This window comes from Sinorhizobium sp. 7-81 (assembly GCF_030124405.1).
Lineage (GTDB): Bacteria > Pseudomonadota > Alphaproteobacteria > Rhizobiales > Rhizobiaceae > Sinorhizobium > Sinorhizobium psoraleae.
In genome coordinates this window covers 554,931-609,857 of record NZ_JASKLT010000001.1, presented here as the reverse complement: position 1 = coordinate 609,857, position 54,927 = coordinate 554,931, and the positions used below count along the sequence as shown (strand labels likewise).

Below are 54,927 nucleotides of genomic sequence, written 5' to 3'. Positions count from 1 at the left end.
GATCGCCGCGGCCATGCCGACGGCCGTGGAAAAATCCGGATTGCGCAGTTGCAGCACCAGATTGACGCCGTCCTTGAATCTTGCCGGTAGTTCCCGCTCGATGATGGCACCGTTCGGCACACGTCCGGCCGTAGTCACGCCCTGACTGAGGGTGGCGGCGTCCCCTTGCGCACTGAAACCGGTCACGACGACCGAACCTTGCGCCACCGCGTAGATCTGGCCGTCGGCGCCGGAAAGCGAGGTCATGACCAGCGTGCCGCCGCGCAGCGACGTCGCATCGCCGAGAGAACCGACAGTCACGTCGACGCGACTGCCCGGGCTTGCAAAGGGCGGCAGCGTTGCCGTGACCAGCACCGCCGCGACGTTGCGCGTACGCGACTCGCCGCCCTGCGTGGAGATACCGAGGTTCTGCAACATGGCGCGGATCGACTGATCGGTGAAGGGTGAGGAGCGCAGGCTGTCGCCGGTTCCCTGCAGGCCGACCACCAGACCATAGCCGATCAGCTGGTTATCCCGCCCCGCCTGCAGCGACGCCACATCCTTGATGCGGGAAGCACCATGGGCAAGCGTCAGCGACGCGGCAAAGGCTACGGCAAGCGTCAGGAACCACTTACAGACACGGAGCTTCATTTCGCCACCACATGGATCGTGCCGTCCGCCATCACCGTGCCGGAGACGATGACGCCGGTATCGACGTTACGCGCGCGGATCAGATCGCCGACCGCGGCGTCCTGCAACGGTGAACCCGCCGCCGTGATCGTCAGGGCACCATTGTTGAAGATAAGCCGAACCGTCGAACCGCGCTCGACCGCGTATTGCTCGCGCAATGCCGAGGCGAGGATCACCCGTCCTGGAAGGAGGGTCCGTTTCGTGACCTTGCCCTCGATTTCCTCGATAGATTGGACATAGCCGTCCATGAGATTGGGATTGGTCACGTCGACGACCTCGACCAGACTCTCATCAAGGGTTTCGCCGGGATAGATCGTCTGCTTGGGGATGACAGCGGTCGGCCGCTCCGCGAAAACGGCAGCCGGCGAAAGGAAGGCTGCGGCCACCACGGCGAACGCGACAGTTCGCATCCGGAACGGGGAACGGGATGGCGATGCTGTCCTTGCGGCGGATCGGCGAAACATCATGTTTGCCCCTGTTTTGCGTTTACCTGAGGTTCTTGCTGACCGTCGCCGCCATCTCGTCTGCGGCCTGAATGATCTTGGAATTCATCTCATAGGCGCGCTGGGCCGAGATCAGGTCGGTGATTTCCTTGACAGGATCGACGTTCGAGGCCTCGAGATAGTTCTGCTTGATCTGGGCAAAGCCGGGATCGGCCGGCGTGCCGATGATCGGTTCGCCGGAAGCCGGTGTCTGCTTGAAGAGGTTCTCGCCCTGCGGCTCGAGCCCCGCCTCGTTGACGAAGTTCGCGATCGTCAGCTGGCCGATTTCCTGCAGTTCCGTGTTGTTGCCGATGCGCACCAGCACCTGCCCCGACGAGGTGAAGGTGATTTCGCTCGCGTCCTGCGGCACCGTGATGCCGGGAACGACGGTGTAGCCGTCAATGGTGACGAGCTGGCCGGTGGCATTGGTGTTGAATGCGCCCGAACGGGTATAGGCGGTCTCTCCGTCCGGCGTCTCGATCTGGAACCAGCCGCGGCCGACCAATGCCAGATCGTAGTCGTTTCCGGTGTTGACCAGGCTGCCCTGGATATGGAGGTTGCGCACGGCGGAGGTCTGCACGCCGAGGCCGATGATCGCGCCTTCCGGGACGATCGCCTGGTTGGCGCGGTTGGGCACGCCTTGGGCGCGCTCCGTCTGATAGAGCAGATCGGAAAACTCGGCGCGCGCCCGCTTGTAGCCCGTCGTGTTGATGTTCGCGATGTTGTTCGCGATGACTTCCAGGTTCAACTGTTGGGCATTCATGCCCGTGGCGGCGATGGAAAGGGCCTTCATGTCTCGTTCCTTCAGATCTGCATGCGCGCGATTTCGAGATAGGCGCTCACCACCTTGTCGCGGATGGCAAGTGCGGTCTGCAGCGACTGTTCCGCACTCATCACCGCGTCGATGACTTCCCGAGTATTGGCCTCGCCGCGGACGGCCTGCAGCGACGCCCCTTCGGCCGACTTCATCGAACGGATGGTGTCGCTGGCCATGTTGCCGAGAACCTCGGCGAAGCTCTGCGACTGCGGCACGGAAGCGCCGGCGCCGGGCGCGACGAGCGAGCTGGAAGCGGTCAGGCTCGTGCCTTCCGTCTCCCTGATGGCCGAAAACGCGCCGACGGACTGGATTGCATCGATCATTATTGCGAAGCCCTCAACAGGTCGATTGTCTGGGAGATAAGATCGCGGGACTGCTTGATGGTCTGCAGGTTCGCCTCATAGGCGCGGTTGGCCTCGCGCATGTCGGCCATTTCGATCAGGACGTTGACGTTCGGCATCTTGACCATGCCCTTTTCGTCGGCCGCCGGATTGCCGGGATCGAACTCGATGTTGAAATTCGAATCGTCGGTGCCAAGGCGCTGGATGTCGACGAGCGATGCCCCGCTCGCCCGGTCGACTTCCGCCGCAAAGCTGATGGTCTTGCGGCGATACGGATCGGCACCGGGCGTGTCGCCGGTCGAACGTGCGTTGGCGATGTTTTCTGAAACGATGCGCAGGCGGGTCGATTCCGCCTGCAGACCGGAGGCCGAAACCTTGAGCGCCGAAGTCAAAGGATCCATGATTGTTATTTCCGTACCGTCATGAGCATCATCCGATGAAAGGCTTTCACGAGCCCGGCATTGAGCTCGTAGTCGCGCTTGATCTCACCGGTCTTCATCATTTCCTCTTCGATCGCCACGCTGTTGCCGGACTGCTGCACCTGCACGTCATCGATCATGCTGACTTCTGTGACTTGGGCCGCATCGGGACTTTCGGTGAAATGCGCGCGGTGCGTCGCCGCCATCTGGATGCCGGTGTTCTGCAGGACGCTTTCGAAGGCTTCTACGTCTTTCGCCCTGTAGTGTGGGGTATTGGCGTTGGCGATGTTGCCGGCCACGACGTTCTGACGAACGGTCAGCCATTGGGCCTGGCGCGACGCAAGTTCGAAAAGCTGAATCGGTTCCATCAAAAGCTCCTGCCTGATGATGACGAACCTAGGCAGGTAATCTTGCGTGGGACTTGTCGGGACGCGGGATCAGACGGGAATGATGCCCCCGGATCCGTGTCGCTCACGCAAATGGCGGATGGCGGCAATTCCGGACGGAAAACGCTAAGCACGTTTTGGTCGGCACCGCATGTATGCCATGTGCCGGCACTTAAAGACGTCGCGGCGATCTCGGAACGCTCGGGAAGACGGCTCCGTCGCCGCCTAGTTCGGCTCGTAGACCTCCCCCTTGGAGGTGATCAGCACCCAGCGGCCGTCCCGCTGCTCGAAAGTCGCGAGCCGGCTGTTGTCTGGGAGGATGGAGCCGATGCGAACGATATACACGCCGCCCCGGTCCTCGATGAGCGCCCGGCCGTTGGCGATGTGCATGAGCTTGAAGCCGGATCTTTCGGGAAGAGGCTGAGCGGGGGCGGCCCTCAGCTCGCCCTCCCCGCCAGCCGGCTCGTGTCCGAGCCCCGGCACCGTCGCGGTCGTCAGCCGGTCGACCGTGGCGAGGGTCTTGTCGTCCATGTCCTTCATTGCCGGCGGCGAAGCCGGCACGTTCGCGCGGCCCGCACGCTCCGGCACGTCCCGCGTCGCGCTCTCCCAGAGCGGCGGCATTGAAAACTCTTCCTGGTGGAAGACTGCGTACCAGGGAAAGAAGGTCGCGCAGGCGGCCATCGCCAGCCCGGTCGCCCCCAGAACCTTGTCGATCAGCGGCATCTTCGCCTCGCGCCGGCGCTGGCGGACGATCTCGTCTGCGTCATAGTCGGTCATTGCTACCCCCTCCCCCGCACAGCGGCGCCAGGTTGATTGCCCATGGCAGCCGCCTTCAACGCATTCGCAAGATCGGTGAAGGCGTCGAAAGCGCCCCGTTCGCCGGGCGTCTGCTTGAGCACGTCATAGATGACCGGCACCTGCTTGATCGCCATGTCGAGATCGGCGTCGCCGCCTGGACGGTAACCGCCGATCAGGCGCAGATCGCGCGTTTCCTCGAAGCGATGGATCAGCGCCTTGAGGCGCGCCACAAGCTTTTCTTGGTCCGGCGTCCAAGCCTTCCGTGCAAGGCGCGAGATCGAGGCGAGCGGATTGATCGGCGGATAGCGCCCCTCCTCCGCCAGGCTGCGCTCAAGTACGATATGCCCGTCCAGAATGCCGCGCGTCGAGTCGGCAACCGGATCGTTATGGTTGTCGCCATCCACCAGGATCGAAATGATAGCGGTGATCGTCCCGGTTCCTTCGACGCCGGGACCGGCGCGTTCGAGCAGGCGGGGCAGCTCGGTGAAAACGGAAGCCGGATAGCCACGCGCGATCGGCGGCTCACCCGCTGCGGTCGCTACCTCGCGGATTGCGTGGGCGAAGCGCGTCACGCTATCGACGATAAGGAGCACGTTGTCACCCTTGTCGCGGTAGTGTTCGGCAATCGTGACGGCCGTCAGCGGCGCCATCTTTCTCAGCATCGGGCTTTCGTCGCTGGTCGCGACTACGGCGACCGATTTCGAAAGATTGTCGCCGAGCGTGTCTTCAATGAATTCGCGAACTTCGCGGCCGCGTTCGCCGACCAGCGCAATCACGACCTTGTCGAACGCGTCGGCGCGCGCCAGCATCGAAAGCAGCGTCGATTTGCCGACGCCGGAGCCCGCAAAGATGCCGAGGCGCTGCCCGAGGCAGAGCGGGGAGAAAATGTCGATGGCGCGCACGCCGGTCCGGAAACCATGCTCGACGCGCTTGCGCGTCATCGACGGCGGCGCGGTGTTGGAGATCGAGCGGCGAACGTCGCCTTGCAACAGCGGTCCGAGACCATCGATCGGCTCCGCCAGCGCATTGAGCGTGCGGCCGCACCAATTTTCCGTCGGCGCTATCCGGCAGGCACCTTTGCGTATGACCGTATCGTGGATGCCGATCGGATCGCCGGGTTCGATCGGGCAGACGACCACGCGCTCGGGCTCAACACGGACGACTTCGCCGAGATGGGTGCCCGTGGCACTCTTATGCGCAACGAAATCACCGAGCCGCAGATGCCGCGAAAGACCGGTAACGGTGTAATGGCCGGGCGAGATCGTCTGCACGTGACCGCCCGGCGCGATCGAAAACTCCGGCTTGGTGTAACGCTCGACCAGCCCGGCAAGCGCCGCCAGCGAGGTCGATGCGGCGAGGGTTTCAACGCCTTCGCGTTTCATGGTTCTCGTCACTTATCAGCTGCCGCCCAGCGTCTTGATCGCCTCTTCCAGCGATCCCTCGCTGTCGCGCATCAGGGCTGTGATGTTGTCGAAGGCGCGGGTGACCATGATGAGCTGCGACATCTCCTGGATGGCGTTGACGTTCGACTCTTCAAGGAAGCCCTGCATCACCCCGATATCAAAGCGGTCGACGACCGGCTCCGGCTGATTTGCCGGCATGACAGCGCTGTTGTCGTAGCGCATGAAGCCGTTGCTGAAGTCCGCTTCGTAGAGGCCAAGCAGCGCGAGCTGATTGCCGTTTTGATGAACGGAGCCGTCGGCTCCGACGGTGATGTCGCCCGCTCCACCGTTCAGTTGGATCGGCGCCCCGCCGGCGTCGAGCACCGGATAGCCCTTGATGGTGACCAGCTCGCCGGTCTCCGTCAGCGTGAACCGGCCATCGCGGGTCAATGCCGGGCCGCCGGGGGTGTCGATCGAAAACCAGGCGTCCCCCTTGATCGCGAAGTCGAGCGAGGCGCCGGTGCGTGCGAGCGATCCGGTATTGGTGTTGATGTATTCCTCACCTTCCGAAACGTAGGAAACCTTGGTCGGTTTGGTGTCGCCGAGCATCTGGTTGAACTTCACTTCCGCGCCACGGAAGCCGACGGTATTGGAATTTGCGATGTTGTCGGCGAGCGTATTCAGGCGCCTTTCGAGCGCCATTTGCGATGAGATCGCCACATAGAGACCGGTCTGCAAGTCAGCGCCCCCCGAGTTTCAGGCTGTTGATGGACAGGAGCAGATCGGAGGAGATGCCGTAGCCGCTCGATGAACCGAAAACCGCAAGCGGATCGTAGCTGTCCGTGGAATTGTTGACTTCCCAAAGGGCGGTGAAGCGGTCGAGAAACGCCGCCAGCTTTTCGGGATCCTGGAAGTCCTTGAGGTCGATCGCCGCCTCGTAGGCTTCGGCCTGGCGATCGACATCGGTCGCTGCGAACTCGTCGGGCAACTGCAGAGCGGTGCGCACGACCTGTGCCAGCGCCTCGTCGGCGATGATGGCGTAACCGCTGGTGATCGTCGGCGCCATGCGCGAGAAATAGAGTGCCAACCGCACGCCGGCATTTTCCTCGCCGGCGTTCTGTTCCAGCGTCTGGCGCGCGTATTTGTCGGCTACGCCCTTTTGCGCGCGATCGAACGAGGTCGCCGCCTCGCCATTGCGCGCGAAGTTCAGGGATTCGACCAGCGCCTTATAGCGGCCATCCGTTAGTTTGTTGGCGAAGGCATCGTCGCTGTCGATGCCCTCGGAAAGCACCTTGCGCATAAAGGCCTTCGCATAGGCCATGTCTTCGAGGCCGTGCGCCTTCATCGCATAGTTGTAGAGCCGGCTGTCGGCGAAGAAATCGTCGATGGTTTTGATGCTGCCGATCTTCGACAGGTAATATTCCGTCTCGCGGGCGACGTCCGGCTGTTCGGAAACGCGCTCCAGCGATTTCGTCAAATCGGCGGTGATCAGCTTGTAGCTCGTATAGGTCGTGGTCACGATCGCTTCGCCCTGCCCGAATGAAAACCGGGCGCGAAGGCCCGACGTCGCAAATCCTGACCTGACTGGCTTGCGCGAACCTGTTCCGCGCGCGGCTTTCAACGGGGCTTCACGAACAGCCTCACGCAAGGATGAAATCCTATTCCATCAACGGAAAATCACGATCGCGACAGGTATCGACAATGAACATCATCATCGGGCTTCTTGTGACTTTCGGCTGTATCCTCGGCGGATATCTTGCGATGGGCGGCCACCTGGAAGTCCTGAACCAGCCTTTCGAGCTGATGATCATCGGCGGTGCCGGCATCGGCGGCTTCATCATGGCCAACTCGATGAAGGTGGTGAAAGACACCGGCAGGGCGCTCGGCGAAGCCTTCAGGCACAAGGTCCCGAAGGAGCGGCACTACCTCGATACGCTCGGTGTGCTCTACAGCCTGATGCGCGATCTCAGAACCAAATCCCGCAACGAGATCGAAAGCCACATCGACAACCCGGAAGAATCGTCGATCTTCCAGTCCGCCCCCACAGTCCTGCAGAACAAGGAACTGACCGCCTTCATCTGCGATTATGTCCGACTGATCATCATCGGCAACGCCCGCTCGCACGAGATCGAGGCGCTGATGGACGAGGAAATCCAGACAATCACGCACGACAAGATGAAGTGCTACCACTCGCTGACAACCATGGGCGACGCGCTGCCGGCGATCGGCATCGTCGCAGCGGTTCTTGGGGTCATCAAGGCGATGGGCGCGATCAATGAAGCTCCGGAAGTGCTCGGAGCCAAGATCGCCGCCGCACTCGTCGGAACGTTGCTGGGTGTGTTCCTCTCCTATTCGATCGTCGGCCCGCTCGTCGCAAACATCAAGGCTGTGCGCGAGAAGCAGAACCGCCTCTACGTCATCGTCAAGCAGACGCTGCTTGCCTACATGAACGGCTCGGTCCCGCAGGTCGCGCTCGAATATGGCCGCAAGACCATCTCGGCCTATGAGCGGCCGTCGATCGACGCGGTCGAACAGGAGATGATGAACCCGGGCGGCGGCAGCGAAAGCAAGGCGGCGTAACATGAACCCGGGCACCGCATCGAACGTCCACGCATTCGACAAGAGGCTGCTTGCGCGCATGATCGGCGCGCTCGGCGACGACAAGACCATCGGCCGGATCGCACTCGAACTCGGCCAGGTCTTCGGCGAATTGCTTCCCGGTATCTACAGGGCTGAGATCGGGCACGACATTGCGATCGGCTATGCCGGTTTCAAGACCGGTCTCAGGAACGAGCTTGTTGCGGGTCTCGGCGACGGTGTCCTGCTTGCCGACGTTTCGCTGCGCAACTGGTGCCAGGATTTCCAGATCGGTTGCGACAGCCCGGTTCTCATCACCCTGGTCGAAGCCCTGCTCGGCGCCGAGCCCACGAGCATCGGGGAACCTCAGCCGCGTTCGATGTCGCAGATCGAGATCGACGTCGCAGTACCGATCTTCGAAAAGATCGCCGACGTGCTGCATACGGCTGTAAACGCGCCGGGCGGCTTCGAGCCCGCCGTCAGCCGCCCATACAACAGCGAAGCTCGCCTCAAACCGGATCCCGCGATCGAGGATATTCACGCGGCCTCGATCGATATGACGATCGGGCTCGGCCCGGTGCTCTCAACCTTTTCGGTGATCGTTCCCCAAAGCGTTCTCCTCAAGACGCAGATCGTCCCGCCCAAAGGCGCCGGTCAGGATAACAAGGCAAAGTCGGAATGGACGGAGCAGCTCGAGGAACAGGTTCGTCGCTCCGCGGTGACGCTCGAGGCGCGCGTCCGACTGGAAAGCCTGACGATCGACACGATCAGCCGCCTGCAGCCGGGAGACGTGATCCCGTTTCATGACGGGCAGGACGTCCGCGTCGACGTAAACGCCAACGGACGCGAGCTCTATGTCTGCGAGTTCGGCCGATCGGGGGCGAAATATACGGTCCGGATCAAGGACACGCATGGCTCCGAACAGGACATCCTCCGCCACATCATGGGTTAACAGCCGCCTCTCGGCAGAATGCCTGAGGCAAGCTTCAACTGGAATAATTCGCACATGGCACCCAAGAAAGCAGCACCTATCCAGGAACAGGCGGGATTCGCCGTCGAAGACACGGAGCTCGACCAGGCGATCGACGACCTGCGCGGTGTTCTCAAGAAGGATGGCGGGCAGGTGACGGATTTTGGCGCCGACTTCGGCTCCACCGGCGCGCTGGACATGGCAACAGAATTCGGCGGCGACTTTGGCGGCGCGACCGATACCGCAAGCGCATTCGGCGGCGACTTCAGCGCGGATAGCTTTGGCGGCGACTTCGCCGGGGCGGGAATGACGGGCGCCTTCGATGCCGGCAACAGTTTCGGTGGCAACGACTTCGATGTCGCGGAGCCGGCGACCGAATCCACGCCAGGCAGCGGCATGACGGCCAATCTCGATCTGATCATGGACATACCGATCGATGTCCAGATCGTGCTCGGCACCAGCCGGATGCAGGTTTCCGGGCTCATGGGCCTGGCCGAAGGCGCAACGATCGCGCTCGATCGCAAGATCGGGGAGCCGGTCGAAATCATGGTCAATGGCCGGGTGATCGGCCGTGGTGAAATTACCGTTCTCGAGGGCGATGTGACCCGTTTCGGCGTCAAGCTCATCGAGATCAAGGGAAGCAAGAAGTCATAGGCCCGATGAAGGGGCGAGGGATAAATCCATGATGGATTTCGAAAGTTTCGGGGCGCAGACGCCGGCACATCCGCTGAGCCAGACAGACAAGGCGGCCGCCGTATTGCTCGCCATGGGCAAGTCCGTGGCCGGGAAGCTCTTGAAGTTCTTCACCCAGAGCGAGTTGCAGGCGATCATCGCCGCGGCGCAGTCGCTGCGCGCCATCCCGCCCCACGAACTCGAAACGCTCGTCAACGAGTTCGAGGACCTTTTCACCGAAGGCGCGGGCCTGATGGACAATGCCCGGGCGATCGAAAGCATTCTGGAAGAGGGATTGACGCCGGACGAGGTCGACGGGCTGCTCGGACGCCGGGCGACCTTCCAATCCTACGAGGCGAATATCTGGGATCGTCTGCAGGACTGCGATCCGGTGCTCGTCGCCCAGTCGCTCGCCAAGGAACATCCGCAGACCATTGCCTATGTCCTTTCGATGATGCCATCGAGCTTCGGCGCCAAGGTGCTGCTTCAGCTTTCGGAGACGCAACGGCCCGATATCCTCAACCGCGCCGTCAACATAAAGAACGTAAGCTCAAAGGCAGCCGCGATCATCGAAGCGCGCGTGATGGAAATGATCGACGAGATGGAAGCCGAGCGCAACTCGCCCGGACCGGCCAAGATCGCCGAGGTCATGAACGAACTCGAAAAGGGACAGGTGGACACGCTGCTCGCCTCGCTCGAGACGATCAACACGGACTCGGCCAAAAAGGTCCGGCCGAAGATCTTCCTCTTCGACGACATTCTCTTCATGCCGCAAAGAAGCCGCGTGCAGTTGTTCAACGATGTCTCCACCGACATCATCACGATGGCGCTTCGCGGCTCGGCGCCGGAACTGCGCGAATCGATCCTCGCGTCGATCGGCGCCCGCCAGCGCCGCATGATCGAATCGGACTTGGCTGTCGGCGATGCGGGCATCAACCCCCGCGACATCGCGATCGCCCGGCGGTCGATCACGCAGGAAGCGATCCGCCTCGCCGCCAGCGGACAGCTGGAGCTCAAGGACAAGGACGCGGAGGCCGCCTGAGGCCTGTCGCGATCGCGGCTCCATAATTCCTGTTGAGCCGGCCCCACCGGGATCGCCAGACCCTTGCGCGTCAGAGCGTCCCGGTTCACGACATGAGGAGAGCATCGCGGGCAGGTTCGCGTGATCGCTCGATGTAGCAACCGCCGGGGGCTTCCCGTTTCATGTCGGATGATCAGGACAAGGACAGCAAAACCGAGGCGCCATCGGAGAAGAAGCTCTCCGATGCCGCCGACAAGGGTAACGTCCCGTTTTCCCGCGAAGTGACGGTGTTCGCCTCGACGCTGGCGATCTACATCTTCGTCGTTTTTTTTCTGTCGGATGGCGCGGCGAGCGTCGCCGAGGCTCTCAAGGACATCTTCGAGCAACCGGAAGGCTGGCGGCTGGAAACATCGACCGACGTCGTCGCGCTGATTTCGCACATCCTCCTGAAATCGGCGTCGCTGCTCGTCCCGATCTTCGTGCTGCTCATCATCTTCGGCGTCGGATCGTCGATTTTCCAGAATCTCCCCCGCCCCGTCCTCGATCGCATTCAGCCGAAGATGAACCGCATATCGCCGGCGGCCGGCTTCAAGCGCATCTTCGGCGTGCAGGGGCTCGTTGAATTCGGCAAGTCCCTGTTCAAGGTCATCGTCGTTTCGATCATCGTCGTCCTCGTTCTGTGGAACGATTATTTCGCCGCGCTCGATCTGATGTTCTCCGACCCCGTGACGATTTTCACGGCCATGACGTCCGACCTCAAGCAGATCATGATCGTCGTCCTCTTGGCGACGGCTGTGCTTGCGATCGTCGACCTCTTCTGGGCCCGGCACCATTGGTACACCGAACTGATGATGACGAAGCAGGAGGTAAAGGAAGAACTGAAGCAGTCACAGGGCGACCCGATCGTCAAGTCGCGGTTGCGCTCGATCCAGCGTGACCGCGCGCGCAAGCGCATGATTTCCTCCGTGCCGCGCGCAACACTGGTGATTGCGAACCCGACACATTATGCCGTCGCCCTGCGTTACGTGCGCGAGGAAAACGATGCGCCGATAGTGGTTGCCATGGGCCAGGATCTGGTCGCGCTCAAGATCCGCGAACTCGCCGAGAAAAACGGCATACCCGTCTTCGAGGATCCGCCGCTTGCACGCTCCATGTTTGCACAAGTCTCGGTGGATAGTGTGATTCCACCGGTGTTTTACAAGGCAGTCGCCGAACTCATTCACCGGGTTTATGCAGTTCAGCCGCAACAAAAACGGGTGACGTGATCTCGATGAAAAAGTGCGAATTCTCCGAAAAACGCGAACAGATAGTGGCGGAGGCAATCCGTCCGGTGGCGACGGAACTGCGTCTGGTCGACGCGGCGGATTTCATCGCACTCTTACGGTTCGAGTCCCATGCGAGCCTCGCTGACCTCGTGGAGTCTGCCGCGGAACTCTATTTTCTGCCGGGCACGGTGAATTTCGGCCTCGGCGGCAACTACAATCTCGATTGGGACAGCGCCCCGGAGATCGTCCTCGACCTGGAACTGAAACCGCGCGGCGTCACTGTCTACGCCCGGCTCACCCTCGGCAACGACACTGCCGGCGTCGAGATCAGCCATATCAGCTTTCAGCATCCTTCCACGGATGCAGACGAAAACACTGCCTTCCTCGCGAAAAGCCTGGAAGAGGCGAAATTCGTCAAATCCTACGCCCTTCCTCTCGCCAGCTAACACTGATGGGAAGCCGGTCTTACGCGCTCGTGGCATTCCGGCCACGGCGTTCCCGTCCATCAGCTGATGTAGCCGAGACGTATGGCCTTGGCGATCGCCTGGATACGGTTGACGGAATCGAGTTTCGTCGTGGCGGCGCCGAGATAGGCATTCACCGTGTGCACGGAGAGGCCCATCTTGTCGGCAATCTCCTCGCTGATGTGGCCGTCGCCGGCCATCTGCAGGCAGGCGATCTCACGATCGCTGAGCGCTTCCGCCTGAAACAGCCGTTTTTCGTCCGCCGCAAGCATATCCGTCATGATGTTGCAGCTGCGACTGTGGAGGTCGACGACCTGCTCGCTGGACGCATCGATGTAGCTGCCGGTAAAGACGACGTAGCCGTTGCCCTGCGCGCCGAGCCGCACTGGAAAGGCGATCCCCGAATAGATGAGTTTTCGCCCCGTCAGCCGGTGCGCGAACGGGCGGAAATCGGCGGATTCGGCGGTCTGGTGCTCACCCAAGCCGTCCCACAAAACCGGCAGCAGAGAACGGTCGAGGTGCGCCAGCAGCTCTTCGCCATAGGTAGCGACAAGATCGTGGGCATTCGCTTCGCACGCCGTGCCCCAATTGTGGAGGACACAGGCGAGTTTGCGCGCCGTCGGCAAGCCCCTGCCATTGACGCGCAGGACGGCGAAGTTCTTCGCGTTGATGTGCCGCTGCATCGCCTGCAGCCGCGTCACCAGCGTCGCCGCGCGCGCCGCTCGCCCGTTCCTGCCCAGCCGGCTATCGTCGTCGGGGCGGCCGCCCGTGACAAAATGAACCATCGATGCCTCTCCTAGACGAGATTGTTGCGAACGGCGTGGGCGATCGCTTCCGACCTCGTTCGCGTCGCGGTCTTCCGCATCACGCTGGTGATGTAGTTGTTGATCGTATTGCGGGATATGCCGAGAATGACGGCGATTTCCTCGCTCGTCTTGCCTTCAGCGATCCAGAACAGGCATTCGATTTCACGCTCGGTCAGCTCGCATTCGCGCTCCTGCCGCACATCGACGCTGGTCTTCAGGCTTGCGGCATAGGCCGCCAGCAGTGCGATGTCGCGCAGGCCCTCCTGCGACAGGATGACATCTGCGGGGAACAAGAGCATGAGCGAGAACCGCGTTCGTCCGACATTGAAAGCGACGACGCAATATTCCCGGCTGACGCCGCGCGGCAGGTCCACATCGTCCGGCATCGCGTGAAAGCACGGCTGCAGAACCGCGAGACACTTCTCCAGTTCTGTCGTCTTGGCATTCAAGCCCACGACGATAGCCGCCAATCTCCGCACGACGTCGAACGGCCAGTCGGAGCAGACAATGCAATCAAGCCCGCTGTCCTGAGAAAGCTCGTGGCGAGCGAGGAGGTAGTGGGTCGCGCCAACATATTCCGTCAGTGCCGCAAGTGCGTTTGCGAAACCACCGCGCTCGGCGGTTTCGGCGAGCCGCCGAATCAATTGTTCCCTCGAAATCCCCCGGCCGCACTTATGCGGCACAGCCGTCTGCAAAGGCCAGACGACCTCTGCTTGCGAAACGTCCATAACTTCAGCCCCCGTGCCGAATTCGACGCCCTTGGACATGCGCTTGCTGTCGTCGCCGACAGTTCGGCCGGAGCCGATATTCACCGCCATCCGCAAGTCAGGACGCGAATCAGTTCCTAAACTGTACATCGCGGCTCTGGAAAAACCACTGGCGTCCGCTGGCCATTTACTTCGACGCTCGCTGACGAAATCATGTGCCTGCCCCTGCTTCGAAATCAAAAGGGCAAAGACAGGAATAACGGGATCAGTAAAGTATCATATTGATATTCAATGACTTTAATACAGGCTCATTTTCCAGACGGGACAATCTGGACGAGCGTGCGCCTTGATGTGCGCGGTCGAAAGCGCAGTTTCTGCGGCGCTCAAACGTGCTTTTTCACTCCAACGCTTCTAACGAAATAAAAGTGGCATTTACTTTAGCGTATCACCTGTTGCCGAAATGCATCAGTACCTGGACAGTCTGTCCACAGGAATGCAACGAATAGAGGAACGCCGATCACTCGTTTTATTTGAGCCTAAGGAAACTATATTTATGGCAATCTGAGCATTCAGCACAATACCACCAGTAGATTACGCCACCAACCCGGACGTCGCCCGCGGCTTTGAATCTATAAATGTTACTTTATTGTTAACCTTTGTGCCGGTCATAACGGCCGAGACTCGGGCGACGGCGGCGGATTCTTGACACCATGCCCTCGTCCGGCCGCCAATACGCTTCGAGGTCCGCTAATATTTCAACGCAGAGCCGCAATTCACACCCGGGATCTTCGGGGCGAAAAAAATCCCGCCACTTGGGCGGGATCCTTTTGCGAAGCGGCGGTTGCCTTGGCGACGGCCGTCAGGCGGCCCGATCGAGGGCCCATTTGCGCAGAATCTTCGCTGCCCGCTCCTCGCTGATCTCCACCATGCGTGCAAGCCGCCGTTCCGGTCCTTCCTTGACGCGTCGGTTGAAGCTGCCGCCCTCCTCGCCGAGGTTGAGCAGGTCGTCGGTGCTGTCGAAGCCGAAGTCCGAGCCGAAGCCTTCCATGAGCGCCCCACCGGCGCCGGCGCCGACCGGAGAGAAGTCCGGCAGTTCGAGACCGGCCGCTTCGCTTTCCAGCTGGCCTGCCTTGCCGCCGAAACCCATCTGGCGGGCGAGCGGCCGCATGCCCATCCAAACAACCAGGAAAGCGACGGCAACGAAGGCAAGCGAATTGATGATGCCGCCGAGATTGCGCGTCAGCATTTCCATGACGCCCGGTCCGGCCACCGGCTGGTCCAGCAATTGCGTCTCGACGAAATCCATGGCGTTCAGCGTGACGACGTCGCCGCGGCTAGCATCGACGCCGGCGGCCGATGAAACGATCTTCTGCATTTCCTGCAGGTAGGCGTCAATCTTCGCCTGATCGGCCGTTTCTCCGACCATCGCCGCAAGGCGGCCGCGGTTGACGACGACGGCGATCGACAGCCGCTCGATCGAATAGCTGTTCTTGACGGTGGCGATCGTCTTGCTGTTGATCTCGTAGTTGGTCTGCTCTTCCTTCTTCGCCGCTTCGTCGCTGGACTGTGGGCCGGCGCCGCCGCGCGGTGCAGCCTGGGGCACGTTCTGCTGAACGGTCGCGGCGTTGTCCGGCTGCTGCTGGCTGGACTTCTGCTCTTCCTTGGTCACGCGGGTCGAGCGCTCGACGCGCGACTCGGGATCGAAGACGGTTTCCTGGATCTGTTGCGCATCGGTGTTGAGCCGGGCAGTCACGCTGGTGCGGAAATTATCGATGCCGAGGAACGGCGCGAGCGCATTGTCGATCTTCTTTTCGAGATCCGTCTGGACATTCTGGACGACGCCAAGCGACTGGTTGAGGGCGCTGTTCGCCGGGTCGTCGCCGGAGGCGAGAAGCTGTCCTGTCGAATCCAGAATCGTGACATCGTCGACATCGAGGCCCGGCACGGAAGAAGCGACGAGGTGACGGATCGAGGCGGCGGCACTGCGGCCAACCGTTGCACTCGCGCGAATCATGACCGACGCCGTCGGCGTCTGGTCGGCCTTGCGGAAGCTTCCGCGTTCCGGCATCACGATGTGCACGCGCGCGGCGGCGATACCGGAGATTTGCTGGATGGTGCGGGCGATTTCGCCTTCAAGTGCGCGGACGCGCGTCACTTCCTGCATGAAGGAGGTGAGGCCCAGCGAGCCGACATTGTCGAAGAGTTCGTAACCGGCATTGGCGCTGCTGGGCAAACCGCGCTCGGCAAGCAACAGGCGGGCCTTGCCGGTCATGCCGACCGGAACCTGGATGCTGCCGCCGTCCGATCCTACGTCGAAATCGATGTTTGCCTCGGCAAGCGCAATGCTGATCTGGGTGACGTCGCTGCGCTCGAGGCCGACATAGAGCGTTTCAAACGATGGTCTGTTGACGTAGATCCCGGCCGCGAGGACGAAACCGACCGCTACGATGCCGGCCACGGCGAGCGCGATCAGTTTGCCTTGCCCCAGATTGCCGAGGTTTTTCGTGAACGTCGAGAATTGATCGAACAGATTCATTCTGTTTCCGCACCCAGTATCGCAAGACGGCCAAGCCGGTCATCCGGCCTGCGCCATGCGCAGCTCCAATGTTCGGGTTTGCTGGGTATCGGCTTGCGCTTCAGCCGATGTCCAATACGCGCGAATCTACCAGCCCCGGATGCGAAGCTAGGCAGCGAAACTTGCGCGAACTTGACGAAGAACAGGAAGAATCGCCGAAGGGTGCGGCCGCTTCTTAAGCCCCTCCCATCCTGACAGAGAGAGGGCTACTGCACGTTTCCTTAGATCGCAGCCGATTTGAACGCAAAACAGGCGGCAATTCAAAGGACGCTGCACGGTGAGGGGCAATCTCCCTCAATGTGGGATCAGGGACAATCCCGCCTCGATTACTCTATCAATGCGACGTCAGAACGCTTCGAAGTCGCCTGAGGCTTTCGTCAAGGGCTGCGAATGGCCATGGCGCAGCATGCCGCTGCCCAGTGCCTTTCTCATGTCCGCAAGCTTGACCAGGTTGACCGCGGTCGTGACGTCGACAAGCCAGGTGTCGGGAATGGATGCCGTGATCGTATCGATAAATTCGGCCAGCCCACGCGTCTTCTGCACGGCCAGGTCGATGCCCTGAAGCACCATCACCTGCTCGGACGCATCGGACGAGGCCACGCCGCGATTGCCGTAGAGCTGCGGCTCGATGCGTTCGATGAGGTAGGCGACGTCATGGAGCTCCGTGACGATGCGCATGAGTACAGCGGGCAAGGATTCTTCGGCGTGAGGCGCATGGCCCTGGTAGTCGATCTGCATGGTCTGTCCTCACGTCGTCTGCGAAATGGAATTCGGAAGTGCGTTGTTCGGCTGGCCGAGCACGATCAGAAGAATTCGATGGAGCTTTCCACCGGCTTCGGCACAGGCGCAGGTCGCTGGTCCATCTGCATTGCCCGTTGCGCTTCCATCCCCGTCAACGCGTATTGGCGGGCACGCCCGGAGGATGGCCAATATTCCAGCTTGCGGCCGTGCTCACCGCCCGTGCTTTCGCCGACGATGCGGATCCCTTCGTCCAGCAGGAACTGGCGCGCGAAGGCGGCATTCTGCTCGCCGACATTCGAGAATCTCGCAATTGTCTTGGCGCCGCCGAAGATCTTTGCTTCCAATCGGTCGCGACGGGCGCCCTGCTTCAACAGGCCGTTGATCAGCAGTTCCATCAGGTGCACACCATAGCGCGTGGCGTCCCCGCCGGAGTTCGACGTCGCGGAACCGGGCAACAGGAAATGATTCATACCGCCGACGCCGATCACCGGATCACGCATGCAGGCGGCCACGCAGGACCCGAGAATGGTCGAAAGAACGATATTCGGATCGTTGATGACCTTGAACTCGCCCTGGATGACATGCACGCGCCTGCCGGCGGCCTCGTTCATCATTTCAGCGCCCCGAACACCGCCTCGATCGCAGCCTTCATCTTTTCGATCGTGAACGGCTTGGCGAGAACATTGTTGGCGCCGAGGGCGGCTGCCTTCTGCACCAGCGCGCGGTCGCCCTGCGCGGTCAGGATGATGAAGGCAGCTTTCTTCGTCGTCGGGTTCGATCGCACGGCCTGGAGCAATCCGAGCCCGTCCATTTTCGGCATATTGAAATCCGAGATAACGAGGTGGTGCGGGTTCTGGGCCATGATCTTCATGCCCTGTTCCCCGTCGCCGGCTGCGGTGATCTGCTTGAAACCGAGCTGCTGCAGGGCGTCGCCCAGGAGCAGACGGCTCGTCACCTGATCGTCGACGATCAGAACTTTTATTTTTTCGGCGATGGACATTATTCGCTTCCTTCTTTTCGGGCTGCTGCGGTCTTCAGGATCTCCTCCCCGATCGACCCGAGGGGGAGCTGCGTTTCGACAGCACCCAATTCATAGGCAACTCTCGGCATGCCGTAGACGACACAAGTCTTTTCGTTTTGTCCGAAGGTGCGTGCACCGGCATGTCGCATCTTGAGGAGACCGGACGCGCCGTCGCGGCCCATTCCGGTCAGAATGACACCGATCGCGTTGCGGCCCGCGAGTTCGGCAACCGAATCGAACAGCACGTCGACCGAGGGCCGATGGCCATTGACCGGGTCGCGATCGACGAGACGGCAGCAAGGCGCGGCGGCATTGGCCACCTGAAGGTGACGTTCACCGCCCGGCGCCAGATAGATCTTGCCGACCTCCAGGCGCGCGCCGTCGGTCGCCTCCTGGACGGTCGGCGCGCAAAGGCGATTAAGCCTTTCCGCAAAGCTCCTGGTGAAGGTGTGCGGCATGTGCTGCGTGATCACCGTCGGAGGACAATTGGCCGGGAACTTCTGCAGCACGGTGATCAGAGCTTCGACGCCGCCGGTCGATGCGCCTATGGCGATGATCTTGCGGCCCGCCCTGTAATCGGAAACGGCATTTGCGTTAGCGGCGGTCGGGGCGGCGGCCTTGTTGCCGGTGATGAGGAGCTTTCGCTGCGAGCGTGCGGCCGCCTTCACCTTGTCGATCAGATCGCCGAACGGATTCGGATCGCCGGGGTGCGGCTTGCCGACACAGTCGAAGGCACCGATTTCGAGCGCGGCGATCGATGCTTCCGCGCCCTTGTGGGTCAGGGTCGAGACCATGATGACCGGCATGGGACGCAGCCGCATGATCTTGTCGAGAAACTCGAGCCCGTTCATGTTCGGCATCTCGATGTCGAGCGTGACGACGTCGGGATCGAGCTGCTTGATCGCCTGGCGTGCCTCGATCGCATCGGCTGCCTGGCCGACGACGGTCACGTCAGGATCCGCATTCAGCACGGCGGTGATGAGGCCGCGCATGGTGGCCGAGTCATCGACAACGAGAACGCGTGCGGGAGCACTCATGCGCGGACTCCATGAAACTTGCCGGTATGGCGATAGGTGGTGATGCCGATATTGTCGAACTCAGACTTGGCATCCCCGGACACACGCTCCGAATGGCCGATATAGAGATGCCCGTTGGTGTTGAGCACGCCGGCGAAGCGCGACCAGATCTTCATCTGCGTCGGCTCGTCGAAATAGATCACCACGTTGCGGCAGAAGATGACATCGAAAGGCCCTTTTATCGGCCATTGCGCCATGAGATTGAGCTCGTTGAAGGTGATCAGCCGCTTGACGCGGTCGTCGATCTGCCACTTGACGCGGCCGCCGACATTGACCTCGCTGAACCACTGCTTGCGCATGGCGGGATTGACCGTTTCGAGCGCCGTCGCGTCATAGACCCCGGCCCGCGCAAGTGCCAGGATCTTCGGATCGATATCCGTCGCCAGAATGCGGAAGTCATAGTCGGCGGCGTTCGGCAGCAACGACAGAACCGTGAGCGCGATCGAATAGGGCTCCTGACCGTCGGAGCATGCCGCCGACCAGATGCGAACGCGTCCGCCGCTCTTCGCGCTGGCGATCAGCTTGGGCAGCACGTCCGTCTTCAGGTGTTCGAAGTGGTGGTTTTCGCGGAAGAAGCGGGTGAAATTCGTCGTCAGGTGCGAGAGCATGTCACGTCGCGCCGCTGCGCCGGCCGGCGAGCCGACGAGCTGACAATAATCACGAAAACCCTTGAGCCCGAGATTGCGGATGTGCTTCGACAGCCGCGAATAGACGAGCGACGCCTTGGATTCGTTGAGATAGATCCCGGCATCGGCATAGATCATCGCAGCGATCTCGTTGAGATCGCGGCGCGTCAGCGGATATTCGCCGCTCGCAAGGCATTCGTCCGGCGACAGTTTCTGTTCGAGAATGGCCTGAGCTCTCATGCCGCCTCCCTTTCCTCATGGGGGAAAACCGCTTCGAGTTCGACCAGGCAGATCATCCGACCTTCGATCGCCAATACGCCTCGGGCAAATGTCTTCTCGAATTCGGACGAAATGTCCGGCGTCGGCTGGACGTCCTCGTCCCTGACGGTCAGGATGTCGGAAACGGCGTCGACGAGGAGCCCAACCACCTGGTTCCTCACCTGGGCGACGATGATCACATGCCGAACCGTCGGCTCGGCGGGCTTCATGCCCAGGCGGGCGGAGAGATCGACTATCGGCAACACCGCGCCGCGCAGATTGATGACGCCGAGCACATAAGATGGCGCATGCGGCATAGGCGTAGCCGGTGTCCAGCCGCGAATTTCGCGGACCGCCATGATGTTCACGCAGAATTCCTGATCGCCGACGCGGAAAGCGATGAGCTCCCGTCCGCCAGTCGTCAGATTTTTTGCGGCATAGGTCATAGGTATTATCCGGCTGCAGCAAGAGACATTTCAGGTTTCAGGGTTTGCCCGCGCGAGGCCGCGACGATGGCGTCGACATCGAGGATGAGCGCCACGCGACCGTCGCCGAGGATGGTGGCTGCAGCGATGCCGGGGACGTGCGTATAGTTCGCCTCAAGGCTCTTGATCACCACCTGCCGCTGCCCCTGGATCGCATCGACCATCAAGGCGCGCTGGCCGCCGCCCTCGGACTCGACGAGCAGCGCCACGCCCTCAACCGGATTGGCCTGCGTCGCGCGGAAGTTCAGGATGCGGCCGACATCGACCAGCGGGCAGAAGGAGTTGCGGATTGAGATCAGGCGCTGGCTGGCGCCGAAGCTGTGGATCGCGGCGGCCTCGGGCTGAAGCGTTTCGACGATGGCGGTCAACGGCACGACCAGCGTCTGGTTGGCAACCGTCACCACCATGCCGTCGAGGACGGCAAGCGTCAGCGGCAGGCTCATCGTGAAGACCGAGCCCTGCCCGGGCTTCGACGAGATGTTGATGCGCCCGCCGAGTGCCTGGATGGAACGCTTGACGACGTCCATGCCGACGCCTCGGCCGGAAATGTCGGAGATCTTGTCGGCGGTCGAGAAGCCCGCATGGAAGATCAGGTTGTCGACTTCCTCGTCCGAGAGGTTGGCGTCGGCGGCGATGAGATCGTTGTCGATCGCCTTCTGGCGCACCTTCTCGCGGTTGATGCCGGCGCCGTCGTCGGCAAGCTCGATGACGATGCGGCCCGAACGGTGCTTGGCCGTCAGGCGCACAGTGCCTTCGGCGCTCTTGCCGGCGGCAAGCCGTTTTTCCGGCGTTTCGAGGCCGTGGTCGACAGCGTTGCGGATCATATGCGTCAGCGGTTCGGCGAGCTTGTCGATGACCGTCTTGTCCACTTCCGTGTTCTCGCCCTCAGTGACGAGACGGACGGACTTGCCGGTCATGTCGGCGATTTCCCGGACGATGCGGGACATGCGCTGGAAGACGGGCTTCACCGGCTGCGCGCGGATCGCCATGACGCTGTCCTGAATCTCGCGGGTGAGCTGCTGCAGCTCCTCGAGGCCCATATTGATCGATGACGTACCGTTCGTATCGTTCTCGATCACGCTCTGCGACAGCATCGCCTGGTTGATGACGAGTTCGCCGACGAGATTGATCAGGCGATCGACGCGATCGAGGTCGACGCGGATGGTGGGGGTCGCGGCGGAGGCCGCCTGCTGGGCAGCCGCGCTGGCCGCAGCCGTCGTGTTCCTCTGAGCTTCCGCAGGAGCCCGGGTGGAGGACTGAGCCATCTGCAAGACATTGCTTGCCGTCCCAGCCGCCGAAACGGCCGCATCGCGGTCGCGGGTGGCGAATTGTTCTTCCTCTTCAGCCGAACCGGCCGGTGCCTCGTCCAGCATCGAGAGATCGAAGGGAACGGGCTGCATCGGCAACTCCTCGCTCGCATCGACCGCGCAGCCGCCGGCCAAGGCGATGTCGAGGTCGCAATCCCATTCCGCGAATTCGAACACAGAGCGGATTGCCTCCTCGCCCTTGTCCGTCTTCAGCGAAATCTTCCAGGAGAAGTAGGCCGCCTCCGGATTCATCCGCTCGAGCGGCGGCATTCCATCCATATCGCAGTGAATGCTCATCTCGCCGAGGCGCGACAGGTCGCGCAGAAGCAGCGTGGCATCGTTGCCCTTGGCATAGAGTTCGGATTTCGGCCTGAAGACGATCTCGTAGCAGGGGGCCTCGATCACGGCCGGTTCGTCCGCCTCGAAGTCCTCGAAGGAGAAGGCAACGGGCTGAAAGCCTTCCTCGTTGACAGGAGGCGCGGCAACCGGTGCGGGCGCCGCCTTGAACGCCGGCTCGGCAGCAGTCGCCTGCGGCAGCTCGCCATTGGCCAGCGCCTCGAGTTCCTTGATCAGTTGGCGGCTGCGGGCCTGATCGACGCTGCCTCCGTCGCGGGCAGCATTCGTGAGGTCGGCGAGCACGTCCGCCGACTTCAGCATTACCTTCAGGACGTCCTGATTGGGCTCCAACCTGTTGGATCGAACGCAGTCGAGCGTCGTCTCGAACACATGCGCGAACGACACGAGATCATCCAGCCCGAACGCACCTGCGCCCCCCTTGATGGAGTGGACCGCGCGAAAGACGGCATTGACCGTTTCCGGATCGCGATCACCGTCGTTGAGCTTCAGGAGACCCGACTCCAGTTCCGCGAGCTGCTCCTCGCATTCCTGGAAGAAAATCTCTTTGATTTCGTTCATATCCATTGGAGGCTGTCCTCGGATTTCAGGCCGTTACGCGCTCGATTGCATCGATCAGCTTGGTCGGGTCGAACGGTTTGACGATCCAGCCGGTAGCCCCCGCCTGCCGTGCACGGTTCTTCTTCTCGGCGTCGCTCTCCGTGGTCAGCACCAGGATCGGCACGGCGCGGTAGCGGTCATTCTTGCGCACGCCCTCGATGAAACCGAAGCCGTCGAGGCGCGGCATGTTGATATCGGTAACGATGACATCCGGATTGGCTTCCTCCAGGACCTCAAGCCCTTCGACGCCGTCCTCGGCCTGGATCGTCTCGAATCCGGCATTGTTGAGGGTGACGAGAAGCATGTTCCGGATCGTGCGGGAGTCGTCGACAGTCAGAACTCTCTTCTTCATTTCTCAAATCTCCTTTGCCATCAGGGGATCGATATCCACGCCGATGAGCTGTGTCGTCTTAACGAATGCGTCCGACACCTTGGCGAAGGTGAAAGACAGCTGCTGTTCTTCCCAATGCCTTGCGCCGGCGATCAGCACCTGAACGCAGAGCGCACCGATCCGCTCGACAGCGGAGGCATCGATGGCGACCGCGCTGCCTTTCAGCGCCAGGAGCTTTTCATGCAGTGCCGTCGCCTCATTCAGATCGAGCACAGGAGCGAGCCTGAGCGTCTTCTGAGCGGTCTTCTTGCTGGCCATTTCGATTTCCTCGCCTGCCTGCCTTCAAATGCCTCGCCCAAGACTAGTGGTGCCGTCCTGCAACGTGCCGCCCCGAGACGGCACCGTCATCGAGCAGTGTGATCGCGTCCTCGTAGCCGACTTGCGCCTCCGCGCGCTGCGAAGCGCGCGACAGCACCGGGGTAGAGGTCGCGGCGGCGCGTGCCGCTTGATGCCGTTCGAGGCGGAACCTGCGGATTGATTGGCCGAGTTCCACGATGACGCCGTGCAGGTCGTCCGACGATCCCGCGGCGCTTTCCGCCAGCGTGGCGCTTTGCTGGATTGCTTGCGAGATCCCGCCGATTTCAGAGGCGGCGGTACGAAGATCGCTCACCTGATCTTCGGCCTCGCGGGCGATGCCCGAAACGGCCGCGTTGATAGAAATCACCTGCTCTACGATGCTGCTGATCGCATCCTGCGTCCGGCCGACCATCTCGACGCCGGCCTCGACCTGGGCCTTGGTTCCCGTAACAAGCTGTTTGATCTCGCGCGCCGCCTCGCCGGAGCGCTGCGCGAGTGCGCGCACCTCCTGGGCGACCACCGCGAAGCCGCGGCCGCTGTCGCCGGCGCGCGCTGCCTCGATACCGGCATTGAGAGCCAGAAGATTGGTCTGGAAGGCAATCTCGTCGATCACACCGATGATCTGACCGATCTTTTCGGCAGAGGCCTCGATATCCGCCATCGCCGAAATCGCCTGGCCGGCAATCTCGCCGCTCCGCTCCACCGCAATGCGCGTTTCGTTCGCCTTCGCTTCGGTTTCGCCGATGCGTGCCGATCCGGCTCGCACGCGTTCGGTCATGCCGCCGAGTGTTGCTGCCTGGCGGGAGAGCGCCTCGGCTTCGCCTCCAGCCTTGCCGGAGAATTCAGCCGCGCGGGCGTGCAGCTCTAAGATCATGGTTTCTGCCGCTACGGCACGCTCGTCAGCGGATTGCAAGGCGGCCTGAATCTGCTCCAGGGACGCGTTGAGGCTTGCGACGATCGGTTGATATGCATCCGAACCGCTTTCCGGCAGACGGGCAGCAAGATCACCGTCACCTAGCGCCTGCAGAAAGTCCGAGAAAAGGTCGCCTACTTCCGTTTCATCGTCTCTGCGCTGCTCGGCGAGTTGCCGTTGGTGCTGTTGCCTGAGCGCATTAAAGCGCAGCGACACCGCAATTTCCGTATCGACGAAGGTGGTGCGCACGAGCGCAGCGACGAGATCGCAGAGTTCCTTCTTCCGGTTCTTGCCGAAGGGAAGCAGGGAGTTAGGCCATGCATCCCCTATGAGACCGGTCAGCAGATGCTCCAGCACCACCGCATGACTCGCCATCTGCCAGCGCGGGTCGAGTCCCATGCGCCCTTCGCTATCGGCAAGCACCTTCACGCGCTCTGCATAGAGCCCGTCGAAACGGGCGTCAGTCAGGACGTTCCAATGTGACGATTGGAGATCGTGCAGCCGATCGAGCTGGCGGTCACTGTCGAAATGGCGGGCGGCATCCGGAAAAGTCTGAAATCGATGAAAAAGGTCCCGAAGCGCAAGGTTGATGCGCGGCGAAAGGGTCTCGCGATGGTGGCGCAGGAGCGCGCAGCCATCTTCGTCGAGCCCGGCAAAACGCAGGCGCTCAAGCAAGCTTGCCGCTTGGCCCCTTCTTGCCTGTTCTGGCGACGCGTCCTGCTTCACACTGATCCCCGCTACTGCATAATTCCTTGGATCCGGATCGATCTAAGGTGAAATCATGCAGAAATTCAAAGTGTTACAGCGACATCAGCGTCTGAACAGACGCGTGGCGCCGTAGTGCGCAATCGAAACTCGCCTGGGGAGGGCCGGCCAGGGGCCAGCGGTGGTCACGCCCGATCCATGCGATCAGCGCGCCGCAGCGTCTGCCATCGTCCATCCCGCAAGTAATTTCGGTGAAGAATGGATACCGGACCGGAACCGGTACGGCGGTGCGGCGTCATGCCTTGAGGAGAACCTGAGACTTCCTATTCCGACGTGTGCGACCATGTTTATGGTTAATTCGTTGCTTGAAAGTTAACGGCTCGTGGCCCGTAATTGGAATTGCTAAAATTCACCGACGACCTCAGGGGCGTCGGCTTTTTGCACTGCAGCGAACCGTCACTGTTCCATCCGGACAACAACAGGTTTTCAATCACAAGAGTTTAGAATTGTGCTTCTACTTTCGGTCGCGTATCGAAGCGAGAGTGGAAAGGCGCAGATCGCCGACAATAACTTTCACGCAGGCTGGGCGACATCATGATGGTGCGCCGACAGGAAATGAACAATGATTGTTCTTGGAATAGGCGCCGCCATCACTGCATTCCTGACGATGACGGCAATTTCGATCGTCATCAATCTTGAACATAATCGATCAGTGAACCGGAACGCGGTTTTCTGATCCATTTGCTCAACACGACGACACTACTTCGCCTATACATTCTGTACGGGTAAACTTTAGGCGCCGACTGCACGCTGCACGTGCATAGCGGTGAGCGCGCGCCATTCTTCGGCATATCCCGCATAGTCACCCGGGGCGGTGTCTACGAAACGCTCCGCCCCGGTCCGGACACGAACGCCCTCCACCAGGCAGGCCGCACCAAGGCTGGTCCCTGTGGCGCTGTGGCTGTCGGCAAGGACTTGCCTGCCCGTGGCCGCGCCAAGCATGCGCAAATAGGCGGCGTTGGCAGCAAAGGGTCCTTCGACAACGATCTCTCCTTTTGCGCCGATCAAATCGAGACACGTCGCCGTCATCAGGGCGAGATGGAAGGAAACGACGGCCAGCCGCTCGGCTGGAGCAAGTGCCTCTTCTTCCGCCGTCCAGCGGGCACTGATCGATGGGAACGGCCCTGAGCCCACAGGCACCGACGGAAGAAGCATGTGGCGCGCAGCCAGAACTTCACGCTCCGCTTCGTGCGAAGGCGCGGGCGGGTCCTCGCCCACAAGCGTCGAGAAGGCGCGGCCGCCCATGAAGCGGGCCGAGGGCACCGGATCGCCAAGGGCGTTGACGTTGATCAGCGTGTCGCGTTTCTCATCGAGATCCATCCTGTCGCCCCCGACCGAGAGGATCACGACCCAGGTTCCGGTGGAGACGACCGAAAACGGCGCACTGCGTGTCAGCAGATGAGGCAGCAACGAGGCATTCGAATCGTGGATACCGCAATAGACCGGGAGGTTCGGCGGCATACCGGTTTGATCCGCCAGTTGCGGCCGTAATCCGCCGAGCACGTCGCTCGCCCTGCGCACCGGCGCGAAGAATTTCCGCCAGCCGAGCGCCTCGACCATTGAGGAGAACGCGGCGGCCTTCGGGTTCCAGAGGTCGGTGTGGCAGCCCAGCGACGTCAATTCGTTCGCTCTTATGCCGGTCAGCCGATAGGACCAATATTGCGCATAGGTCAGGATGGTCGCGACCTTCGCAAATTGTTCCGGGAACATGCGCTCTTGCCAGAAGAGCTGCGCGCCGACATTTAGGCCCATCGGCAGGCGCGCCGAACCGGTCTCGGAGAACGGCGCGCGAACCCGGTCGTAGTTCTCGGCCAGCGCGTCCGGCCCGGTGAATTCGTAATCCAGAACCGGCAGGGCGAGTTCGCCGGCGTCATCGAGCAGGACGGCGGTTGCCCCGTGTGTGGTAACCGAAATGGCGTCTACCGCGTGCTCACGATTGAGCGCGCCGAGACTATCGAGAATGAAGCGCCAAAGGCGATCGATATCAAAATGCGGGTAAACACCGTCATTGACCACGCCGTTGCCCGTCTTGCGCACGGCGATTTCCTCGAATCGCTCGAGATCGACCAACGCGACCTTGGCGTTCGTCTTGCCTATGTCGATGACAGCGACCGTGTTCATCGTCAGCTCAGATGGAAAACGGTCTTCAGCGGCACGGCAACGGGCTCGTTCTCCGCATGCGTTTCCATGATATCGGCCATGTAGGCCCACCACTTCCGCATGACCGGATGCGAGGGAAGCTCCGCCATCCCGTGCGTGTCGGTCCGCCAGAGCACGCCGAAGAGAAGGTTGGTCTCTTCATCGAGATGGATCGAATAGTCGGAGATTCCCGCCTCCTTGAGCAGGACGACCAGTTCGGGCCAGATCGCATCGTGGCGCGCCTTGTACTCGGCAGCCATGCCCGGATTGAGCCGCATGCGGAAGGCGTATTTCTCCATCGATAACCTCAACTCGCAAGACGGCGGCGGGCACGCTGCCAAAGGATCGGCAGGGCGATGACCGAGATCAGCAGCAGGCCGATGAAGATCGACATGACGATGCCGGGCACGTTCAGGAGGCCGAAGCCGAACGTCACCATGCCCATGATCAGTGCCGCCAGCACGACGCCGGGAATGGTGCCCGAGCCGCCCAGAATGTTGACGCCGCCGAGAACGACCATCGTTACCACTTCCAGCTCCCAGCCGAGTGCGATCGACGGGCGTGTCGAGCCGAGGCGGGAGGTGAGGCATATCGAGGCGAGACCCGCCATCAGCCCGGTGAGCAGGAAAAGAATGAACTTCACCCGCGCCACGCGCACGCCCGAAAAGAGCGCCGCCGTCTGGTTGTTGCCAATGGCGTAGACGGTGCGGCCGAAATTCGTCTTGTGCAGGAGCACACTGTAAATGACGGCAAGCAGCACGAAAAGCGTGAACTCGAAGGAGAAAACCCACCACACATAACCCTGCCCGAACCAGGCGAAGCTTTCCGGATAGCCGGTAAAGGCCTGGTCGCCGAGGACGATGAAGGAGAGCCCGCGAAACAGGCTCATCGTACCGATCGTCACCACGATCGACGGCAGCCCGAGCCCGGTGATGAGCAGCCCGTTGACCGTGCCGCAGATGACGCCGACGCCAAGACCGATCGCGACGAGCGCCTGCGTATCGACGCCCAATTGCACGGCATAGCCCATTGCCGTCGAGGCGAGCGCGATGATCGATGCGACCGAAAGATCGATCTCGCCGGAGATGATGACCAGAGCCATGGCGAAGGCGATCATCGCCTTCTCGGTGAAATTGAAGGTGGCGTCGGAGAGGTTCCACGGATCGAGGAAATAGGGCGAGGCCAGAGAATTGCCGAGAAAGATCGCGACCGCGACGGCAAGCAGCAGGCTTTCCCAGCTTTTCAGGATGCGAGCACCGCGGCCCTGCAGCCGGTCCGGAATGTTGCGGGGAGAAAGGTGAGCGTCCGTCATCAGACCGCCTCCGCTTTTCTAAGAATGACCCGGCCCTTGCGCTTTTCGGCACGGGCGTTGACGGCGACGGCGATTATGATGACCGTTCCGGAAATCGCCATTTGCGCAAAGGGCGAAATATTGATGACCGGCAGCGCGTTCTTGATCACGCCCAGGAACAGTGCGCCAAGCACGGCGCCTCCCACCGAACCGATGCCGCCGGCAATCGAAATGCCGCCGATGACGCAGGCCGCAATGATATCGAGCTCGAAGCCCGCGGCGATGTCGACATAGGCGACTGCATAGCGCGACACCCAGAGATAACCGGAAAGGCCAGCGAGCGTGCCCGAAAGGCAATAGGCGAAGAAGCGCGTGCGGCCGACATCGATGCCCGTATAGACGGCGGCGTGCGGATTGCCGCCGACGGCATAAAAGGCGCGCCCGAGCGGCGTGCGGCTCATCACCAGGTACATCAGTGTGATCATCAGGAGCGAGAGCCAGGACAGCACCGGCATGCCGGCGAGCTCAAGGCGCGGCAGCGCCTTGAAGGTATCACTCATCTCGTGAGCGTTGATCCATTTGCCGTCCGTCAGGAGGAAGATCAGGCCGCGATAAATCGTCAGCGTTCCGAGCGTAACGACGATCGGCGGGATGTTGAGTTTCCAGACGAGCGTTCCATTGATCATGCCGAGCAGGCCGCCGAGCGCCATTGCGGCAAGAATGACCAGGGGAATCGGCAGGCCGGGAAAGGCGGTGTTCAACATGGCCGCGACCATGCCGCTCAGCGCAAGATTGGCGGCCATCGACAGATCGATGCAGCGGGTGAGGATCACCGCCATCTGTCCGAGCGCCAGAATGATCAGAATTGAGGTGTCGTTATAGACGCGAGCAAAACTTGCCGGGCTTATGAAGGCGGGAAAGCGCAATGCGATCAAGGCGATGAGCGCGATGATGGCGACGACGAGCAGGATTTCGCGATTCTTCAAGAGCTTCGCCATCATGCGGCCCTACCGTTCGATTGCGCTTCGATGCCGGCAGCCGCGCGCACCAGCTTTTCAGCCGTCAACTCTGCACGCTCGAAGCGTCCAGCGATCCGCCCCTCGCGCATGACGATCACGCGATCCGACATGCCCATGATCTCGGGAATTTCCGAGGATACCATGATGACGCTCAGGCCTTCGGCCGCAAGTTCGCTCATGAAGGCGTGGACGGCGGCCTTGGAGCCGATATCGATGCCCTTGGTCGGTTCGTCGAGGATGATCACCTTCGGCCTGGTTGCGAGCCACTTGGCGATTACGACCTTCTGCTGGTTGCCGCCGGAAAGCGTGCCGACGTCCTGGTCGAGCGAGGCGGCGCGGAGGTCGAGCCGGGAGGTATAATCGCGTGCGAGCGCGAATTCGTTGGCGAGCTTCAAGAAGCCGGAGCGCGATGTTTGCGACAGCGATGGAAGCGTGATGTTTTGGAAAATCGGCATGCCGATGATCGCACCCTGCCGCCCGCGCTCTTCCGGCACATAAACGATGCCCGCGCGGATCGCCTCGGCCGGGCTGCGGATAACCAGCACCTGCCCGCCCAGCTTGACCGCGCCGGCCGACGGCCGGGTGATGCCGATCAGCGACTGCATGAATTCCGACCGCCCGGCGCCCACGAGGCCGTAGAAGCCGAGGATTTCGCCGCGCCTCAGTTCAAAATTGATGTCCTCGAATTCGGTCGGGTGGCGATAGCCGGAGACGGTCAGCACCGGCTCACCGATCTGGACCTCCTTCTTCGGATAGACGGAGCCGACGGCGCGGCCCACCATCATGCGCACGAGATCGTCCTGGCTAACGTCAGCGATCAAGCCCTCGCCGACCATCGTGCCGTCGCGGAAAACCGTATAGCGGTCTGCGATCCGGAAGATCTCGTCGAACTTGTGGCTGATGAAGAGGATGGCCTTGCCATCGGCTTTCAGCCGCTCGATCAGGGCGTAGAGCTCGTGGATTTCCTTGTGCGAAAGGGCGGCCGTCGGCTCGTCCATGATGACGACGCGCGCATCGACCGAGAGCGCACGGGCGATTGCCACCAAATGCTTCCTGGCGATGCCGAGGTCCCGCAGCCGGATCGTCGGATCGAAATCCGCGCCGGCGCGATGCAGCAAGGCCCGCGCATCGGCATTGAGCTTCTTCCAGTCGATGAAGCCGAAGCGATTGCGCGGCGCATGGCCGAGAAAGATGTTTTCGGCAACGGAGAGTTCGTCGAAAAGGACCGTCTCCTGATGGATTGCGGTCACACCGGCGCGGGCGGCGGCAAGCGCGGTCGGAAACGTCGTTTCCGCGTCCCCCACCCGAATTGCGCCTGCATCCGGCTGATAAATGCCGGTCAGGATCTTGACGAGGGTCGACTTCCCGGCACCGTTCTCGCCGACAAGCGCCGTCACCGAACCGGGATATAGCGCGAGCGAAACGTCCGAAAGGGCGCGCACGCCGGGAAAGGACTTTGATATGCCCTCGAGCGCGACGGCGGGCTTCATCCGCGATGTGGTTGTATCCTGAAGCAAGAGAAGGTCCACCAAATACAGTCGTTTTCAATTGGGGGGCGGTCGTTCGTTCAACCGCCTTCGCCGTGAGGCCTCGACAATGAGGTTGCCCCTCACCCTAACCCTCTCCCCGCTCGCGGGGAGAGGGGACTCCGCAGGCCGCCGGATACCTCAACGTTCGTGAGGGCGAGGCAGCGCGACTTGTTTCCTTCTCCCCGCCTGCGGGGAGAAGGTGGCCGGCAGGCCGGATGAGGGGCAATTGCCCCCGCCCGGCGCCGATCAAAAGATCTTCGCAAACTCTTCGACGTTCGAAGCATCATAGACGAATGGATCGGCCATGGCGCCTTCGTTGTTTTCGTCGAGTTTGACCGTGCCCATGCGGCCCATCTTCAGTTCCGCACCGGGCTTCGCTTCGGCGCCGTTGACGAGACCATAGGCGATCATCGTTGCCGAGTAGCCGAGGTCGATCGGGTTCCAGATCGCGAAGGATTTCGATGCGCCGGACTTCACGTGGCCCGCCATTTCGGAGGGCAGACCGAGACCGGTGACGTTGATCTGGCCGATCTTGCCGGCGTCGGTCACCGCCTGCGCCGCCGCAACGATGCCGACGGAGGTCGGCGCGATAATCGCCTTCAGGTTCGGATAGGACTGAATGAGGCCTTGTGTTTCGCGGTAGGACTTGTCGGCGAGGTCGTCGCCGTAGACCGTGGTGACGACATTGATGCCCTTGTAGTTGCCCTGGACCTTCTTCATTTCGGCGATCCAGGTGTTCTGGTTGGTCGCCGTCGCCGAGGCCGAGAGCACCGCGACGTCGCCGCCTTCAGGCAGGTTGTCGGCCGCAAGCTTGATGATCATGTTGCCGATGAGCGGGCTTGAGGACGGATTAAGGTGCATCAAGCGGCCTTCCTTGGCGACGCCCGAATCCCACGAGATGACCTTGATGCCCCGATCCATCGCCTTCTTGAGAGCCGGCACCAGCGCATCGGTGTCGTTGGCGGAAACGGCGATCGCATCCACCTTCTGGGCGATCAGCGAATTGATTACCTCTATCTGGCCTTCCGCAGTCGTCGAGGTCGGGCCGGTATAGATCACCTCGACATCGCCCAACTCCTTGGCGGCTTCCTGTGCACCCTTGTTGGCAGCTTCGAAGAATCCGATGCCGAGCGCCTTGACGACGAGCGCGATCTTCTTGTTTTCCGCGTGCGCGGCATTGGCCATGAGCGCCACCGCAACGGCGGCCGTGACCATCAATGATTTCATAAGCTTCATGACTTTCTCCTCCCTTTGGCCGCGCGCATTCAGTATGAATACATCGGTCCGGCCCCTATCTGCGACCTGCCCCGGCCATGCCCGGGATGCCGCAACGTCCCACTCCCTCTCCTCCGCCCGCATCAGGCGGACGATGAAGCACTTTCCGCGTCAACGACGGGCCTCGCCTTGGCGATGACCAGATTGACGCCCGCGCCTTCGAGCATTGCGGCATGCCTGTCCTCGATGCCCGAATCCGTGATCACAGTAGCGATGCGCTTGAGTCCGCAAAGAATGAGGCTCGAGCGCCTGTGAAATTTCGAGGAATCGACCAGCACGACCAATTCGTCGGCCTGATCGATCAGTTTCTGTTCGGCTTGGATCAAAAGCGGATCCGCCTCCATCAGCCCAAGAGGTCCGAGCCCCTGCGCCCCCATGAACATGCGGCGCGCATAGAAGTTGCGCGTCACGTCGTTGTCGAAGGGGCTCAATATGATGTTCTGCTCGCGGTAGATCGTGCCTCCCGAAAGCATCACGGTGTTCTTCGAATGCTTGAGCAGGTGTTCGGCGATCGGGAAGGAATTGGTGAAGACCTGCATTCGGCGGTTTGCAAGAAAATGCACCATCTGAAAGGTCGTGGTGCCGCCGTTGATGATGATCGGCTCTCCGTCCGCGCAAAGCGCCACCGCCTCCTTGGCGATCGCCTGCTTCTCGCGGGCATGCAGGCCCTCGTTGACGCTGAACGGCCGGCCGGCGAGGCCGACGAATTGGGGCGGATTGATCGCCTCGGCGCCACCGCGCACCCGGCGCAAGCGTTTCTGCACGTGAAGAGCGGCGATATCGCGCCGGATCGTCGCCTCGGAGCTGTCGGTCAACTCGACGAGTTCGGGCACTGTTACAACCGGCTTTTCCTGAACGGCCGACAGGATGACCCTATGTCTTTCTTTTTCGTGCATTCGCTCCTCCGATGGCTCGCATGCTTCCATCAGTCCCGAGCATTGTCAATCAGTATCGATCATGTTTTTTCATTGTGCAGCGCAATATGAACGATTTTGATCGTTTTTGATTGACATTCGCGCACCGACCGTGTGATCTGGTGCCAATCATGTCGCCACGGCCTCAGTGCCGGCGGATAGCTGACCGGGAGGAATTCAACATGCTCGACAAGCAACGGGGCGCACGCCTGGCCAATCTCTGGGACGAGGGCAAGGCAGCAGGAATGACCGAGCCGGAGAAGCTCCTCTACCGCTCGAATCTGCTTGGATCGGACAAGCGGATCACCAATTACGGCGGCGGCAATACCTCGGCCAAGGTCATGGAAAAGGATCCGCTGACGGGCGAAATGGTCGAGGTCCTCTGGGTCAAGGGATCCGGCGGCGACGTGGGCACCATCAAGCTCGACGGCTTCGCGACCCTTTACATGGACAAGCTCCGCGCCCTGAAGAGCATTTACCGGGGTGTCGAGTTCGAAGACGAGATGGTCGGCTACCTGCCGCATTGCACGTTCAATCTCAATCCGCGTGCCGCTTCGATCGACACACCGCTTCATGCCTATGTGCCAAAGACCCACGTCGATCACATGCATCCCGATGCGATCATCGCGATCGCCGCTTCCTCGAACAGCAAGGAACTGACGCAGAAAATCTTCGGCGACGACATCGGCTGGCTGCCGTGGAAGCGGCCGGGCTACGAACTCGGCCTGTGGCTCGAAAAATTCTGCCTCGAAAATCCGACGGCGCGCGGCGTTGTGCTCGAAAGCCACGGTCTTTTCACCTGGGGCGACACGGCCAAGGAAGCCTACGAGACCACGATCGAAATCATCAACCGCGCAATTGCCTGGTTCGAAACGGAAAACACGGCACCGGCATTCGGCGGGGCGGTAAAGCCGACGCTCGACGCCGCCGAGCGCGCCGTCGTCGCCAAGCGACTGATGCCGGTGATCCGCGGGCTCATCAGCGTGGAGGAGAAAAAGGTCGGACACTTCGACGACAGCCAGGCCGTCCTCGACTTCGTGACGTCCAAGAATCTCGAACCGCTGGCCGCTCTTGGAACAAGCTGCCCCGACCACTTCCTCAGGACGAAGATCCGCCCGCTGGTCGTCGATTTCGATCCGGCCAATCCCGATATCGACAAGACACTTGCCGGGCTTTCCGAGGCGATCGCCGCCTATCGCGCCGACTATGCCGCCTACTACGAACGCTGCAAGCGCGCCGACAGCCCGGCGATGCGCGACCCGAACGCCGTCGTCTATCTCGTCCCGGGCGTCGGAATGATCACCTTCGCCAAGGACAAGGCGACGGCCCGCATCTCCGGCGAATTCTACGTCAATGCAATCAATGTCATGCGTGGCGCCTCCGGCGTGTCGACCTATGTCGGTTTGCCCGAGCAGGAGGCCTTCGACATCGAATACTGGCTCCTGGAGGAAGCCAAGCTCCAGCGCATGCCGAAGCCGAAGAGCCTCGCCGGCCGCATCGCGCTCGTCACTGGCGGCGCCGGTGGCATCGGCAAGGCGACGGCCAACCGGCTGATGCAGGAAGGCGCCTGCGTCGTTCTCGCGGATATCGACCAAACGGCGCTCGAGGCGGCGCAAACCGAACTGGCTGGCCGCTACGGCAAGGACTTCGTCCGCGCGGTCAATATGAATGTAACGAGCGAAGCGGCGGTCGAAGCCGGTTTCGGTGACGCTCTGCTTGCCTTCGGCGGTCTCGACATCCTCGTCTCCAATGCCGGGCTCGCCTCGTCGGCGGCGATCGAGGATACGACCCTCGCCCTCTGGAACAAGAACATCGACATCCTCACGACGGGCTATTTCCTCGTCTCGCGTGAGGCTTTCCGCATCTTCCGCAACCAGAAGGCCGGCGGCAATGTCGTGTTCGTCGCCTCGAAGAACGGCCTTGCCGCCTCCCCCGGCGCGTCCGCCTACTGCACGGCGAAAGCGGCGGAGATCCATCTTGCCCGCTGCCTCGCGCTCGAAGGAGCGTCGGCGCAGATCCGTGTCAACGTCGTCAATCCGGACGCGGTGCTGCGCGGCTCCAAGATCTGGACCGGCGAATGGAAGGAGCAGCGCGCAGCCGCCTACAAGATGGACGTGGACGACCTGGAGGCCCACTATCGCGAACGGTCGATGCTGAAGCTCAGCGTCTTCCCGGAAGACATTGCCGAGGCGATCTACTTCCTCGCTTCCGATATGTCGGCAAAATCGACCGGCAACATCGTCAATGTCGACGCGGGCAATGCCCAGTCGTTCACGCGCTGATCCGGAGGCTGCCATGACCGAGATGATCAGCAAGGCCGTTGTCGAGGCGGAGAATGCGAGCCGTAGGGACGCGCTCAACCGAGACTATGAAAGCCTCGGCGAAAGGCTTGCCCGCCGCGGCATCGCGATCGACTCTATCAAGGAAAAGGTTGCCGCCTATCGCATTGCCGTTCCCTCCTGGGGCGTTGGCACCGGCGGAACGCGTTTCGCGCGCTTTCCCGGCCCGGGCGAACCGCGCAACATCTTCGACAAGCTCGAGGACTGCGGCGTTATCCATGCGTTGACGCGGGCGACGCCGACCGTTTCGCTGCATATTCCATGGGACAAGGTTTCCGATCTCAAGGCATTGAAGGAGAAGGGCGCCGCGCTGGGCTTAGGCTTCGACGCGATGAATTCCAACACCTTCTCCGATGCGCCAGGGCAGGCGCATTCCTACAAATTCGGCTCGCTCTCCCATAGCGACGCGGCGACGCGACGCCAGGCGGTCGAGCACAATCTCGAATGCATCGAGATCGGCAAGGCACTCGGCTCGAAGGCGCTGACGGTCTGGATCGGCGACGGCTCCAACTTTCCGGGACAAAGCAATTTCACCAAGGCGTTCGAACGCTATCTCGACGCGATGAAGGCGGTCTATGCGGCGCTTCCGGACGACTGGCGCGTCTTCACCGAACACAAGATGTACGAGCCGGCTTTCTACTCGACCGTGGTGCAGGATTGGGGCACGAATTACCTGATCGCGCAGGAGCTCGGCCCCAAAGCCTTCTGCCTCGTCGACCTCGGACACCACGCACCGAACGTCAATATCGAGATGATCGTCGCCAGGCTGATCCAGTTCAGGAAGCTCGGCGGCTTCCATTTCAACGACTCCAAATACGGCGACGACGATCTCGATACCGGGTCGATCGATCCTTACCGCCTGTTTCTCGTCTTCAACGAGCTCGTCGATGCCGAAGTGCGGGGTGCCGACGGCTTCAATCCCGCGCATATGCTCGACCAGAGCCATAACGTGACTGACCCGATCGAAAGCCTGATGACGAGCGCGATGGAAGTCTGCCGCGCCTATGCCCAGGCCCTTCTCGTCGATCGTAAGGCGCTCAACGACTACCAGCATGGCAACGACGCGCTGATGGCGTCTGAAACGCTCAAGGCCGCTTTCCGGACGGACGTCGAGCCGATCCTCGCCATGGCCCGCCTCGAGCATGGTGGCGCGATCGCGCCGGTCCCGACCTACCGCGCGAGCGGCTATCGCGCCAGGGTGGCGGGCGAACGGCCGGCGGTCGCCAGCGGTGGCGGCGGCATCGTCTAATCAACAGAGGAGCGGCCGGTGCGGCCGCTCCCGATCTCCATCGTGGAACCGTATTCTTAGCGGCCGCGCGAAATCGGTGCAAAATCGTCGCGCGATAAAATTGCCCCCTATCTGATTTCAAATCCTGATCTATCTTTTCCTTATGGATCCAACGGAGAGGAGCGATGCATGGGTATAGAAAGCCTACTGGTGTTCCTGGTTGTCGGGGCTGTTGCCGGCTGGCTTGCCGGTCTGATCGTCAGCGGCTTCGGTTTTGGCCTGATCGGCAACATCGTGGTCGGTATCCTCGGGGCCTTCATCGCCGGCTTTCTCTTTCCCGCAATCGGCATCAGCCTGGGCAGCGGCATTCTTTCCGCGATCATTCACTCGACGATCGGCGCGATCATCCTTCTGGTGCTGATCCGCATCGTCAAACAGGCATAAGCCCGCTGAAGAAACATCTGCGATCCGCGCCGACAACGCGGACCGCCTCTCGCAAGAAACAAGCGGAGGCAACTATGACTGAACTCTACGCCGCAAAGATCGAGACGGCGCTCAAATCCTTCATCACCGACCATCGAGGCATGCTGACGCGAGAACAGGCGATCTCGACAATTCTCGAGAACTGGTTCGCGAGCCACGGCTATCTGCCGCCGCAGCAGGAGGGTCGCCGCCCCGAAGATCTTGACGCTTCGAACGACGATTGAAACATTGCTGTCTACAGCAGGCGCCACGCTGCAGTCCCGGCCTTGTCGGCGCAGCTTTGTTCTCGACAACCTATTCTCGGTATAGATCGCACCTATGAGTCTTGCTTCCGTCAAACAGTTCTTTTCCGAACACGCTCCCGATATCGATGTCATCGAACTTGCACAGAGCACCGCCACCGTGGAGCTCGCCGCCAAGGGCCACGGCGTCGAACCGGCGCAGATTGCCAAGACATTGGCACTCAAGGTCGGGGACGACGTGATCCTGATCGTCACACGCGGCGACGCCCGGCTCGACAACAAGAAGTACAAGGCACGCTTTGGAACGAAGGCACGCATGCTCGGCTTCGACGAGGTAGAAGCCGAGACGGGCCATCCGGTTGGCGGCGTCTGCCCGTTCGGCCTTGCCAAGCCGCACAATATCTATTGCGATGAGTCGCTGAAGGCCTACGACGTCGTCGTTCCCGCCGCCGGCGCGACCAACGCCGCCGTCCATATCAGCCCTGAACGCATCGCGAAGTTGACCGGAGCGGAATGGGTCGATGTTTCGGCAACCTGACGATTCTGTCTGGAATATCCCTGACGAGGCACGCAAAATACGCCCACCGGTCGGCGCGAGCGTCCACTCGGGGCCGAAAGCTTAAAGAACGGCAATGAGGAACATCAGCGAGCCGAGCGAAAGCGCGGCCATGATGCTCATCAACACTTTCATCATGTGTTCGGTCATTTCGTACATCCCAGCCTTATCCCCCAGATGAACGAACGTGATGCCGGCAGACCGGCGAAACGAAGCGTCCGGCGCCAGCCCCGACTCGATCGACACTTTCGACCAGTCCGATACGTCGAGCCGGCGTGCTTATCGGACATCGACAATTTTCTGACAAAACGGTTAATAAATCATCATATCAATGGGGATTAGCCCGCTTCCGGTGAAGACGGCACCGACGAGAACATCGCTGCCAGCCAACTCGGGGACGCGGGCGATCTACCTATAACTCGTGGCGCTTGGTATTATGCCCTCGCCGCGGTTGCATACGGCCCTCGCCGCCAACAGGAATGGATCGCATCGCATTGGAAACGACTCTTACAAAAGCAAAGACCGCCGCGAGAAGACATGCCGTCGGTCAAGGGGTGCTTCGCGTCGGGTTCATTCTTGGACGGAGCTTTACGCTCAGCGCCTTTTCCCTGTTCGCCGATGCCTTGAGACTGGGAAGCGATATCGAGGACAAGTCGGGGCGCGTGAACTGCGACTGGGAGGTGCTCGGCAGCACGAGAAACTTCGTTATGTCCAGTTGCGGCATACAGGTCGCGCCCACGGCGTCGCTTCGCCCGCCGACGGAATTCAGCTACATCGCCGTCGTTGGCGGTCGGCTAAATGTCGAAGAACCGATCGATCGGGAAACGGTCAACTACCTTCACCAGGCGGTACGGGCGGGTGTACCGATCATCGGCGTGTGCACGGGAAGCTTCATCCTGGCCGAGGCGGGTGTGCTGGATGGACATGCCGCCTGCGTCAGCTGGCTCCATCACAATGAATTCCGATCGCGCTTCCCCGAAATCAATGTCACATCCAAGCGTATTTTCGTCGAGGACGGCAATGTGATCACCTGCGCCGGCGGCAGTAGCGTGGCCGACCTCGCCACCTACCTGATCCGCAGACATGTCGGCGAGGAGGCAGAGCGCAATGCGCTCGAAATCATGCAGATCACGCGCCGCAGAGACGCCACCGAAATGCAGACGCGCAATCCGCTCGGCGCGGTCACCGTGCAGGACAGACGGATCAGTCTCGCGCTGATGGTGATGGAACAGCATCTTGAGGACATCATCGGCATAGACGACGTGGCGAACGCGCTCGGCATATCGCGCAGGCAACTCGAACGCCTGTTTCAGAACGAGTTGGGCGCCACTCCGGTTTCGGTCTATCTCAAGCTTCGCCTCGATGCAGCGATGCGACTGGTTGCATCCACCGAAAAGCCCTTGATCGACATTGCCTTGGAAACCGGCTTTGAAAACGTGTCTCACTTCATCCGGAAATTCAGGGAGGCGTTTTCTCTCACCCCTGGCGCGGCGCGCAAGCAGCTTGCAGCGGCGAGGCGCCCAGCCACTGACGCCTGAGTGCTTCTGATCTCTGAAACTGCGCTCCGCAGGACAGCCGTTACACACACCTTTCCTGAAATTGCGTTAGATCATTGCACCGTTTCATTGAAACAGTGCAATGATCTGACACTTTTGAAACTGCGCAATTCCGACGGAAAACCGCTACACACTTTTCCTGGAATTGGCCTAGCCGAAAAGCAAAAGGACGGCACCGATTGCCATCAGAGCCATACCGGGCCAGTTCCGCGCCAAGCCGAGAAAGCCTAAGCCCTGCCGCGCGGGCTCCAGTGTCGGTCCGGTTCCGCTCTGTGTAGCGCGCGACGGACCGCTCAGGCGCCGGCGGCCGAGTGCTTCCCGCACCATGAGAAGCAAGCCGCAGACAATCAGAAACACGCCGACCAGAACTGTCCACACGTGGGTCTCCTCCGGCGTTGCTCTTCACGCTACAGCGCCAGCCGTCGCGATCAGACGCGAAAGTTCGCTATAGCATTTGGAGATTCAGCATGAATCCTTAAACCGGTTCCGATTTAAGCAATCGTGCTCGTATTTGCGCCCCAGATTTACCGGTCAGCGGACGCGGCTGTGATGCCGAATGATGTTCATCTGCAGTTCGTGACTTGATGCATACCTGCCGAGCACTTTGATCAAGCGCTTTTCCTCGGATTTCTGTATGCCGGTACGCCTGCAATATTCCGCCACGTCCCAAACATGCTTGGCACGAAACTTATCGAGCGTTCTCATATCGGCATGTGTCATCCTGCGCCCTCCCGGAGTTCCTTGAAAGAACGCCGGCGGCGAGGTTTGGTTCCACTTTGCAGGGAAACTTGTGTCGATGCAGCAGGAGACCGAACGTCGAGAAACTGAGCGGCCGTTGTGCGGAAGCGAAGGCAGCGGAACACCACAGCTTACGCGCTGAAAATTCAAGGCGGGAAATCGTTATTGGAAAATGGTGCCCGGAGGCGGATTTGAACCACCGACACGCGGATTTTCAATCCGCTGCTCTACCAACTGAGCTATCCGGGCATCCTGCCTTGACGGCAGCGGCTCCTCTCAGAGCCATCGGGGCGATGTGTTCGCCCCGGAAGCGAGCGGGGTTATAACATCTTGTTCGGCCGTGTCCAGCGCCAAATGACTCTTTTTTGAAAGGAATTTGGCGCGCAGTGGAAAAGGCCGAAAAGTTGAGGCTATTCAGCAGGATCGCGCCGGGACAGCAACGATTTCGGCGCGCTCCAAGCAGGAATCTCCAGGTCCGGCTTCCACTGCATGTTTCCTTGAATCGTAGCCGATTCAAGGAAAAAACATGCAGCAATTCAAAGTGCTACAGCGCCTGAGTAGACGCGCGGCGCTGGAGTACGGATATGCGTGAGGCAGCGGAAAGCGAGGCAGTGAGCGGACGCGCCAGGAGGCGCTACTGATCCTCGTCGTCGGCCTTCGACTCGTCATCGGCGACAGGGATCGCATAGGAACCGGAAAGCCAGCGATTGAGGTCTACGTTGCGGCAGCGCTCGGAACAGAACGGATAGTGCTCGCGCACGGACGGGCGGCCGCATTCCGGGCAAGGTCGCGTCGCGCGCAGGGGTTCGACATTCGAACCGCTCTTTTTGCCTTCACCGCTCAATTCTCTTCAGCCTTCCAGCCAACGATTATGGACGTCATATCCTTCACCGATGAGAAGATTGACGGTTTCGTAGAGCGGCAAGCCTACCACATTGGTGTAGGAACCGACGAGCTTGACGACGAAACTGCCGGCAATACCCTGGATACCATAGCCGCCCGCCTTGCCGCGCCACTGACCGGAGGCGAGATAGCTTTCGATATCCTGGCCGGAAAGACGCTTGAAGCGCACCTTCGTATCAATGACTTTCTGGCGGAAGGTGCGGTCGGGGGTTACGAGACAGATGCCGGTATAGACGCGATGACTGCGCCCGGACAGGAGATGCAGCGCGCTCGACGCCTCGCTGACCAGCTCCGGCTTCGGGACAATGCGGCGGCCGACGCAGACGACGGTGTCGGCGGCGAGAATATAGCTGCCGTCCCAGCCGGGTTCGCCCTTGATCGCCGCCAGCGCCGCTTTCGCCTTCTCGGCTGACAGGCGCCGCGCCAATGAACGGGGATGTTCCGCGCGCTTCGGCGTCTCATCGAGGTCCATCGGCAACAGCCGCGCAGGTTCGATGCCCGCCTGCGCCAGAAGCTCCACGCGACGCGGCGATCCGGATGCCAGTATCAGTTTTTGGGTCACTGCCATCGAAGCGAGCCGTTATTTCCCGGGGTTGTAAGCGCTGCCGTCGCCGGGGGACCTACTTGAAGCGGTAGGTGATGCGGCCCTTCGTCAGATCGTAGGGGGTCATTTCGACGAGCACCTTGTCGCCGGCGAGAACGCGAATGCGGTTCTTGCGCATGCGGCCCGCCGTATGAGCGATAATCTCATGCTCGTTTTCGAGCTTCACACGAAAGGTCGCGTTGGGAAGCAATTCGGTGACCACGCCCGGAAATTCGAGGACTTCTTCTTTCGCCATGCAGGATTGTTCTTTCTCGTGTTCATTCGCGGATGCGCCACGCATCTTCGAAAAATTTGCCGGAAACTACACAATCGGCGAGGGTTTGTGAACCGCTTAGATCCGGCTTTTTCTGCAATTGTGCGGCATGCATCTCTAATCGGCATCATTGCGTTCGCCGGTTGGAACGAACGGGCAGTGCCTTGGACGGATCAGGCTTCCTTGCGGCGCGCCTGCTCGGCAGCCAAGCGACTGGTGATCAGGGCCGCCAGATGATCGCGGACAGCACGATAGGCCGCAACGATCTGCTCCCGCGTTCCCGTCGCAACCGTCGGATCCGGCGTCGGCCAGTAGACGACATCGACCGCCATGGACCGGGTCAATTCAAGCGCCACGTGATGGGCTTCCGGCGCAAGCGTCACGATGATGTCGAAGTAATCGTCCTCGAGTTCATCGAGGGTGCGCGGCTGATGGCGACCGATCGTCAGCCCGACTTCAGCGAGAACCACATCGACGAAGGGATCCCGCTCGCCTTGCCGCACGCCGGCGGATGCAACATAAGTACCTTTCGGCAGCGCTGCCTTGGCGAGCGCTTCCGCCATTGGCGAGCGGATGGCGTTCATGCCGCACATGAAGAGTATCGAGCGGGGCGTCTTCGATTGCGGCAAGGCGGTACCGGTCATATCGCCCCCGTCAACCACGCCAATAGAGCACACAGACCAATGTGAAGAGTCGCCGCGCCGTGTCGAAATCCAGCCTGATCTTGCCGGACAGGCGATCCATCAGCGTCTGCGACCCTTCGTTGTGGATGCCGCGGCGGCCCATGTCTATCGCTTCGATCTGGCTCGGCGTCGCCGAGCGGATCGCTGCGTAATAGCTTTCGCAAATCATGAAATAGTCCTTCACGATTCGCCGAAACGGCGTCAGCGACAGGATATGCGTGGCGACATCCTCTCCGCCATCCGTCGAAATCGCAAAGACGAGTTTCGAGTCCATCAGCGACAGGTTCAGCCGATAGGGACCACCGGGATGGCCGACGGGCTCGAAGAGATTTTCCTCGAGCAGATCGAAGATCGCAACCGCACGCTCGTGCTCCACGTCAGGCGTCGAGCGGCCGATCGTCTCGTCCAGCACGACATCGCAGAGACGCAGGTTGCGATCTGCTTTCATCCCTCGCCCCCGAGATTGAGGCGGATGGCGACGGATCGGGCATGGGCCTCGAGCCCTTCCGATCGCGCGAGCGCAATGGCTGCGGGACCGAGGGCGCGCAACTGATCCGCACCAAGCCGCAGGATCGAGGTGCGCTTCATATAGTCGAGCACGCCGAGACCGGAAGAAAAGCGCGCCGAGCGCGCCGTCGGCAGCACATGGTTGGAGCCGCCGACATAGTCGCCGATGACCTCGGGCGTGTGGCGGCCGATGAAGATGGCGCCGGCGTTGCGGATCTTCGGAACCATCGCGTCCGCATCCACCATCGCCAACTCCAGGTGCTCGGCGGCGATACGGTTGGCAAGCGGCACTGCCTTATCAAGATCCGGAACCTCTATGATGGCGCCGAAATCACGCCAGCTTGCGGCCGCGGTTTCGGCGCGCGGCAACGTCTTCAACTGCCGCTCGACCGCGGCTTCCACCGCAGCCCCGAAGGCCGCATCATCGGTAATCAGGATTGCCTGCGCCCCGGCATCGTGCTCGGCCTGCGCCAGGAGATCGGCCGCGATCCAGTCGGGGTCATTGCCGCCATCGGCGATCACCAGCACTTCCGAGGGGCCGGCGATCATGTCGATGCCGACAGTGCCGAAGACCTGCCGCTTGGCGGCCGCGACATAGGCGTTGCCCGGACCGACGATCTTCGCCACCGGCGCGATGGTCTCGGTCCCGTAAGCAAGGGCTGCGACGGCTTGGGCGCCGCCGACGCGATAAATTTCCTCGACACCGGCGAGACGCGCGGCCGCAAGCACCGCCGGGTTGATCGCGCCGCCGCTTGCGGGCACGACCATGACGATGCGTGGCACGCCGGCCACCTTAGCAGGCAGCGCATTCATGAGAACCGAACTCGGATAGCTTGCCGTGCCGCCCGGCACGTACAGCCCAACCGCGTCGATCGCCGTCCAGCGCGAGCCGAGCCCGACGCCCATCCCGTCCTCGTAGATATCGTCCTTCGGCAATTGCCTGCGGTGATGCGACTCGATCCGGGTCGCGGCAATCTTGAGGGCGCCGAGAACCTCCGGCGCGACTGCGTCGATCGCCGCATCGATCTCGGCCGCGCTGACGGCCATGGCAGTCGTGCCGAAATCGATGCCATCGAAGCGGGCCGAGTATTCGGCTAGGGCCGCATCGCCCCGCGCGCGAACATCATCGATGATGGCGCGTACGGCAGCATTGACGTCTTCCGAAACTTCCCGCTTGGTTGTCAAAAACGCGGCAAATGCCTGTTCGAAGCCGCTGTCGAGATAGTTCAGCCTGATTGCCAATGCGAGATATCCTTTTGGTGATGGCCGGTAAGGTGCTCAAGCGCCTTCGGGATGCCGGGGCTTGAATGCGGTTTCCCACGCCCCGCCCGTGTCGGCAAGCTGCGCCTCGATGCATTCAACGTCGAGCATGATCGATGCCTCGCCGGCCAGCACCAGTTCGATCGTGCCTTCCGGCCCTTCGCCCTTGACCGAGAAGCGCAGAGCCAGGAGGTCGAGAACCGCTTCCACATCCGCTCGGTCGAAACCAATGGAACGCACGGCGATCACGCGCTTGAACGAGAGTACGGCCCGGCGCCGCTCGAAGTTACGGCGCTTGCCTTCCGCATTCTCCCAGACGAACCGGTTGACGACCAGGAAGAGCTGCCCGCGACGGGCGTCATAGGAAATGCCCGCCACCTTGAAGACTGCGTCCTGCACATGCGCGGAAACGACGCCAAGGTCTTCCTCGTCGAGTGCCAGCAGCTTCAGAGCGTCCATGCGAGCCATCCTGTAATTTCGCGTCATATTTTGCGCTGCAATCGCAATGGACATAAGACGTTGCGCCCGAAACCGCAACGGTTTCAGGCGCGCTACAGAGACCTTTGTGTGTCTTTTCATACGCGCAAAGATGTCTGCAGTACTTTGAATTACTGCATGTTTTTATCCCTGTATCGGCTCCGATTGAGGAAACATGCAGCAGAGCGAGACGAAGAAGCGCGGGAAGCGGTTTTCCACCCGCGTCCCGCGCCAGTTGCCTGAAATCGACACCGTCTCATGATCCTGCATAAGACCGCCCGTGAAGGTCAGTCGCTGACGCGCTCGACATGCGCACCGCAACGGGTGAGTTTTGCTTCCAGCCGCTCGAAGCCGCGATCAAGATGATAGACGCGTGAAACCATCGTTTCGCCCTCGGCCGCGAGCCCGGCGATGACCAGTGAGACGGAGGCACGCAGATCCGTCGCCATCACGGGCGCACCCTTCAACCGGCCAACCCCTTCGATCTTCGCCGTCTGCCCGGAAAGCGAGATCTTCGCACCGAGCCGTGCCAGTTCCTGCACGTGCATGAAGCGGTTTTCGAAGATCGTTTCGGTGATGTGGGAAACACCGCTCGACTTGGTCATCAGCCCCATGAACTGGGCCTGCAGGTCGGTCGGGAAGCCCGGGAAAGGATCGGTCACGATGTCCACCGGCTTGATGCCGGCACCGTTGCGAACGACGCGAATGCCACTGTTCGTCTGGCTGATCTCCGCACCCGCCCGGCGGATCGCCTCGAGTGCCGTTTCGAGAAGCGAGGCGTCGGTATCCTCGAGAATGACGTCGCCGCCGGTCATCGCGACAGCCATGGCGTAAGTGCCGGTCTCGATGCGGTCAGGCAGCACGCGATGGCGGGCACCGGAAAGCGAGCGCACACCCTCGATGGTGATCGTGCTCGTGCCCTGACCGCTGATCTTCGCACCCATGGCGTTGAGGCACTTGGCGAGATCGACGACCTCCGGCTCGCGCGCGGCATTGCCGAGCACCGTCGTGCCATTCGCAAGCGTCGCGGCCATCATCAATACATGTGTCGCACCGACAGAGACCTTTGGAAAGACATAGCGCGCACCGATCAGCCCGCCTTCGGGGGCCTTCGCGTTGACGTAGCCGCCGTCGATCTCGATATTGGCACCGAGCGCGGCCAATCCCTCGATAAAGAGATCGACGGGTCTGGTGCCAATGGCGCAGCCGCCCGGCAGCGACACGCGCGCCTTGCCTTCGCGGGCAAGCAGCGGCCCGATGACCCAGAAACTCGCGCGCATCTTCGACACGAGTTCATAGGGCGCGGTCGTGTCGACAATGTTGCGGCTCGTAAAGTGGATCGTGCGCGCATAGCTTTCGCCCTGGCGCTCGCGCCGGCCGTTGACGGAAATATCGGCGCCATGATTACCGAGGATGCGGATCAGCTGCTCGACATCGGCCAGGTGCGGCACGTTTTCCAGCGTCAGCGTATCGTCGGTGAGAAGCGACGCAATCATCAGCGGCAGGGCCGCATTCTTGGCGCCGGAAATGGGGATGACCCCACGAAGTTCTTTACCGCCTACAATCCTGATGCGATCCATGAGGCCTCTTGAACGGGCTCAAGCCCGCCTTTCCAAAAATTCAGTGTTGTTTGAAGGCGTCTCTTTATTGGAGATGCCATGAAATTAGAAGTGCCTTGAAATTGCGGGTCCACGGGAGACAAGCAAGGAATCCCGGAAGAAACCGCGACGATCGTCCCATCCCTCTCTAATCGTCCGATTCGTTCGTTTTTGCGGCAGGCAATCCCGACGTCTCGTCGGCCGCGCCCGCGCGGCGCGCGCGCATCTGCTGCTTGCGGCGCTGGAGATTGTCGCGCAAGTTCTTTGCCAGCCGAGACCGCTTGGCATCTGCCTCGGCGGTGCGCCCGGCGCCCTTTCCCGGCTTCGGCCCGTGCTGCCTGTCGTCATCGTTCTGCATGGCCATGCATTAGCGCAAAATCGGGCGCTTCGAAAGCAGCAGGGCGATTTCCGAGGGATCGGGCCAAAAACTTCCAAATGCGGCTTGCGCTCGCCCCAAAGCTATGGCAATAGGCGCCTCGCTTGATGCGGCTTGTCACGAACCGGCCGCCGGATGCTGCTATAGCTCAGGGGTAGAGCACTCCCTTGGTAAGGGAGAGGCCGAGAGTTCAAATCTCTCTAGCAGCACCAGTTTTTCAGGCTTTCAATCAGTAACTATGATACCAATCTGCACTGCTTTCAGCAGCAGACCGGCACAGATCCGCCATAGCCTGTTCTGCAGGTCCTCATGCGGGCGGGATCAAGCCCGCGCGCCATCCACACGCCTAAAAGATGCGTCCGAACAGAGCGGAATAGACAATCACAGCTATCGCGAGCGTAAATGCAAGCGAGACGTACAGGCGTGTGAAATCGTAGGTATAGAATCGAGCGGGGATAAGATTTTTCATAGCGATCTCCTAATTTCCATTTGGTTTGACGCGGCAAAGGTCCCCACGACAAAACCGATCGCACAGGCTCTTTCGAGAATTTGGTCGAATGTCATGATTTCATTTCGGTTAAATCTGGTGACTATCGGGATCGTTGCGGGCCCGCCCCCTTGGATCATGAGCCAATGGCAATCCAGATTTTTCATCCTGCGCTTTAAAATAATTATTGTAAATAAACAATCCGCAAAGCCATCCGAAAAATACATTCCATTTAATTGACGTGCCTTGTATTTAGTGTAAATCCGACATTAGCAGAACATTATTAGATTTGTGGATTTACGTCGTCACATCCTATCGTATCTTTTTTACATCACCCGATTTTCTTGTCGGATCATCTCAGTAAAGCCTTAATCTTTGGATGTATGGATTCAACATCGTCCTTGGCCAGCTTGGCTTGTCGCCTCGTCAGAGGCTTCACACTCGTCAAACTCGCCGATCATCGATCCTTCAATTCTTCAAAAGCCAGCAAGCCGTAGTGGGCTTCCGTCCCGCTCGAAGGTGCCAGGGCCATCGCGGCAGCCATTCGCGCTCCAACAGGCCCAACCGGCCCGATTTTGGCTTAATCTTGCGAACCGCGTTCGCAAAAGGAGGCAACATGTTTGCCCGAACGAAATCTCGAACTGTCCATTTCGATGAACCATTTAGAGTTCCCGATATCGACCAGGTGGTGCCGGCCGGTGACTACGAGGTCGACGAGGACGAGGAACTGATCGAAGGCATTTCCTGGCTCGCCTACCGCCGCGTGGCAACCTTCATCAAGTTGCCGGCGACGATTGAGAACAAATTCCAAACGCGCCTGATTGCGATCGATCCTGAGGAACTTGAACGCCTCATCACAGCAGATCGCCGCAAACACGCAACCTCGTCGCCACCCAAACCTTAAAGGCAACAGTCGATGCGCAACCATCGCTTCCCAATTGGCTTGTCCGTTCGCCTCAGAGACCGACGGAATCTCTCACCCCTTGCAGCTGAGACCTATCGCATCACCGCCAAGCTCCCACTGAGGGACAACTGGCCTCAATATCGCATCCAGAATGATGAACTCGGGCAGGAGCGCGTGAGCACAGAGGACAATCTGGAGCCAATAGAATGGGGCATGACGCCTCATCCGTGAGGCCAATGCGTGCTTTCGCTCTTGCGGAAGCATTGCCACGAGGCGAACGGCTCTGAAACATTGGAGCACAGAAGAATGCAGCGCGAGCTCTCCACGCGCTCAACAGGCATGAGTTGGCGGCAGATGTTTAGCAGCTGCGGCCACCATAGCCGGCAGCAAAACGAAAAAGGGAGAAAACCATGAAATCGTATATCGGAAGTTTCGGATATCAATTCAGGCTTGTTGAATTCATGATCCGATCATCGCTTGCAGTTTCGCTGGGGATCATCGCCTATGTCACGTTCTATGGAGTTTTCTGGTGACAGCCCGTCGCTGACCGCGGATGAATCCGAATGATCTTGCCTAATGACTCGCGCTTCTGTCGGATAAGCGTAGACTATTCCCACCATCGGCTTAGTGATACGGGCACCGATGGCCGGAAGATCGTAGCGCTTTCGCCCTGATGAGGAAGGGCGCCATGCTTGCTCTTGAAATCGCAATCACACGATCCCCCATTTATCCCGCTCAGCTGGTGCAGCTGCGGAGGGTCTTTGACGACGAACTTATGCGCCGTGGATGGCCGCGGCGTGGCGACCGCGCGGAGAACCTCGCAAGCCGGATCTTTCACCTTTACCAATCAGGGGTTCGTTCGACACACGCACTTCACGAGAGGCTTAGGGAAAACGAGCCGTGATTTGCAAGCGCCGCCGCTTCATGCCCCCGAGAACGCAATGATGCTTCTATGTCGGCGGGGCTGTTTTTCTATGCAACAATAGGCGGACGAACATGGTCTACGGTAGGGTCGGCAGACGCTCGCGGCGCTTCCATGTCGTAAGATTCCTCGTGGCGCTGCTGGTGCCAGTAATCTTGCTCGGATCCGCGATTGCGGCCGCCGAATGGGCATCTACCATGTAGCGAGCACTCCCGCGGCGCACGAGCGCCCGTTGCGTTCACGCGCTCCCCTTTGAGAAACCTCTACCAAACGCTCCGCGCGTCGCTTAAGCTTCTTCTTATGGACGCTCAGAGATACGACCTGAAAGAGGAACCGGACGGCTCCTGGACGGTGATCGACAAGGAAACCGGGCAGACGGCGGAGCTGAACGGCGAACGGCTTGCGCACCTCAGCCTTCAACTGGCAAACGAATACCTGCCGCTTTTGAAACTGCGGGATACCGTTTCCGGCTTGATCAGGAAACCCGGTGACGAGGGGCCGGCCTGAAATCGGCTAGCTGCGCCAGAAGCTGGTCGCAGGTGCACTTTTTCCTGCCCATCAGGTCCAGGATACGACGGGCGGCCTCGTTGGCCTCCACACCGTCCCTTCCGACGTTATGCAGAGCGCACCAGACATCCAGCGCCCCGCGCATGACATCGACATCATCCGGTGAATAGGCTTGACGCACGAACCCCTCCCAAGGTGGTACCTCAATCCGCTCATCATGGGGCATTTCGGGGCAAATTCAAGAAAATAGTGAGGTACCCCAATAAGTCATACCAATGGGGAGAGCGAGTTCACGCTCGACGTGCAACCATGACCTTAAAGCACTCGCTGGAAGGGCAACTGAGGCAACTTGAGAACGTGGTGCGAACCCCCGTTTTCACCACGTGTCGACGCCCAATCATCAATCGAGAATTCAGCCGCGGAACCTCTCGGAAGGAACGCTGCGACCTTAACGCAAGCTTAAGATTCTATCGCTAGATCTGACAATGCGATGATGGACAATCGCAATGCCTAAATCCCCTTTTTGAAAACCGGCGCTTGCCGGTTTCTTTTTTTGGGCGAGATCAGACCTTGACGGTCTGTTCGACGAAGTCCTCGGTTCCGAAGAATTTCAGATATCGCTGCACTTCGGCAGGGTCTCCGGTCGCCTTGCGCGGATTGTCCGAAAGTTTGACCGCGGGCCGGCCATTGGCTTCGCTCACCTTGCACACGATCGATATCGGGTTGAGGCCGCTGATTTCCGTCGGCGCGCAGCCGGCAAAATCGTTGGTCAGGTTCGTCCCCCAACCGAAACTCATGCGTACGCGACCCTCGAAATGGCGATAGGTCTTGATGATCGTGTCGACGTCGAGGCCGTCGGAGAAGATCAGCAGCTTTTCCCGCGGGTCGCGCCCCATCTTCTTCCACCAGGCGATGATCTTTTCGCCGCCTTCGATCGGCGGCGCGCTATCCGGCCGAAAGCCGGTCCAGTTCGCCACCCAATTCGGCGCATTGCGCAGGAATGCCGCTGTGCCGAAGGAATCCGGCAGCACGATCAGCAAATTGCCGCCGTAGAGCTGATTCCAGTCCTGCAGGACCTTGTAGGGTGCGGCGGCAAGCTCCTTGTCGTTGCGGGCAAGAGCCGCCGCCACCATCGGCAGTTCGTGCGCATTGGTACCGAGCGCCTCGAGATCCGTATCCATGGCGAGCAGCACGTTACTGGAGCCGGAGAACGAGCCGCCGATCCCTTCCTTCAGCGCCTCCACACACCACCGCTGCCACAGAAAACTGTGCCGCCGGCGCGTGCCGAAATCGGAAATGCGCAGGTCGGGATATTGCCGCAACTGCTCGACCTTCGACCACATCTTCGCCTTGGCGCGTGCATAGAGCACGTCCAGCGTGAACGGACCGAGACCCTTCATCGCGGCGCGAGAGCGCAGCTCGTTGATGATCGCCAGCGCCGGGATTTCCCACATCGTCGTCTCGACCCAGCGGCCGCGAAAGATCAGTTCGAACTGACCGTCGCGGCGCGACAGCTCGTATTCGGGCAGACGGAACTTGCCGAGCCAGGCGAGGAATTCTGGCGAGAAGATCTGCTTGCGCCCGTAGAACGTGTTACCGGCAAGCCAGATCATTTCTTTCTTGGTGAAACGCAGGGTCCGCGCGTGATCGAGCTGGCCGCGCAGTTCCTGTTCGTCGATTTCCTCGGCGAGCCGCACGGTCTTGGTGCGGTTGATCAGCGAAAACGTGGCGTCGACATCCCGATAGAGCTGCCAGATCATCTGCAGCATCAGGAGCTTGTAGAAATCCGTATCCAAAAGACTGCGGATGATCGGATCGAGCTTCCAGGTATGGTTATAGACCCGCCGCGCGATATCGGTCTTTGGCATCTGCGACTACGCTCCTTCTGGATCACTCCTGCATGTTTCCTTAAATCGAAGCCGATTCAAGGGTAAAAACATGCGACAATTCAAAGTGCTACAGCGACCCTGTGCGTCTCGAAAACGCATGGAGCTGTAGTGGACTCCGCCCAAGCAACCTTCTGATCGATTTTGCAAGTCGGGCTCCGGTGCGGCTAGATCAGCGCAACGCCCGCATCGCGCATGCGCTGGGTCATCGCAGCGAGTGATCCGCTCAGATCGATGCCGCGACAGGCGTCAAGCACGACCGAGGCCGAAAAGCCCTGGGCCACGGCATCGAGGGCCGAGAAGGCAACGCAGAAATCGGTCGCGAGCCCGCAAAGCGTCACTCTGCCGATGCCGCGCTCGCGCAAGTAGCCGCCGAGGCCGGTCGGCGTGCGGTGATCGTTCTCGAAAAAGGCGGAGCAGCTGTCGATGTCCCTACGGAACCCTTTGCGGACCACCAATTCCGCCGTGGTCCATTCGAGACCGGGATGGAATTCAGCGCCCCGGCTGCCCTGAACGCAATGATCCGGCCAGAGGGTCTGCTCGCCGTAAGGCATCGTCACGGTCGCGAAGGGAGCCTTGCCGGGATGGCTGGAGGCGAAGCTGGAGTGCCCGGCAGGGTGCCAGTCCTGAGTGAGGATGACATGGGCGGATTGCTGAATGAGGCGATTGACTACCGGTATGATTTCATCGCCGCCGGCAACCGCAAGGGCGCCGCCGGGGCAGAAATCGTTCTGCACATCGATGACGATCAGGGCTTCGTCAGCCATTGGGCCTCCTCGCGTCCGATCGGCCTGCGCCGACCATCAGCAAAATCGATTTAAACCGAAGATCAATCACAGAATTTGCTCGACAGCAAGCAGCTTCGCTTCCCGCCGAGCTTCGTCAGTTCTGCAGATCGTCCAGGTTGTCCGCGAGGTTGACGCCGGTATTCGCGATGCCGATCGGCCGCGCCACGAAGTCGAGGAATTTCGCAATGTCGACAGAGGGATGACGCGACGCGTAGATCACGTCACGATTCTTGATCGGGAAGGTCTGCCCGACGATCAGGCTATCCGGATTGGTCATGTTGAAACGATAGACGATCGGATAGCGGCCGACGCTGTCGGGCTTCATGCCTTTGCTCAGCATCGTGTTGAACCGCTCCCTTCCGAGCAGGCTCATGACGATATCCGGCTCTTCGTAACGGAAGACGAAATAGCCCTTCGCATCGACTGTCCGGTCGGCGCCGCCACCCGCAAGTGCGACGGCTTCGAGCAGGTTCAGGTCATTGGCGCCGAACTCGACGCGCTGGTTGGCCCTGACCTGGCCGAGGATCGTGAACGTGCGCGGATCCCGGGTGACGAAGACCTGGTCGCCCGGCTTGACGTGAATGTTCTCTGAGGGGTTTTCGATGATCGATTTCAAGAGGACCGTACCGGTCTTCTTGCCGCGCACGAGCGTGACGTAGGTCTCGTAAGGCTGTGCCGACGGACCGCCGGCCTTGGCGATGACTTCGTTTATCGACTCGCTGACGAGATTCAAGGGCACGACCGACGGACGACCGACGGCGCCGGAAACCGTGACGATGCGCGATGCCGTGGACGTGCTCGTCACGATCACATCGGGCTCCACGGCCTTCTGCTTCAGCGCTTCCAGAATCGCCTGGCGTGCCTGCTCGAGCGTCAAGCCTGTAAAACGGACCGGACCAACATAGGGAATGGCTGCCTTACCGTCAGGCTGGACGACCAGATCGATGTTGGTCTGCTTGGATTCCGTGGTGGAAAACAGGCCGTCGCTGCCCGCCTCGAAGATCGATACCTTCAGCTGGTCGCCAACACCGATGACGACCTGGCCGACGCCGCCGCCAATGCCGAAGCGACGGCTGAGCGTCGTCGAGACATAGTCAGAAACCAACCGTGCGGATTGGCCATCAACGTCGACGATGTCAAAGACGGTCGCATTCTTTCTGCCGATCTGCGCACCGGATTGCCCGGCATCCGCGACGATATCGGTTGTCAGAGGGCCTTCTCCCGGCACGGCCTGACATCCCGCAAGCGCGGTGCAAAGCAGAAGGGCAGTCACTCGTTTCACTACGACACTCCATATTCGGCACAGCAATGACTCTAATACTGATCTGCACCGTATGTTTTCCGGCAGGGAATCCGCCGGTCACTGCAAAGCACAATCGCCGTTCCACAACAAGCCACCTCACCGCCGGGCAGCCAAAATATTCGGCACTGCGCCTTTCCGGTCATACCTCCTCGACATTGGTTACGATCCGTCGCCGTAATTGTCTGGATGGGCCCTCACGACCTGTGTATCTAAGCCTTTGGGGTTGAAAGCTAGGTACTTTGAGTTAAAAGCTCACTAATACAGCGGGGACGGCTGGACGAATAAATTCGGGGAAAATAACAAATCGGTAATCTTGCCAATTGCAATTTACGTTTGGCACGGCAATTGGCTAGGACAATTTTAACGGCAGTTTAGAGCGTTCGATCATACATGACTGTTGAAATCATAGGGCGTGCATGCCTCGCCCCCGGAGCGAAATCGCCTGAGGCGCTGTTTAAGGTTCTTCGTCAGGGCAAATGCACCGTGTCCAGCGTTCCCACGGACCGTTGGGACTTGGCGCGTTTTTGGCATCCCGTCATGGGCGTGCAGGGCAAGACCTATTCTTTTGCTGCCGGCGTGCTTGATGAAATCTATGATTTCGATCCTGCTGTCTTCGGCATGTCCCAGCGCGAAGCCATGTATATGGATCCGCAGCAGCGTGTGCTGCTGCAACTCGCCTGGCGCGCACTCGAGGATGCCAATATCTCTATTGCATCCCTCCATGGCGAGAATGTCGGCGTTTATGTCGGCGCGTCGAGCCTCGACCACGCCAACCTGACGGTCGAAGATCCGGCCGCCGCCGGTCCATATTTCATGACCGGCAACACGCTGTCGATCGTTTCCAACCGCATTTCCCACATCTTCGGGTTGAGCGGCCCGAGCATGACGGTGGACACCGCCTGCTCCTCTTCTCTCGTTGCGCTCGACCAGGCGATGCGGGCGCTCAACGCCGGCGAGATCGATACGGCGATCGTC

The 54,927-nt window shown here is 60.7% G+C and carries 63 protein-coding genes and 2 tRNA genes (1 of these 65 cut by a window edge); 18 read left to right on the top strand and 47 right to left on the bottom strand.

The window, feature by feature from the left end; translation table 11 throughout:
• From QN224_RS02955 to QN224_RS02910, 10 genes are all read right to left on the bottom strand, one after another.
• Positions 1-630: the 5' portion of a flagellar basal body P-ring protein FlgI gene (locus QN224_RS02955; RefSeq protein WP_283975477.1), read on the bottom strand. It extends 486 nt beyond the left edge of the window; 630 of the gene's 1,116 nt are visible here — the first part of the coding sequence; it begins with the start codon at positions 628-630; the stop codon falls past the left edge of the window.
• Positions 627-1,136 (bottom strand): flagellar basal body P-ring formation chaperone FlgA, encoded by a 510-nt coding sequence (gene flgA, locus QN224_RS02950; RefSeq protein ID WP_283975476.1) that lies wholly within the window; start codon positions 1,134-1,136, stop codon positions 627-629. The genes QN224_RS02955 and flgA overlap by 4 nt, the downstream gene beginning before the upstream one ends.
• A 19-nt stretch (positions 1,137-1,155) precedes the next feature.
• Positions 1,156-1,944, bottom strand: a complete 789-nt coding sequence (gene flgG / locus QN224_RS02945; protein ID WP_173510901.1) for a flagellar basal-body rod protein FlgG — start codon at positions 1,942-1,944, stop codon at positions 1,156-1,158.
• Between the two features lie 11 nt (positions 1,945-1,955).
• On the bottom strand, positions 1,956-2,291 hold the full coding sequence (locus tag QN224_RS02940) for a flagellar hook-basal body complex protein FliE (RefSeq protein WP_173510902.1): 336 nt from the start codon (positions 2,289-2,291) through the stop codon (positions 1,956-1,958).
• Positions 2,291-2,710, bottom strand: coding sequence for a flagellar basal body rod protein FlgC (gene flgC / locus QN224_RS02935; protein WP_283975475.1), 420 nt, complete (start codon positions 2,708-2,710; stop codon positions 2,291-2,293). Before flgC ends, QN224_RS02940 begins: the two co-directional genes overlap by 1 nt.
• Positions 2,711-2,715: 5 nt before the next feature.
• On the bottom strand, positions 2,716-3,096 hold the full coding sequence (gene flgB, locus QN224_RS02930) for a flagellar basal body rod protein FlgB (protein WP_173510904.1): 381 nt from the start codon (positions 3,094-3,096) through the stop codon (positions 2,716-2,718).
• 243 nt (positions 3,097-3,339) lie between these two features.
• Complete coding sequence (locus tag QN224_RS02925) at positions 3,340-3,891, bottom strand: flagellar protein (protein WP_283975474.1); 552 nt, start codon at positions 3,889-3,891, stop codon at positions 3,340-3,342.
• A 2-nt stretch (positions 3,892-3,893) separates the two neighbouring features.
• A complete protein-coding gene (gene fliI, locus QN224_RS02920; RefSeq protein ID WP_283975473.1) occupies positions 3,894-5,294 on the bottom strand; it encodes a flagellar protein export ATPase FliI in 1,401 nt (466 codons plus the stop codon).
• 15 nt (positions 5,295-5,309) lie between these two features.
• A complete protein-coding gene (gene flgF, locus QN224_RS02915) occupies positions 5,310-6,032 on the bottom strand; it encodes a flagellar basal-body rod protein FlgF (protein ID WP_283975472.1) in 723 nt (240 codons plus the stop codon).
• A 1-nt stretch (position 6,033) separates the two neighbouring features.
• On the bottom strand, positions 6,034-6,813 hold the full coding sequence (locus tag QN224_RS02910; protein WP_283975471.1) for a DUF1217 domain-containing protein: 780 nt from the start codon (positions 6,811-6,813) through the stop codon (positions 6,034-6,036).
• A gap of 182 nt (positions 6,814-6,995) precedes the next feature.
• On the opposite strand from QN224_RS02910, the gene motA reads away from it, so the two are divergent.
• From motA to QN224_RS02880, 6 genes are all read left to right on the top strand, one after another.
• Complete coding sequence (motA, locus tag QN224_RS02905; protein ID WP_173510909.1) at positions 6,996-7,874, top strand: flagellar motor stator protein MotA; 879 nt, start codon at positions 6,996-6,998, stop codon at positions 7,872-7,874.
• Between the two features lies 1 nt (position 7,875).
• On the top strand, positions 7,876-8,823 hold the full coding sequence (locus tag QN224_RS02900) for a FliM/FliN family flagellar motor switch protein (RefSeq protein ID WP_283975470.1): 948 nt from the start codon (positions 7,876-7,878) through the stop codon (positions 8,821-8,823).
• Positions 8,824-8,877: 54 nt separating this feature from the next.
• Positions 8,878-9,495, top strand: coding sequence for a flagellar motor switch protein FliN (gene fliN, locus QN224_RS02895; RefSeq protein WP_283975469.1), 618 nt, complete (start codon positions 8,878-8,880; stop codon positions 9,493-9,495).
• 28 nt (positions 9,496-9,523) lie between these two features.
• Positions 9,524-10,555, top strand: coding sequence for a flagellar motor switch protein FliG (gene fliG, locus QN224_RS02890; protein WP_283975468.1), 1,032 nt, complete (start codon positions 9,524-9,526; stop codon positions 10,553-10,555).
• A 161-nt stretch (positions 10,556-10,716) separates the two neighbouring features.
• The gene (gene flhB / locus QN224_RS02885) at positions 10,717-11,799 is read left to right on the top strand and encodes a flagellar biosynthesis protein FlhB (RefSeq protein WP_283975467.1); all 1,083 of its coding nucleotides are present in this window, start codon (positions 10,717-10,719) and stop codon (positions 11,797-11,799) included.
• The gene (locus tag QN224_RS02880) at positions 11,799-12,245 is read left to right on the top strand and encodes a hypothetical protein (RefSeq protein ID WP_173511505.1); all 447 of its coding nucleotides are present in this window, start codon (positions 11,799-11,801) and stop codon (positions 12,243-12,245) included. The genes flhB and QN224_RS02880 overlap by 1 nt, the downstream gene beginning before the upstream one ends.
• 59 nt (positions 12,246-12,304) lie before the next feature.
• Here the strand turns inward: QN224_RS02880 and QN224_RS02875 are convergent, their stop codons facing one another.
• The 20 genes from QN224_RS02875 to QN224_RS02780 form a co-directional block, all read right to left on the bottom strand.
• A complete protein-coding gene (locus tag QN224_RS02875; RefSeq protein ID WP_283975466.1) occupies positions 12,305-13,048 on the bottom strand; it encodes a transcriptional regulator VisR in 744 nt (247 codons plus the stop codon).
• Between the two features lie 11 nt (positions 13,049-13,059).
• Complete coding sequence (locus QN224_RS02870; protein WP_283976084.1) at positions 13,060-13,797, bottom strand: transcriptional regulator VisN; 738 nt, start codon at positions 13,795-13,797, stop codon at positions 13,060-13,062.
• A gap of 838 nt (positions 13,798-14,635) precedes the next feature.
• Positions 14,636-16,312 carry a flagellar basal-body MS-ring/collar protein FliF gene (fliF, locus tag QN224_RS02865; protein WP_173510916.1) on the bottom strand — a complete coding sequence of 559 codons (1,677 nt, stop codon included), beginning with the start codon at positions 16,310-16,312 and terminating at the stop codon, positions 14,636-14,638.
• A gap of 384 nt (positions 16,313-16,696) precedes the next feature.
• Positions 16,697-17,089, bottom strand: a complete 393-nt coding sequence (locus tag QN224_RS02860; RefSeq protein WP_283975465.1) for a hypothetical protein — start codon at positions 17,087-17,089, stop codon at positions 16,697-16,699.
• Positions 17,090-17,154: 65 nt separating this feature from the next.
• Positions 17,155-17,706, bottom strand: coding sequence for a chemoreceptor glutamine deamidase CheD (gene cheD, locus QN224_RS02855; protein ID WP_283975464.1), 552 nt, complete (start codon positions 17,704-17,706; stop codon positions 17,155-17,157).
• On the bottom strand, positions 17,703-18,092 hold the full coding sequence (locus tag QN224_RS02850) for a response regulator (RefSeq protein WP_034851752.1): 390 nt from the start codon (positions 18,090-18,092) through the stop codon (positions 17,703-17,705). Before QN224_RS02850 ends, cheD begins: the two co-directional genes overlap by 4 nt.
• The gene (gene cheB / locus QN224_RS02845; RefSeq protein ID WP_173510919.1) at positions 18,092-19,150 is read right to left on the bottom strand and encodes a protein-glutamate O-methylesterase CheB; all 1,059 of its coding nucleotides are present in this window, start codon (positions 19,148-19,150) and stop codon (positions 18,092-18,094) included. The genes QN224_RS02850 and cheB overlap by 1 nt, the downstream gene beginning before the upstream one ends.
• Positions 19,147-20,055 carry a protein-glutamate O-methyltransferase gene (locus tag QN224_RS02840; RefSeq protein ID WP_283975463.1) on the bottom strand — a complete coding sequence of 303 codons (909 nt, stop codon included), beginning with the start codon at positions 20,053-20,055 and terminating at the stop codon, positions 19,147-19,149. Before QN224_RS02840 ends, cheB begins: the two co-directional genes overlap by 4 nt.
• A complete protein-coding gene (locus QN224_RS02835) occupies positions 20,052-20,519 on the bottom strand; it encodes a chemotaxis protein CheW (protein WP_173510921.1) in 468 nt (155 codons plus the stop codon). The genes QN224_RS02840 and QN224_RS02835 overlap by 4 nt, the downstream gene beginning before the upstream one ends.
• A gap of 5 nt (positions 20,520-20,524) precedes the next feature.
• Positions 20,525-22,786: a chemotaxis protein CheA gene (locus QN224_RS02830; protein ID WP_283975462.1), complete on the bottom strand. Its 2,262-nt coding sequence runs from the start codon at positions 22,784-22,786 to the stop codon at positions 20,525-20,527.
• A 19-nt stretch (positions 22,787-22,805) separates the two neighbouring features.
• On the bottom strand, positions 22,806-23,171 hold the full coding sequence (locus QN224_RS02825) for a response regulator (RefSeq protein WP_065784641.1): 366 nt from the start codon (positions 23,169-23,171) through the stop codon (positions 22,806-22,808).
• 3 nt (positions 23,172-23,174) lie between these two features.
• The gene (locus tag QN224_RS02820; protein ID WP_283975461.1) at positions 23,175-23,468 is read right to left on the bottom strand and encodes an STAS domain-containing protein; all 294 of its coding nucleotides are present in this window, start codon (positions 23,466-23,468) and stop codon (positions 23,175-23,177) included.
• A 43-nt stretch (positions 23,469-23,511) separates the two neighbouring features.
• Positions 23,512-25,146: a globin-coupled sensor protein gene (locus tag QN224_RS02815; RefSeq protein WP_283975460.1), complete on the bottom strand. Its 1,635-nt coding sequence runs from the start codon at positions 25,144-25,146 to the stop codon at positions 23,512-23,514.
• Positions 25,147-25,917: 771 nt separating this feature from the next.
• Positions 25,918-27,312, bottom strand: a complete 1,395-nt coding sequence (locus QN224_RS02810) for an FGGY-family carbohydrate kinase (RefSeq protein ID WP_283976083.1) — start codon at positions 27,310-27,312, stop codon at positions 25,918-25,920.
• On the bottom strand, positions 27,309-27,623 hold the full coding sequence (gene rhaM, locus QN224_RS02805) for an L-rhamnose mutarotase (protein WP_283975459.1): 315 nt from the start codon (positions 27,621-27,623) through the stop codon (positions 27,309-27,311). The genes QN224_RS02810 and rhaM overlap by 4 nt, the downstream gene beginning before the upstream one ends.
• An 8-nt stretch (positions 27,624-27,631) precedes the next feature.
• Positions 27,632-28,636, bottom strand: a complete 1,005-nt coding sequence (locus QN224_RS02800) for an ABC transporter permease (RefSeq protein WP_283975458.1) — start codon at positions 28,634-28,636, stop codon at positions 27,632-27,634.
• Positions 28,636-29,616, bottom strand: a complete 981-nt coding sequence (locus QN224_RS02795) for an ABC transporter permease (RefSeq protein ID WP_283975457.1) — start codon at positions 29,614-29,616, stop codon at positions 28,636-28,638. Before QN224_RS02795 ends, QN224_RS02800 begins: the two co-directional genes overlap by 1 nt.
• Positions 29,613-31,124 (bottom strand): sugar ABC transporter ATP-binding protein, encoded by a 1,512-nt coding sequence (locus QN224_RS02790; RefSeq protein ID WP_283975456.1) that lies wholly within the window; start codon positions 31,122-31,124, stop codon positions 29,613-29,615. The genes QN224_RS02795 and QN224_RS02790 overlap by 4 nt, the downstream gene beginning before the upstream one ends.
• A 285-nt stretch (positions 31,125-31,409) precedes the next feature.
• Positions 31,410-32,399, bottom strand: a complete 990-nt coding sequence (gene rhaS, locus QN224_RS02785; RefSeq protein WP_269278212.1) for a rhamnose ABC transporter substrate-binding protein — start codon at positions 32,397-32,399, stop codon at positions 31,410-31,412.
• Positions 32,400-32,521: 122 nt separating this feature from the next.
• A complete protein-coding gene (locus QN224_RS02780; RefSeq protein WP_173510929.1) occupies positions 32,522-33,334 on the bottom strand; it encodes a DeoR/GlpR family DNA-binding transcription regulator in 813 nt (270 codons plus the stop codon).
• Between the two features lie 200 nt (positions 33,335-33,534).
• Here QN224_RS02780 and QN224_RS02775 point away from each other — a divergent pair, with 200 nt between their 5' ends.
• The 6 genes from QN224_RS02775 to QN224_RS02750 all read left to right on the top strand — a co-directional run bounded on the left by QN224_RS02775 (position 33,535) and on the right by QN224_RS02750 (position 39,738).
• Positions 33,535-35,634 carry a bifunctional rhamnulose-1-phosphate aldolase/short-chain dehydrogenase gene (locus QN224_RS02775; RefSeq protein ID WP_283975455.1) on the top strand — a complete coding sequence of 700 codons (2,100 nt, stop codon included), beginning with the start codon at positions 33,535-33,537 and terminating at the stop codon, positions 35,632-35,634.
• Positions 35,635-35,647: 13 nt separating this feature from the next.
• Positions 35,648-36,940 (top strand): L-rhamnose catabolism isomerase, encoded by a 1,293-nt coding sequence (gene rhaI / locus QN224_RS02770; protein ID WP_283975454.1) that lies wholly within the window; start codon positions 35,648-35,650, stop codon positions 36,938-36,940.
• A 168-nt stretch (positions 36,941-37,108) separates the two neighbouring features.
• Complete coding sequence (locus QN224_RS02765; protein WP_283975453.1) at positions 37,109-37,363, top strand: GlsB/YeaQ/YmgE family stress response membrane protein; 255 nt, start codon at positions 37,109-37,111, stop codon at positions 37,361-37,363.
• Positions 37,364-37,437: 74 nt separating this feature from the next.
• The gene (locus QN224_RS02760; protein WP_173510933.1) at positions 37,438-37,626 is read left to right on the top strand and encodes a hypothetical protein; all 189 of its coding nucleotides are present in this window, start codon (positions 37,438-37,440) and stop codon (positions 37,624-37,626) included.
• Between the two features lie 94 nt (positions 37,627-37,720).
• The gene (locus tag QN224_RS02755) at positions 37,721-38,182 is read left to right on the top strand and encodes a YbaK/EbsC family protein (protein WP_173510934.1); all 462 of its coding nucleotides are present in this window, start codon (positions 37,721-37,723) and stop codon (positions 38,180-38,182) included.
• A 512-nt stretch (positions 38,183-38,694) separates the two neighbouring features.
• On the top strand, positions 38,695-39,738 hold the full coding sequence (locus QN224_RS02750; protein ID WP_283975452.1) for a GlxA family transcriptional regulator: 1,044 nt from the start codon (positions 38,695-38,697) through the stop codon (positions 39,736-39,738).
• 168 nt (positions 39,739-39,906) lie between these two features.
• On the opposite strand, the gene QN224_RS02745 is transcribed toward QN224_RS02750, so the two are convergent.
• From QN224_RS02745 to QN224_RS02690, 12 genes are all read right to left on the bottom strand, one after another.
• A complete protein-coding gene (locus QN224_RS02745) occupies positions 39,907-40,134 on the bottom strand; it encodes a hypothetical protein (RefSeq protein ID WP_173510936.1) in 228 nt (75 codons plus the stop codon).
• 153 nt (positions 40,135-40,287) lie between these two features.
• On the bottom strand, positions 40,288-40,476 hold the full coding sequence (locus QN224_RS02740) for a hypothetical protein (protein WP_246299597.1): 189 nt from the start codon (positions 40,474-40,476) through the stop codon (positions 40,288-40,290).
• A 191-nt stretch (positions 40,477-40,667) separates the two neighbouring features.
• Positions 40,668-40,743, bottom strand: a tRNA-Phe gene (locus tag QN224_RS02735).
• A 385-nt stretch (positions 40,744-41,128) separates the two neighbouring features.
• Positions 41,129-41,338, bottom strand: coding sequence for a DNA gyrase inhibitor YacG (yacG, locus tag QN224_RS02730; RefSeq protein WP_283975451.1), 210 nt, complete (start codon positions 41,336-41,338; stop codon positions 41,129-41,131).
• 6 nt (positions 41,339-41,344) lie between these two features.
• Positions 41,345-41,965 carry a Maf-like protein gene (locus QN224_RS02725; protein WP_173510938.1) on the bottom strand — a complete coding sequence of 207 codons (621 nt, stop codon included), beginning with the start codon at positions 41,963-41,965 and terminating at the stop codon, positions 41,345-41,347.
• Between the two features lie 52 nt (positions 41,966-42,017).
• Positions 42,018-42,236: a translation initiation factor IF-1 gene (gene infA, locus QN224_RS02720; RefSeq protein ID WP_004435948.1), complete on the bottom strand. Its 219-nt coding sequence runs from the start codon at positions 42,234-42,236 to the stop codon at positions 42,018-42,020.
• Positions 42,237-42,427: 191 nt separating this feature from the next.
• The gene (locus tag QN224_RS02715) at positions 42,428-42,898 is read right to left on the bottom strand and encodes a low molecular weight phosphatase family protein (RefSeq protein WP_283975450.1); all 471 of its coding nucleotides are present in this window, start codon (positions 42,896-42,898) and stop codon (positions 42,428-42,430) included.
• Positions 42,899-42,908: 10 nt separating this feature from the next.
• On the bottom strand, positions 42,909-43,385 hold the full coding sequence (locus QN224_RS02710) for a UPF0262 family protein (RefSeq protein ID WP_173510940.1): 477 nt from the start codon (positions 43,383-43,385) through the stop codon (positions 42,909-42,911).
• Positions 43,382-44,686: a histidinol dehydrogenase gene (gene hisD / locus QN224_RS02705; protein WP_283975449.1), complete on the bottom strand. Its 1,305-nt coding sequence runs from the start codon at positions 44,684-44,686 to the stop codon at positions 43,382-43,384. The genes QN224_RS02710 and hisD overlap by 4 nt, the downstream gene beginning before the upstream one ends.
• A gap of 36 nt (positions 44,687-44,722) precedes the next feature.
• Positions 44,723-45,163 (bottom strand): DUF2948 family protein, encoded by a 441-nt coding sequence (locus QN224_RS02700; RefSeq protein ID WP_283975448.1) that lies wholly within the window; start codon positions 45,161-45,163, stop codon positions 44,723-44,725.
• Between the two features lie 305 nt (positions 45,164-45,468).
• Positions 45,469-46,761, bottom strand: coding sequence for a UDP-N-acetylglucosamine 1-carboxyvinyltransferase (murA, locus tag QN224_RS02695; protein ID WP_283975447.1), 1,293 nt, complete (start codon positions 46,759-46,761; stop codon positions 45,469-45,471).
• A 166-nt stretch (positions 46,762-46,927) separates the two neighbouring features.
• On the bottom strand, positions 46,928-47,143 hold the full coding sequence (locus QN224_RS02690; protein ID WP_283975446.1) for a hypothetical protein: 216 nt from the start codon (positions 47,141-47,143) through the stop codon (positions 46,928-46,930).
• 149 nt (positions 47,144-47,292) lie between these two features.
• Here QN224_RS02690 and QN224_RS02685 point away from each other — a divergent pair.
• Positions 47,293-47,367, top strand: a tRNA-Thr gene (locus QN224_RS02685).
• Between the two features lie 134 nt (positions 47,368-47,501).
• On the opposite strand, the gene QN224_RS02680 is transcribed toward QN224_RS02685, so the two are convergent.
• The gene (locus QN224_RS02680; RefSeq protein WP_283975445.1) at positions 47,502-47,624 is read right to left on the bottom strand and encodes a hypothetical protein; all 123 of its coding nucleotides are present in this window, start codon (positions 47,622-47,624) and stop codon (positions 47,502-47,504) included.
• A gap of 634 nt (positions 47,625-48,258) precedes the next feature.
• Here QN224_RS02680 and QN224_RS02675 point away from each other — a divergent pair.
• From QN224_RS02675 to QN224_RS02660, 4 genes are all read left to right on the top strand, one after another.
• On the top strand, positions 48,259-48,546 hold the full coding sequence (locus QN224_RS02675) for a hypothetical protein (protein ID WP_283975444.1): 288 nt from the start codon (positions 48,259-48,261) through the stop codon (positions 48,544-48,546).
• Positions 48,547-48,558: 12 nt separating this feature from the next.
• Positions 48,559-48,777, top strand: a complete 219-nt coding sequence (locus QN224_RS02670; protein ID WP_283975443.1) for a hypothetical protein — start codon at positions 48,559-48,561, stop codon at positions 48,775-48,777.
• A 179-nt stretch (positions 48,778-48,956) separates the two neighbouring features.
• Complete coding sequence (locus QN224_RS02665; RefSeq protein ID WP_269278413.1) at positions 48,957-49,079, top strand: hypothetical protein; 123 nt, start codon at positions 48,957-48,959, stop codon at positions 49,077-49,079.
• Positions 49,080-49,768: 689 nt separating this feature from the next.
• Complete coding sequence (locus QN224_RS02660) at positions 49,769-49,975, top strand: hypothetical protein (RefSeq protein ID WP_283975442.1); 207 nt, start codon at positions 49,769-49,771, stop codon at positions 49,973-49,975.
• On the opposite strand, the gene QN224_RS02655 is transcribed toward QN224_RS02660, so the two are convergent.
• The 4 genes from QN224_RS02655 to QN224_RS02640 form a co-directional block, all read right to left on the bottom strand.
• Positions 49,944-50,156: a hypothetical protein gene (locus QN224_RS02655; RefSeq protein WP_269278423.1), complete on the bottom strand. Its 213-nt coding sequence runs from the start codon at positions 50,154-50,156 to the stop codon at positions 49,944-49,946. The genes QN224_RS02660 and QN224_RS02655 overlap by 32 nt on opposite strands.
• 382 nt (positions 50,157-50,538) lie before the next feature.
• Positions 50,539-51,843, bottom strand: a complete 1,305-nt coding sequence (pncB, locus tag QN224_RS02650; RefSeq protein ID WP_283975441.1) for a nicotinate phosphoribosyltransferase — start codon at positions 51,841-51,843, stop codon at positions 50,539-50,541.
• 185 nt (positions 51,844-52,028) lie between these two features.
• On the bottom strand, positions 52,029-52,628 hold the full coding sequence (gene pncA, locus QN224_RS02645) for a bifunctional nicotinamidase/pyrazinamidase (RefSeq protein WP_283975440.1): 600 nt from the start codon (positions 52,626-52,628) through the stop codon (positions 52,029-52,031).
• 115 nt (positions 52,629-52,743) lie between these two features.
• Entirely contained in the window at positions 52,744-53,931 is a 1,188-nt protein-coding gene (locus tag QN224_RS02640) for a polysaccharide biosynthesis/export family protein (RefSeq protein ID WP_283975439.1), read from the bottom strand.
• A gap of 411 nt (positions 53,932-54,342) precedes the next feature.
• Here QN224_RS02640 and QN224_RS02635 point away from each other — a divergent pair.
• Positions 54,343-54,927: polyketide synthase (locus QN224_RS02635; protein WP_283975438.1), on the top strand; the 585-nt coding region annotated here is incomplete at its 3' end.

What these genes read in the sequence shown, in the direction of transcription:
- flgA (WP_283975476.1), bottom strand. Translation starts at nt 1,136, where the DNA reads ATGATGTTTCGCCGATCCGCCGCAAGGACAGCATCGCCATCCCGTTCC.
- flgG (WP_173510901.1), bottom strand. Translation starts at nt 1,944, where the DNA reads ATGAAGGCCCTTTCCATCGCCGCCACGGGCATGAATGCCCAACAGTTG.
- QN224_RS02940 (WP_173510902.1), bottom strand. Translation starts at nt 2,291, where the DNA reads ATGATCGATGCAATCCAGTCCGTCGGCGCGTTTTCGGCCATCAGGGAG.
- flgC (WP_283975475.1), bottom strand. Translation starts at nt 2,710, where the DNA reads ATGGATCCTTTGACTTCGGCGCTCAAGGTTTCGGCCTCCGGTCTGCAG.
- flgB (WP_173510904.1), bottom strand. Translation starts at nt 3,096, where the DNA reads ATGGAACCGATTCAGCTTTTCGAACTTGCGTCGCGCCAGGCCCAATGG.
- QN224_RS02925 (WP_283975474.1), bottom strand. Translation starts at nt 3,891, where the DNA reads ATGACCGACTATGACGCAGACGAGATCGTCCGCCAGCGCCGGCGCGAG.
- fliI (WP_283975473.1), bottom strand. Translation starts at nt 5,294, where the DNA reads ATGAAACGCGAAGGCGTTGAAACCCTCGCCGCATCGACCTCGCTGGCG.
- motA (WP_173510909.1), top strand. Translation starts at nt 6,996, where the DNA reads ATGAACATCATCATCGGGCTTCTTGTGACTTTCGGCTGTATCCTCGGC.
- QN224_RS02900 (WP_283975470.1), top strand. Translation starts at nt 7,876, where the DNA reads ATGAACCCGGGCACCGCATCGAACGTCCACGCATTCGACAAGAGGCTG.
- fliN (WP_283975469.1), top strand. Translation starts at nt 8,878, where the DNA reads ATGGCACCCAAGAAAGCAGCACCTATCCAGGAACAGGCGGGATTCGCC.
- fliG (WP_283975468.1), top strand. Translation starts at nt 9,524, where the DNA reads ATGATGGATTTCGAAAGTTTCGGGGCGCAGACGCCGGCACATCCGCTG.
- flhB (WP_283975467.1), top strand. Translation starts at nt 10,717, where the DNA reads ATGTCGGATGATCAGGACAAGGACAGCAAAACCGAGGCGCCATCGGAG.
- QN224_RS02875 (WP_283975466.1), bottom strand. Translation starts at nt 13,048, where the DNA reads ATGGTTCATTTTGTCACGGGCGGCCGCCCCGACGACGATAGCCGGCTG.
- QN224_RS02870 (WP_283976084.1), bottom strand. Translation starts at nt 13,797, where the DNA reads ATGGACGTTTCGCAAGCAGAGGTCGTCTGGCCTTTGCAGACGGCTGTG.
- fliF (WP_173510916.1), bottom strand. Translation starts at nt 16,312, where the DNA reads ATGAATCTGTTCGATCAATTCTCGACGTTCACGAAAAACCTCGGCAAT.
- QN224_RS02860 (WP_283975465.1), bottom strand. Translation starts at nt 17,089, where the DNA reads ATGCAGATCGACTACCAGGGCCATGCGCCTCACGCCGAAGAATCCTTG.
- cheD (WP_283975464.1), bottom strand. Translation starts at nt 17,706, where the DNA reads ATGATGAACGAGGCCGCCGGCAGGCGCGTGCATGTCATCCAGGGCGAG.
- QN224_RS02850 (WP_034851752.1), bottom strand. Translation starts at nt 18,092, where the DNA reads ATGTCCATCGCCGAAAAAATAAAAGTTCTGATCGTCGACGATCAGGTG.
- cheB (WP_173510919.1), bottom strand. Translation starts at nt 19,150, where the DNA reads ATGAGTGCTCCCGCACGCGTTCTCGTTGTCGATGACTCGGCCACCATG.
- QN224_RS02840 (WP_283975463.1), bottom strand. Translation starts at nt 20,055, where the DNA reads ATGAGAGCTCAGGCCATTCTCGAACAGAAACTGTCGCCGGACGAATGC.
- QN224_RS02835 (WP_173510921.1), bottom strand. Translation starts at nt 20,519, where the DNA reads ATGACCTATGCCGCAAAAAATCTGACGACTGGCGGACGGGAGCTCATC.
- QN224_RS02830 (WP_283975462.1), bottom strand. Translation starts at nt 22,786, where the DNA reads ATGGATATGAACGAAATCAAAGAGATTTTCTTCCAGGAATGCGAGGAG.
- QN224_RS02825 (WP_065784641.1), bottom strand. Translation starts at nt 23,171, where the DNA reads ATGAAGAAGAGAGTTCTGACTGTCGACGACTCCCGCACGATCCGGAAC.
- QN224_RS02820 (WP_283975461.1), bottom strand. Translation starts at nt 23,468, where the DNA reads ATGGCCAGCAAGAAGACCGCTCAGAAGACGCTCAGGCTCGCTCCTGTG.
- rhaM (WP_283975459.1), bottom strand. Translation starts at nt 27,623, where the DNA reads ATGGAGAAATACGCCTTCCGCATGCGGCTCAATCCGGGCATGGCTGCC.
- QN224_RS02800 (WP_283975458.1), bottom strand. Translation starts at nt 28,636, where the DNA reads ATGACGGACGCTCACCTTTCTCCCCGCAACATTCCGGACCGGCTGCAG.
- QN224_RS02795 (WP_283975457.1), bottom strand. Translation starts at nt 29,616, where the DNA reads ATGATGGCGAAGCTCTTGAAGAATCGCGAAATCCTGCTCGTCGTCGCC.
- QN224_RS02790 (WP_283975456.1), bottom strand. Translation starts at nt 31,124, where the DNA reads ATGAAGCCCGCCGTCGCGCTCGAGGGCATATCAAAGTCCTTTCCCGGC.
- rhaS (WP_269278212.1), bottom strand. Translation starts at nt 32,399, where the DNA reads ATGAAGCTTATGAAATCATTGATGGTCACGGCCGCCGTTGCGGTGGCG.
- QN224_RS02780 (WP_173510929.1), bottom strand. Translation starts at nt 33,334, where the DNA reads ATGCACGAAAAAGAAAGACATAGGGTCATCCTGTCGGCCGTTCAGGAA.
- QN224_RS02775 (WP_283975455.1), top strand. Translation starts at nt 33,535, where the DNA reads ATGCTCGACAAGCAACGGGGCGCACGCCTGGCCAATCTCTGGGACGAG.
- rhaI (WP_283975454.1), top strand. Translation starts at nt 35,648, where the DNA reads ATGACCGAGATGATCAGCAAGGCCGTTGTCGAGGCGGAGAATGCGAGC.
- QN224_RS02765 (WP_283975453.1), top strand. Translation starts at nt 37,109, where the DNA reads ATGGGTATAGAAAGCCTACTGGTGTTCCTGGTTGTCGGGGCTGTTGCC.
- QN224_RS02760 (WP_173510933.1), top strand. Translation starts at nt 37,438, where the DNA reads ATGACTGAACTCTACGCCGCAAAGATCGAGACGGCGCTCAAATCCTTC.
- QN224_RS02755 (WP_173510934.1), top strand. Translation starts at nt 37,721, where the DNA reads ATGAGTCTTGCTTCCGTCAAACAGTTCTTTTCCGAACACGCTCCCGAT.
- QN224_RS02740 (WP_246299597.1), bottom strand. Translation starts at nt 40,476, where the DNA reads ATGACACATGCCGATATGAGAACGCTCGATAAGTTTCGTGCCAAGCAT.
- QN224_RS02725 (WP_173510938.1), bottom strand. Translation starts at nt 41,965, where the DNA reads ATGGCAGTGACCCAAAAACTGATACTGGCATCCGGATCGCCGCGTCGC.
- infA (WP_004435948.1), bottom strand. Translation starts at nt 42,236, where the DNA reads ATGGCGAAAGAAGAAGTCCTCGAATTTCCGGGCGTGGTCACCGAATTG.
- QN224_RS02715 (WP_283975450.1), bottom strand. Translation starts at nt 42,898, where the DNA reads ATGACCGGTACCGCCTTGCCGCAATCGAAGACGCCCCGCTCGATACTC.
- QN224_RS02710 (WP_173510940.1), bottom strand. Translation starts at nt 43,385, where the DNA reads ATGAAAGCAGATCGCAACCTGCGTCTCTGCGATGTCGTGCTGGACGAG.
- QN224_RS02700 (WP_283975448.1), bottom strand. Translation starts at nt 45,163, where the DNA reads ATGGACGCTCTGAAGCTGCTGGCACTCGACGAGGAAGACCTTGGCGTC.
- murA (WP_283975447.1), bottom strand. Translation starts at nt 46,761, where the DNA reads ATGGATCGCATCAGGATTGTAGGCGGTAAAGAACTTCGTGGGGTCATC.
- QN224_RS02690 (WP_283975446.1), bottom strand. Translation starts at nt 47,143, where the DNA reads ATGGCCATGCAGAACGATGACGACAGGCAGCACGGGCCGAAGCCGGGA.
- QN224_RS02680 (WP_283975445.1), bottom strand. Translation starts at nt 47,624, where the DNA reads ATGAAAAATCTTATCCCCGCTCGATTCTATACCTACGATTTCACACGC.
- QN224_RS02675 (WP_283975444.1), top strand. Translation starts at nt 48,259, where the DNA reads ATGTTTGCCCGAACGAAATCTCGAACTGTCCATTTCGATGAACCATTT.
- QN224_RS02670 (WP_283975443.1), top strand. Translation starts at nt 48,559, where the DNA reads ATGCGCAACCATCGCTTCCCAATTGGCTTGTCCGTTCGCCTCAGAGAC.
- QN224_RS02665 (WP_269278413.1), top strand. Translation starts at nt 48,957, where the DNA reads ATGAAATCGTATATCGGAAGTTTCGGATATCAATTCAGGCTTGTTGAA.
- QN224_RS02660 (WP_283975442.1), top strand. Translation starts at nt 49,769, where the DNA reads ATGGACGCTCAGAGATACGACCTGAAAGAGGAACCGGACGGCTCCTGG.
- pncB (WP_283975441.1), bottom strand. Translation starts at nt 51,843, where the DNA reads ATGCCAAAGACCGATATCGCGCGGCGGGTCTATAACCATACCTGGAAG.
- pncA (WP_283975440.1), bottom strand. Translation starts at nt 52,628, where the DNA reads ATGGCTGACGAAGCCCTGATCGTCATCGATGTGCAGAACGATTTCTGC.